At 43.7% G+C, this 57,671-nt stretch carries 56 protein-coding genes, 1 tRNA gene, 2 rRNA genes and 2 riboswitches (2 of these 61 running past the window's edge); of the genes, 41 read left to right on the top strand and 18 right to left on the bottom strand.

Annotated features, from left to right (window positions below):
* Window positions 1-307: the 5' portion of a transglycosylase domain-containing protein gene (locus tag bslm_RS15430; protein WP_082098082.1), read on the bottom strand. The gene continues 1,568 nt to the left of window position 1, outside the view; 307 of the gene's 1,875 nt are visible here — the first part of the coding sequence; the start codon lies at window positions 305-307; its stop codon lies off the left edge, out of view.
* Between the two features lie 92 nt (window positions 308-399).
* A complete protein-coding gene (locus bslm_RS15425) occupies window positions 400-1,608 on the bottom strand; it encodes a multidrug efflux MFS transporter (RefSeq protein ID WP_224913148.1) in 1,209 nt (402 codons plus the stop codon).
* Between bslm_RS15425 and bslm_RS21715 the strand changes: the two genes are divergently transcribed.
* Complete coding sequence (locus bslm_RS21715; RefSeq protein WP_003243502.1) at window positions 1,511-1,714, top strand: hypothetical protein; 204 nt, start codon at window positions 1,511-1,513, stop codon at window positions 1,712-1,714. The two genes, bslm_RS15425 and bslm_RS21715, sit on opposite strands and share 98 nt — an antisense overlap.
* Before the next feature lie 75 nt (window positions 1,715-1,789).
* Window positions 1,790-2,407 carry a 3'-5' exonuclease KapD gene (gene kapD / locus bslm_RS15415; protein WP_003228846.1) on the top strand — a complete coding sequence of 206 codons (618 nt, stop codon included), beginning with the start codon at window positions 1,790-1,792 and terminating at the stop codon, window positions 2,405-2,407.
* 26 nt (window positions 2,408-2,433) lie between these two features.
* Here the strand turns inward: kapD and kapB are convergent, their stop codons facing one another.
* From kapB to patB, 3 genes are all read right to left on the bottom strand, one after another.
* Window positions 2,434-2,820 (bottom strand): kinase-associated lipoprotein KapB, encoded by a 387-nt coding sequence (kapB, locus tag bslm_RS15410; RefSeq protein WP_046381295.1) that lies wholly within the window; start codon window positions 2,818-2,820, stop codon window positions 2,434-2,436.
* A gap of 45 nt (window positions 2,821-2,865) precedes the next feature.
* Entirely contained in the window at window positions 2,866-4,152 is a 1,287-nt protein-coding gene (kinB, locus tag bslm_RS15405; RefSeq protein ID WP_038429529.1) for a sporulation sensor histidine kinase KinB, read from the bottom strand.
* 125 nt (window positions 4,153-4,277) lie between these two features.
* On the bottom strand, window positions 4,278-5,441 hold the full coding sequence (gene patB / locus bslm_RS15400; protein WP_038429528.1) for a cystathionine beta-lyase PatB: 1,164 nt from the start codon (window positions 5,439-5,441) through the stop codon (window positions 4,278-4,280).
* An 86-nt stretch (window positions 5,442-5,527) separates the two neighbouring features.
* On the opposite strand from patB, the gene bslm_RS15395 reads away from it, so the two are divergent.
* Window positions 5,528-5,788 (top strand): YugE family protein, encoded by a 261-nt coding sequence (locus bslm_RS15395; protein ID WP_014480684.1) that lies wholly within the window; start codon window positions 5,528-5,530, stop codon window positions 5,786-5,788.
* 25 nt (window positions 5,789-5,813) lie between these two features.
* On the opposite strand, the gene bslm_RS15390 is transcribed toward bslm_RS15395, so the two are convergent.
* Window positions 5,814-6,635: an alpha/beta fold hydrolase gene (locus bslm_RS15390; protein ID WP_014480683.1), complete on the bottom strand. Its 822-nt coding sequence runs from the start codon at window positions 6,633-6,635 to the stop codon at window positions 5,814-5,816.
* A 147-nt stretch (window positions 6,636-6,782) separates the two neighbouring features.
* Here bslm_RS15390 and bslm_RS15385 point away from each other — a divergent pair, with 147 nt between their 5' ends.
* The 3 genes from bslm_RS15385 (at window position 6,783) to yugI (ending at window position 9,038) form a co-directional block, all read left to right on the top strand.
* Window positions 6,783-7,283 (top strand): Lrp/AsnC family transcriptional regulator, encoded by a 501-nt coding sequence (locus tag bslm_RS15385; protein ID WP_009968070.1) that lies wholly within the window; start codon window positions 6,783-6,785, stop codon window positions 7,281-7,283.
* Window positions 7,284-8,444 carry an aminotransferase gene (locus bslm_RS15380; RefSeq protein WP_003228862.1) on the top strand — a complete coding sequence of 387 codons (1,161 nt, stop codon included), beginning with the start codon at window positions 7,284-7,286 and terminating at the stop codon, window positions 8,442-8,444.
* Window positions 8,445-8,645: 201 nt separating this feature from the next.
* Entirely contained in the window at window positions 8,646-9,038 is a 393-nt protein-coding gene (gene yugI, locus bslm_RS15375; protein ID WP_003228864.1) for a S1 domain-containing post-transcriptional regulator GSP13, read from the top strand.
* A gap of 78 nt (window positions 9,039-9,116) precedes the next feature.
* Here the strand turns inward: yugI and bslm_RS15370 are convergent, their stop codons facing one another.
* Window positions 9,117-9,353, bottom strand: coding sequence for a DUF378 domain-containing protein (locus bslm_RS15370; protein WP_003220771.1), 237 nt, complete (start codon window positions 9,351-9,353; stop codon window positions 9,117-9,119).
* Window positions 9,354-9,578: 225 nt separating this feature from the next.
* Here bslm_RS15370 and bslm_RS15365 point away from each other — a divergent pair, with 225 nt between their 5' ends.
* The 5 genes from bslm_RS15365 (at window position 9,579) to bslm_RS15345 (ending at window position 14,374) form a co-directional block, all read left to right on the top strand.
* The gene (locus bslm_RS15365) at window positions 9,579-10,742 is read left to right on the top strand and encodes an iron-containing alcohol dehydrogenase (protein WP_003228869.1); all 1,164 of its coding nucleotides are present in this window, start codon (window positions 9,579-9,581) and stop codon (window positions 10,740-10,742) included.
* Between the two features lie 101 nt (window positions 10,743-10,843).
* Entirely contained in the window at window positions 10,844-12,016 is a 1,173-nt protein-coding gene (locus tag bslm_RS15360) for an iron-containing alcohol dehydrogenase (RefSeq protein WP_038429527.1), read from the top strand.
* A 111-nt stretch (window positions 12,017-12,127) separates the two neighbouring features.
* Window positions 12,128-13,480 carry a glucose-6-phosphate isomerase gene (locus bslm_RS15355; protein ID WP_003243401.1) on the top strand — a complete coding sequence of 451 codons (1,353 nt, stop codon included), beginning with the start codon at window positions 12,128-12,130 and terminating at the stop codon, window positions 13,478-13,480.
* Window positions 13,481-13,538: 58 nt separating this feature from the next.
* Complete coding sequence (locus bslm_RS15350; protein ID WP_015251349.1) at window positions 13,539-13,910, top strand: hypothetical protein; 372 nt, start codon at window positions 13,539-13,541, stop codon at window positions 13,908-13,910.
* Between the two features lie 59 nt (window positions 13,911-13,969).
* Window positions 13,970-14,374 carry a YugN-like family protein gene (locus bslm_RS15345; protein ID WP_003228878.1) on the top strand — a complete coding sequence of 135 codons (405 nt, stop codon included), beginning with the start codon at window positions 13,970-13,972 and terminating at the stop codon, window positions 14,372-14,374.
* Here bslm_RS15345 and kbfO read toward each other — a convergent pair.
* Together kbfO and mstX are read right to left on the bottom strand one after the other, a co-directional pair.
* A complete protein-coding gene (gene kbfO, locus bslm_RS15340) occupies window positions 14,371-15,357 on the bottom strand; it encodes a potassium channel protein KbfO (RefSeq protein ID WP_003228881.1) in 987 nt (328 codons plus the stop codon). The two genes, bslm_RS15345 and kbfO, sit on opposite strands and share 4 nt — an antisense overlap.
* A complete protein-coding gene (gene mstX, locus bslm_RS15335) occupies window positions 15,354-15,686 on the bottom strand; it encodes a biofilm formation protein MstX (protein WP_021480479.1) in 333 nt (110 codons plus the stop codon). Before mstX ends, kbfO begins: the two co-directional genes overlap by 4 nt.
* A 46-nt stretch (window positions 15,687-15,732) precedes the next feature.
* Here mstX and bslm_RS15330 point away from each other — a divergent pair, with 46 nt between their 5' ends.
* From bslm_RS15330 to bslm_RS15305, 7 genes are all read left to right on the top strand, one after another.
* Window positions 15,733-15,996: a YuzI family membrane protein gene (locus tag bslm_RS15330; RefSeq protein WP_015483620.1), complete on the top strand. Its 264-nt coding sequence runs from the start codon at window positions 15,733-15,735 to the stop codon at window positions 15,994-15,996.
* A 41-nt stretch (window positions 15,997-16,037) separates the two neighbouring features.
* Window positions 16,038-16,715 (top strand): zinc metallopeptidase, encoded by a 678-nt coding sequence (locus bslm_RS15325; RefSeq protein WP_003228889.1) that lies wholly within the window; start codon window positions 16,038-16,040, stop codon window positions 16,713-16,715.
* 43 nt (window positions 16,716-16,758) lie between these two features.
* Window positions 16,759-18,048 carry a hemolysin family protein gene (locus tag bslm_RS15320; RefSeq protein ID WP_014665156.1) on the top strand — a complete coding sequence of 430 codons (1,290 nt, stop codon included), beginning with the start codon at window positions 16,759-16,761 and terminating at the stop codon, window positions 18,046-18,048.
* Between the two features lie 126 nt (window positions 18,049-18,174).
* The gene (locus bslm_RS15315; RefSeq protein ID WP_017695506.1) at window positions 18,175-19,839 is read left to right on the top strand and encodes a glycoside hydrolase family 13 protein; all 1,665 of its coding nucleotides are present in this window, start codon (window positions 18,175-18,177) and stop codon (window positions 19,837-19,839) included.
* A gap of 25 nt (window positions 19,840-19,864) precedes the next feature.
* Entirely contained in the window at window positions 19,865-19,999 is a 135-nt protein-coding gene (locus bslm_RS21440; RefSeq protein WP_003243642.1) for a hypothetical protein, read from the top strand.
* Window positions 19,959-20,357, top strand: coding sequence for a secondary thiamine-phosphate synthase enzyme YjbQ (locus bslm_RS15310; RefSeq protein WP_032726779.1), 399 nt, complete (start codon window positions 19,959-19,961; stop codon window positions 20,355-20,357). Before bslm_RS21440 ends, bslm_RS15310 begins: the two co-directional genes overlap by 41 nt.
* A gap of 257 nt (window positions 20,358-20,614) precedes the next feature.
* Window positions 20,615-20,869, top strand: coding sequence for a hypothetical protein (locus bslm_RS15305; protein ID WP_003242211.1), 255 nt, complete (start codon window positions 20,615-20,617; stop codon window positions 20,867-20,869).
* 13 nt (window positions 20,870-20,882) lie between these two features.
* Here bslm_RS15305 and bslm_RS15300 read toward each other — a convergent pair whose 3' ends face one another.
* A complete protein-coding gene (locus bslm_RS15300; RefSeq protein ID WP_003228904.1) occupies window positions 20,883-21,620 on the bottom strand; it encodes a protein-glutamine gamma-glutamyltransferase in 738 nt (245 codons plus the stop codon).
* Between the two features lie 156 nt (window positions 21,621-21,776).
* On the opposite strand from bslm_RS15300, the gene mcpB reads away from it, so the two are divergent.
* From mcpB to rhaA, 9 genes are all read left to right on the top strand, one after another.
* The gene (gene mcpB, locus bslm_RS15295; RefSeq protein WP_015714604.1) at window positions 21,777-23,765 is read left to right on the top strand and encodes a methyl-accepting chemotaxis protein McpB; all 1,989 of its coding nucleotides are present in this window, start codon (window positions 21,777-21,779) and stop codon (window positions 23,763-23,765) included.
* Window positions 23,766-23,941: 176 nt separating this feature from the next.
* Window positions 23,942-25,930 (top strand): methyl-accepting chemotaxis protein TlpA, encoded by a 1,989-nt coding sequence (tlpA, locus tag bslm_RS15290; RefSeq protein ID WP_038429525.1) that lies wholly within the window; start codon window positions 23,942-23,944, stop codon window positions 25,928-25,930.
* Between the two features lie 122 nt (window positions 25,931-26,052).
* Entirely contained in the window at window positions 26,053-28,041 is a 1,989-nt protein-coding gene (mcpA, locus tag bslm_RS15285; protein WP_438800802.1) for a methyl-accepting chemotaxis protein, read from the top strand.
* A 113-nt stretch (window positions 28,042-28,154) separates the two neighbouring features.
* Complete coding sequence (tlpB, locus tag bslm_RS15280) at window positions 28,155-30,143, top strand: methyl-accepting chemotaxis protein (RefSeq protein WP_038429524.1); 1,989 nt, start codon at window positions 28,155-28,157, stop codon at window positions 30,141-30,143.
* Between the two features lie 135 nt (window positions 30,144-30,278).
* Window positions 30,279-32,348, top strand: coding sequence for a bifunctional rhamnulose-1-phosphate aldolase/short-chain dehydrogenase (locus tag bslm_RS15275; RefSeq protein WP_038429523.1), 2,070 nt, complete (start codon window positions 30,279-30,281; stop codon window positions 32,346-32,348).
* A 57-nt stretch (window positions 32,349-32,405) separates the two neighbouring features.
* Window positions 32,406-33,182 (top strand): rhamnose catabolism operon transcriptional regulator RhaR, encoded by a 777-nt coding sequence (rhaR, locus tag bslm_RS15270; protein ID WP_029318508.1) that lies wholly within the window; start codon window positions 32,406-32,408, stop codon window positions 33,180-33,182.
* Between the two features lie 4 nt (window positions 33,183-33,186).
* Window positions 33,187-34,644 carry a rhamnulokinase gene (gene rhaB / locus bslm_RS15265; protein ID WP_038429521.1) on the top strand — a complete coding sequence of 486 codons (1,458 nt, stop codon included), beginning with the start codon at window positions 33,187-33,189 and terminating at the stop codon, window positions 34,642-34,644.
* 17 nt (window positions 34,645-34,661) lie between these two features.
* The gene (gene rhaM, locus bslm_RS15260) at window positions 34,662-34,976 is read left to right on the top strand and encodes an L-rhamnose mutarotase (protein WP_003243762.1); all 315 of its coding nucleotides are present in this window, start codon (window positions 34,662-34,664) and stop codon (window positions 34,974-34,976) included.
* A 25-nt stretch (window positions 34,977-35,001) separates the two neighbouring features.
* On the top strand, window positions 35,002-36,276 hold the full coding sequence (gene rhaA / locus bslm_RS15255) for an L-rhamnose isomerase (RefSeq protein WP_038429520.1): 1,275 nt from the start codon (window positions 35,002-35,004) through the stop codon (window positions 36,274-36,276).
* A 40-nt stretch (window positions 36,277-36,316) separates the two neighbouring features.
* Here rhaA and iolU read toward each other — a convergent pair whose 3' ends face one another.
* Window positions 36,317-37,303: a scyllo-inositol 2-dehydrogenase gene (gene iolU, locus bslm_RS15250; protein ID WP_038429519.1), complete on the bottom strand. Its 987-nt coding sequence runs from the start codon at window positions 37,301-37,303 to the stop codon at window positions 36,317-36,319.
* Between the two features lie 181 nt (window positions 37,304-37,484).
* Between iolU and bslm_RS15245 the strand changes: the two genes are divergently transcribed.
* The 3 genes from bslm_RS15245 (at window position 37,485) to bslm_RS15235 (ending at window position 39,753) form a co-directional block, all read left to right on the top strand.
* Entirely contained in the window at window positions 37,485-38,651 is a 1,167-nt protein-coding gene (locus bslm_RS15245; protein ID WP_038429517.1) for an AI-2E family transporter, read from the top strand.
* A gap of 92 nt (window positions 38,652-38,743) precedes the next feature.
* Window positions 38,744-39,574, top strand: a complete 831-nt coding sequence (locus bslm_RS15240) for an undecaprenyl-diphosphate phosphatase (RefSeq protein ID WP_014477785.1) — start codon at window positions 38,744-38,746, stop codon at window positions 39,572-39,574.
* A gap of 106 nt (window positions 39,575-39,680) precedes the next feature.
* Window positions 39,681-39,753: transfer RNA gene (locus bslm_RS15235), tRNA-Ala, on the top strand.
* A gap of 106 nt (window positions 39,754-39,859) precedes the next feature.
* On the opposite strand, the gene cdoA is transcribed toward bslm_RS15235, so the two are convergent.
* The gene (cdoA, locus tag bslm_RS15230) at window positions 39,860-40,345 is read right to left on the bottom strand and encodes a cysteine dioxygenase (RefSeq protein WP_021480465.1); all 486 of its coding nucleotides are present in this window, start codon (window positions 40,343-40,345) and stop codon (window positions 39,860-39,862) included.
* A 501-nt stretch (window positions 40,346-40,846) separates the two neighbouring features.
* Here cdoA and bslm_RS15225 point away from each other — a divergent pair.
* The 3 genes from bslm_RS15225 to bslm_RS15215 all read left to right on the top strand — a co-directional run bounded on the left by bslm_RS15225 (window position 40,847) and on the right by bslm_RS15215 (window position 43,763).
* Window positions 40,847-42,382 (top strand): MFS transporter, encoded by a 1,536-nt coding sequence (locus bslm_RS15225; RefSeq protein ID WP_038429515.1) that lies wholly within the window; start codon window positions 40,847-40,849, stop codon window positions 42,380-42,382.
* 160 nt (window positions 42,383-42,542) lie between these two features.
* Complete coding sequence (lytG, locus tag bslm_RS15220; RefSeq protein ID WP_032726765.1) at window positions 42,543-43,391, top strand: exo-glucosaminidase LytG; 849 nt, start codon at window positions 42,543-42,545, stop codon at window positions 43,389-43,391.
* Between the two features lie 108 nt (window positions 43,392-43,499).
* Window positions 43,500-43,763, top strand: a complete 264-nt coding sequence (locus tag bslm_RS15215; RefSeq protein WP_003222348.1) for a YiaA/YiaB family inner membrane protein — start codon at window positions 43,500-43,502, stop codon at window positions 43,761-43,763.
* Between the two features lie 35 nt (window positions 43,764-43,798).
* Here the strand turns inward: bslm_RS15215 and ktrB are convergent, their stop codons facing one another.
* The 4 genes from ktrB to gbsR form a co-directional block, all read right to left on the bottom strand.
* Entirely contained in the window at window positions 43,799-45,136 is a 1,338-nt protein-coding gene (ktrB, locus tag bslm_RS15210; protein WP_038429514.1) for a Ktr system potassium transporter KtrB, read from the bottom strand.
* A gap of 6 nt (window positions 45,137-45,142) precedes the next feature.
* Complete coding sequence (gene ktrA, locus bslm_RS15205) at window positions 45,143-45,811, bottom strand: potassium uptake protein KtrA (protein ID WP_003228942.1); 669 nt, start codon at window positions 45,809-45,811, stop codon at window positions 45,143-45,145.
* 72 nt (window positions 45,812-45,883) lie between these two features.
* Window positions 45,884-46,032: riboswitch (cyclic di-AMP (ydaO/yuaA leader) on the bottom strand.
* Window positions 46,033-46,176: 144 nt separating this feature from the next.
* Entirely contained in the window at window positions 46,177-46,722 is a 546-nt protein-coding gene (bslA, locus tag bslm_RS15200; protein WP_003243556.1) for a biofilm surface layer hydrophobin BslA, read from the bottom strand.
* A 196-nt stretch (window positions 46,723-46,918) separates the two neighbouring features.
* On the bottom strand, window positions 46,919-47,461 hold the full coding sequence (gene gbsR / locus bslm_RS15195) for a transcriptional regulator GbsR (RefSeq protein ID WP_003244320.1): 543 nt from the start codon (window positions 47,459-47,461) through the stop codon (window positions 46,919-46,921).
* A gap of 198 nt (window positions 47,462-47,659) precedes the next feature.
* On the opposite strand from gbsR, the gene betB reads away from it, so the two are divergent.
* From betB to bslm_RS15180, 3 genes are all read left to right on the top strand, one after another.
* Window positions 47,660-49,132, top strand: coding sequence for a betaine-aldehyde dehydrogenase (betB, locus tag bslm_RS15190; RefSeq protein WP_003243430.1), 1,473 nt, complete (start codon window positions 47,660-47,662; stop codon window positions 49,130-49,132).
* 16 nt (window positions 49,133-49,148) lie between these two features.
* Window positions 49,149-50,357 (top strand): choline dehydrogenase, encoded by a 1,209-nt coding sequence (gbsB, locus tag bslm_RS15185; RefSeq protein WP_003243227.1) that lies wholly within the window; start codon window positions 49,149-49,151, stop codon window positions 50,355-50,357.
* 87 nt (window positions 50,358-50,444) lie between these two features.
* Window positions 50,445-51,023: an MOSC domain-containing protein gene (locus tag bslm_RS15180; protein WP_015251367.1), complete on the top strand. Its 579-nt coding sequence runs from the start codon at window positions 50,445-50,447 to the stop codon at window positions 51,021-51,023.
* 5 nt (window positions 51,024-51,028) lie between these two features.
* Here the strand turns inward: bslm_RS15180 and bslm_RS15175 are convergent, their stop codons facing one another.
* Window positions 51,029-51,517 carry a DinB family protein gene (locus tag bslm_RS15175; protein ID WP_003242867.1) on the bottom strand — a complete coding sequence of 163 codons (489 nt, stop codon included), beginning with the start codon at window positions 51,515-51,517 and terminating at the stop codon, window positions 51,029-51,031.
* A gap of 167 nt (window positions 51,518-51,684) precedes the next feature.
* On the opposite strand from bslm_RS15175, the gene bslm_RS15170 reads away from it, so the two are divergent.
* The 3 genes from bslm_RS15170 to bslm_RS15160 are packed head-to-tail and all read left to right on the top strand — an operon-like array spanning window position 51,685 to window position 54,298.
* Window positions 51,685-52,209, top strand: coding sequence for an NfeD family membrane protein (locus bslm_RS15170; protein WP_003243808.1), 525 nt, complete (start codon window positions 51,685-51,687; stop codon window positions 52,207-52,209).
* 20 nt (window positions 52,210-52,229) lie between these two features.
* Entirely contained in the window at window positions 52,230-53,759 is a 1,530-nt protein-coding gene (floT, locus tag bslm_RS15165) for a flotillin lipid rafts scaffold protein FloT (RefSeq protein ID WP_014477772.1), read from the top strand.
* Window positions 53,760-53,776: 17 nt separating this feature from the next.
* A complete protein-coding gene (locus bslm_RS15160) occupies window positions 53,777-54,298 on the top strand; it encodes a GNAT family N-acetyltransferase (RefSeq protein WP_029318517.1) in 522 nt (173 codons plus the stop codon).
* Window positions 54,299-54,339: 41 nt separating this feature from the next.
* Here bslm_RS15160 and thiT read toward each other — a convergent pair whose 3' ends face one another.
* Window positions 54,340-54,918: an energy-coupled thiamine transporter ThiT gene (gene thiT, locus bslm_RS15155; RefSeq protein WP_038429513.1), complete on the bottom strand. Its 579-nt coding sequence runs from the start codon at window positions 54,916-54,918 to the stop codon at window positions 54,340-54,342.
* 99 nt (window positions 54,919-55,017) lie between these two features.
* A riboswitch (TPP riboswitch) is annotated at window positions 55,018-55,119 on the bottom strand.
* Window positions 55,120-55,521: 402 nt separating this feature from the next.
* Here thiT and bslm_RS15150 point away from each other — a divergent pair.
* Both bslm_RS15150 and bslm_RS15145 read left to right on the top strand, forming a co-directional pair.
* Window positions 55,522-57,071 (top strand): 16S ribosomal RNA (locus bslm_RS15150).
* A gap of 170 nt (window positions 57,072-57,241) precedes the next feature.
* Window positions 57,242-57,671 (top strand): 23S ribosomal RNA (locus bslm_RS15145) (it continues 2,498 nt past the right edge of the window).
* The 16S and 23S rRNA genes sit together here, the layout of an rRNA operon.

Here is a 57,671-nt window from a genome sequence, read left to right as displayed (position 1 = left end):
GCTCGTAAAAATGGCGGTCCTCAGATGTTAAGAAAATCTGTTTGACTTCCTCGGGAATCTTGTTAAATGGAACGAGCACACGGTTTTCGTGGTCGCTGACGATTTCCGAGACAAGGGAGCCGTCCCTGTCATACATGTAGCTGTTCTGAACAAGGCTGATATCTTTCAGATTAATATTTTTATCAAGCACCTGATCCAGGGACTTCATTTGTTTTACTTCTTTTCCGGAAGCGATAACTGTAAATGCAAACAATGGGATTATGCAAAGGAGCAAAATCCATCCGATTATTTTTCGTAACATGGTCACTCTCTTTTCTCCTAAATTCTAGCCATATCGTACCATTCTTTTGAGATTACGAGAAGGTTAAATTTAGAAGATTCCTCAGTTTTTTCTCGGAATCAGCTTGCTTTGGCATAAGAATCTTTCCGAAGTTTCTGCATGATCCAAAGCATGCAGGCGCCGGCGAAAAAGAGAAACGCCGTGACGTAAAAGGTGGCCGAAATGGTAAAGTGGCTCGATATGATTCCGCCGAGCAGAGGCCCGAGCACGTTTCCTAAAAAGCGAAAGCTGACATTGTAGCCGAGAACTTCACCTTGAATGCTGCCGGGAGCCTGAACGCGGATCGCTGCCGTAATGCATGGCAGCAAACCGCCCATCGCCATTCCGAATAAAAATCTAAAAACAAGGAGCACGCTGAGTGAGGACGCGAGCGCCTGCGGAATAAAAAAGAAAGAGGCGGCGAGCAAAAGTCCGATTAAAATGCGGCGGTGGCCGTAGCGGTCGCCCAGATCACCCCATTTTCTAGCCAGCAGCAAACTTCCGAGCCCCGTTGCTGAAAATGCCATGCCGGAGAAAAAGGCAAGATTGACAGGTCCGTGCAGCTCATTTACATATAAAGCGAGCAGGGGCTGGATACTGAAATTGCCTGTTTGAATCAGCATGGTTAACAGCATCATGACCCACAGCGCCGGCTGGTGAAAAATATAGGAGAGCACTTCTTTTCTCGAGTAAGACGTACGTTTGGCTGTTTTCTCTGCAAGAGGCTTTTCTTTGACACCAAATAACACGAGAAGAACAGACGAGAAAATCACAAAGGATGTGATAAAAAAGGTATACGTAAAGCCGAAATGATCAGCAAGCATGCCTCCCAAAAGCGGGCCGAACAAGCTTCCGGACACTTGCCCCATTTGCAGCGTGCCAAGCGTTTTGCCGGCTGAGCTCTTCGGAGTCTGTGCCGAAATCATCGCAAGAGATGTCGGGATGAATCCGGTTACAAGACCCATTGCCATACGCAGAAAAAACAATTGGTACACCGATGTAACAAAGCCCATGAAGAAAATGCTAAGGGCAATGCCTGTTCCGGTTGCCATAAGGATTTTCTTATATCCGCGTTTGTCTCCGAACCGTCCCCAAAACGGGGATACCAAAAACGCCATGAGAAATGTAATGCCGAACACATAGCCGCTCCACCTTTGCACAAAGCCGTTTGAAAAAGAGCTGAGCGTCTCAATGTATAAGGAGAGAAAAGGAACGATCATCGTTGTGCTAGCGGAGACAAAAAAGTTCGCCAGCCACACAATGACAAAGTTTTTCTTACGGATAGAAATAACATCACCTTCTTATTATTTCGGGTTCCTTACTAATTATAAAGAAACGATTCACAATTTAAAAGAAACGAAGCGGCTGGGAAAATTCATTATTTTTAGAAAATGAAGAAATGTCGAGAAGGGGAATTGATATACTATAAAGATAGCATTTTCTGATCGGAGGAAAGGCAGGTGTAAAAAGGTGACGACAAACAGCTTACTCATTATTGATTTCGAATTTACAATGCCCGACGGAAAGTACAGTCCTCAAAACTTCTTCCCGGAAATCATTGAAGCCGGAATTGTAAAGTCGATTGATGATGAAGTGGTTGAGACGTTTTCTAGCTATGTTAGACCGAAAAAGTTCCCGAAGCTTACGAAACGCTGCAAATCATTTTTAAAAATAACCCAAAAACAGGTAGACGAAGGAATGAGATTCGAGGATTTCATCCGTAAACTAAACGAGCTGGATCCTGAGAAAAACAGCACAATAATTACGTGGGGAAACATGGATATGAAAGTGCTGAAGCAAAACTGTATGTTTAATCATATCCCTTTCCCGTTTAAGGGAGAAATGAGAGATTTATCGCTTGAATACAAAAACTTTTTTGGAGACCGGACATTGACGGGTTTATGGAAAGCTGCCGAAGAGTATGGAGATTCCGGAACCGGCACCCATCATAAAGCGCTTGATGATGCTCTTACAGCATATAAACTTTTTAAGCTTGTTGAGCAGGATAAGCAGTATCTCGAAAAGCCAAAACCGCCCACAATCGGCGAGAGAATCGATTTAACCGAACTGTTGAAGCGCGCGACGTAAAAAACCCAATCTTTTGTCAGACTGGGTTATGGCCGGTTAAAATATTCTTTTTCTAAAATGTCCAGATTATGAAGGGAGCGCTTTGCCCACTCCGAACCATCCTCATTCAATTTGGCTCTCAGCTGTGCTGTCGCCTCCCGCAGAGATTTTGTATAATCCGGCACTTCACCATCATAAGGCTTCACCATATGGTGGGGGATATTGGTCTGTTCACCATATGCAAGCGCTTTTCTCTCATGAAAAAATGGCACATCCGCCTGTTTTGGATGATGAAGGTCTCCCTGAGCGGGATGGGTAAGAACCGCTTTCACTTTCACTAAATAATGCTGCGGCCTGCAAGCCGTGATTTCTCCTATGTATACACCTGTTTTGTAAAATCCTTTAACGATAGAGCCTGTCTCAAACGTGCTCATCTGTCATCACCTCGCATTTATTCTATTAAAGTTCCAATCGATTTGCTAGTGAGGAAGATCAGCGGGAAGCTTAATGGTCACCGTAGTGCCTTTTTGGAAGCTGCTGTTAAATGAAATGGTCCCGTGATGATGTTCAATAATGGAAAAGGTTACGGTGAGGCCGAGTCCCGTTCCGTTCGTTTTTAAGGAATAATAAGGTTCGCCGAGTTTTTGCATTTGATGGTCTGTCATCCCGACCCCATTGTCTGTGATGTTGATCATGATCGTATGGCCGTTTCTTTTGGCTGATATGTGGATCATCCCCTTACCGTGAGGAACCGCTTCAATGCTGTTTTTCATCAGGTTGATGACAGCCTGCTTCAGCTTTGTTGCGTCTCCGTATATCAAAAGGTCCGGTTCTGTTTCAGCCTCGACGGTTACTGACTTGTAATTGGCGTACGACACCATAAGGGAGCTTGTCTCTTTGATAAGGGCAGATAGGTCAAAAACCTCTTTTTCGTATAATTGCTGTTTGGCCATATCGAGATAGTTTGTAATAATGCCTTGCGCCCGGTCAAGCTCTGACAGTACAAGCTTTTTGTAATCCACACTCGACTTGTTTTGTAAGGTTTCGTCATTAAAAAGCAACTGGACAAACCCGCGGACAACTGTCAGCGGATTCCTGACCTCATGAGCGACGCTCGCTGCCAGTTCACTCACAATCGTCATTTTTTCAGAATGGATAAGCTGTGAGCGCAGGGCGATATTTTCGGCGATGCTTTCGATAATATAGATGCTTAATAGAAGAACACTGGAGCGGAAAAGCCCTGAGACTGCCGCCTCGTAAACGAAAATTCCTGATTTTTGAAAATTTAAAATATTCAAGGCGGATAGAATCCAGCTTGAGGCGAAAAATAGGAAAATCTCCACGCAGCTGATCAATAAAGACAGCAGCAGTTTTTTCGCTTTGGACATGAATGGCCATTTTTTCTGAAATAAGATTGGGATAATGATAAGAAAAGGCAGCAAAGTGAAAACAAACATTGCGGAAGGTTCGTAAAAAAGCAGTTCAAAACATAGGACAGATGCAGCGACTGTAAGTCCGGAAGCGGTACTAATGTAAAATAAACAAATGATAACGGGAATCATCTGAAGGCCGTATTGTATGTAGTCCATTTCATGAATCGGGAAAATAATGCATAAAACGGAGGCGCCGCAGGCGAAGAGCGTGACCAAACCGCTGTTTATTTTTGGCACAAGAATCGCAGGTTTTCCAAGCCAAAACACTTGGTAAAGAAGAATAGGAAACAAAATAAAGCAGATGTGCAGAAGATAGTCTTTTAGAATTTCCATTCGTGTGAAATCCTTTCGTATAAAATATGAATCTATTATAACACTAAATATTAGAAGTAAAATATAAAATTCCTTTATTAAGAACGCCTTTACAAATGAAGACGTAAAGGCGTTTACAGCTATATTTACGATAATGCGGCTTTGATGCGGCGCAGGCCGTCCTGCAGGGTTGCAAGAGAGCATCCCGCGTTCAGGCGCATAAATCCTTCTCCGCCAGGCCCGTATTTCGTCCCGGGCTCTAAAATGACTTTTCCTTTTTTTAACATTCTTTGCTGAAGCTCTGCATCGGACAAGCCGTAAGCGCTGAAGTCGAGCCAAATCAAGTATGATGCATCCGGCTTCATCATTTTGACCTTTGGCAGCTCGGTGCTCAAAAAGGCTTCCGCTTCGTTCATGTTTTTCTCAATGTAAGTGATCAATTCATCAAGCCACGGTCCGCCTTTTGAATACGCGGCTTCGATTGCAGTGACGGCAAACGCGCTCAGTCCGCCTAAACCATTTCGCTGAAGGCTTGCGGAAAACTTGGCGCGCTTCAGGCGATCAGGAATAATGATCGCTGAAGCCTGCAATCCGGCGATATTAAATGTTTTGCTTGGAGCAGCACATGTCACAGAAATATCAGCGAAATCGACAGAGAGCGAAGCGAACGGCGTGTGTTTATGTCCGTACAGCATTAAATCGGAATGGATTTCATCCGATACAACTGTGACGCCATGCTCAAGGCACAATTCGCCTAGCTTCAGTAAATCTTCCCGGCTCCATGAACGCCCAGAAGGGTTATGAGGATTGCATAAAATAAACAATGTAACGCTTGGGTCACGAAGCTTCGTCTCCAAATCTTCAAAATCCATTGCATATGCGCCGTCTTTTTCTAGCAGCGGATTATGTAAAATGTGCCGGCCGTTTTTCTCCACCATATGGTAAAAAGGCGTATAAACTGGAGGCTGAACAACTACTTGATCGCCAGGCTCCGTAAAAGCTTGTACCGCCATGCTCAAAGCTGTTACAACGCCGGGGCTGAATGTGATGCTTTCCGGATTTACCTTCCAGCCGTGCCTGTTTTGCATCCATCCGCACACAGCATCCTTCGTTTTTTGATCTGGAGTTGTATAACCAAAAATACCGTGGTCAAGACGCTCTTTTAACGCTTCAGTTATCGCTTCCGGGGCGCGAAAATCCATATCCGCCACCCACATCGGGAGTGCGTCTGTCACGCCAAATAATTCGCCTGTTTTGTCCCATTTGACAGATTGGGTGCCAAGGCGTTCTTCTCGTTTATCAAAGTTCATTCTGTTACCCCCTCATGTATGTTTATTCTTCTAAGCTTCACTATGATAAGATAGAACTGCAAATTTTATTATAAGCGGTGATGAATATGGAAGAAAGTCAAGCGGTCAGGGAAATGATTAAGATCATTGCCAAATGGGACCCGTTTAAATATGGAGAAGAGTTTTACGAAACGGAGGCTGTTGATGTCGTGCAGGCAGTCTATGATGAAGACGATCCTGACGTGCTGGCGAAAAGCATTCAGCAAATATTTGAAACTTCTTTTGAACAAACGCTGCCGATCGACAGCTGCCGGGAAGTGGCTGGCCAGCTTTTATTCATTAAAAACAGCAGCTCCTGCACGCCTTAAAAAAACCGGTTCAGCACCGGTTTTTTTAATTGATAAAATCAGCAATGTGTTCAGAAACAAGTTCAGGCCGTTCTTCAGGCACCAGATGTCCGGTCTGGCCAAGTGAGTACAGCACGGAATTAGGCAAATCTGCGTGCAGCCGTTTACCGATCTCCATTGGGACAATTCGATCCTCCTCGCCCCAAATCAACAGAGCAGGTTTGTTCATTTTCTTCAATTGCTCGGGTTCTAAATCTCCTTCTCTGTGGCGGATAAACCTTGTCATGGCTTTGAAAATCTGCTCGTCCTGAAACGGTCTGCCATAGCCGTCAATCATCTCCTCATCAATCAGCGATTTGTCATGCACCACATTTAATAAATTTTTCATCACGCCTTCTTTCGAGAGCCAGCGTTTGATATAAAGATGAAAATACGGGATATGGGTCCCGAAAATGATCGTCGGGTGTGAACGTTTTAAATATCCCGAACTGCAAAGCAGCACAACCTTTGAAAAAAGCTCCGGTTTTTGGAGCGCAGCAGACAGCGATATCTGTCCGCCCATAGAATGCCCGACAAGCACAGCCTGCTTCACTTGCAAGTGCTCCAAAATCCCAATGACAAGCTTAGCAAGGTTTTGATAGGTATAGATAAACGTTCTTGATTTTTCAGATTGGCCGAAAGGAGGCAAATCAAGCGCGATGATGTCGTACTTGTCCCGAAGGAGAGGAATTACTTTTCTGAAGCTGAATGCAGATGATAAAAAACCGTGTACGCAGACCAGCGTTTGCCTGCCGGGATTTTGATAATGTTCGTAGTATACATTGACTCCATCGACCGTAAACCGCCTTATTGGTGAAACCGCCTCCATTCTGTGTCACTCCCTTTTTTTGATGGTTGTATTATGCCCTGAAATTGTAAATTCTAGCGGAAGTTTCTCCTCGTTTTTTCTTAGCATTCGTCAAAAAACGTGATATAATGTCATGAGATTTCTTGACATTGCAAAGGTGTGAATCAAATGAAATTGACAGAAAAAGAAACAGAAATATTAGAAATTTTAGACGAAAACAGCCGCGCCGATTTAGAAACAATCGCAAAGATGGCGGGCATCCCTGTAAATGAAGTAAAAACAATTATTGACAAACTGGAGAAAGAAAAGGTTATTATCGATTATTCCGCTATGATTGATTGGCGAAAAGTAGACGGACATGAGGGCGTTACGGCCATGATCGACGTCAAAGTAACGCCGAAGCGGGGCGTCGGTTTTGATGAAGTGGCGGAACGGATTTACCGATTCCAAGAGGTTGAATCAGTTTACCTGATGTCAGGCGTATACGATTTGTCTGTCGTGATTCGCGGCAATTCGATGTCTGACGTAGCGCGTTTTGTTTCGGATAAACTCTCAACGCTTGATTCAGTTGTATCTACGACAACCCATTTTATCCTGAAAAAATACAAGCATGACGGCAAAGTGTTTGAAACAGGAGACGACGACAAAAGAATCGTGGTGTCACCGTAAATGACTTCGTATTTATCAGACTATGTACAACAAATAAAACCATCCGGCATCCGCAAATTCTTTGATTTGGCGGCAACGATGGAAGGCGTCATTTCTTTAGGCGTCGGCGAGCCTGATTTTGTTACCGCGTGGAATGTCCGCGAAGCAAGCATTCTCTCTCTTGAACAAGGATATACGTCATACACGGCCAATGCGGGTTTATACTCATTGCGGGAGGAGATCAGCCGTTATTTGAGCAACAGGTTTGACCTTAGCTACTCGCCAGATAATGAGCTGATTGTGACAGTGGGTGCAAGTCAGGCTTTGGATATTGCGATCCGCGCCATTGTGAATCCAGGTGAGGAAGTTATCATTCCTGAGCCGTGTTTTGTGGCGTACGATGCGCTTGTTTCTTTGGCAGGCGGTATCCCGGTTCACGTTCATACAACGGCAGACAAAGGATTTAAAGCAACGGCTGCTGATTTTGAAGCGGCAGTCACTGAAAAAACAAAGGCTATTCTCATCTGCTCACCATCGAATCCGACAGGTTCGGTTTATTCGAAGGAAGAGCTGAATGAGATTGCTGAGTTTGCCAAAAAACATGATGTCATCGTCTTAGCCGACGAGATCTACGCGGAGCTGACATATGATGAGGAATTTACAAGTATAGCGGCATTACCGGGAATGAAGGAACGGACGGTAGTCATCTCAGGCTTTTCAAAAGCATTTGCAATGACGGGCTGGAGGCTCGGTTTTGCCGCGGCACCATCCTTGCTTCGGGATGCCATGCTTAAAATTCATCAGTATGCGATGATGTGCGCGCCCGCAATGGCGCAGTTTGCCGCCCTTGAAGGCCTGAAGAACGGCATGGAAGACGTAGAAAAAATGAAAAAAAGCTATCGAAGAAGACGGAATCTGTTTGTAGAATCGCTCAATGAAATCGGTCTCAGCTGTCATCATCCGGGCGGCGCTTTCTATGCTTTTCCATCAATTAAAAGCACGGGGATGAGTTCAGAACAGTTTGCCGAGGAGCTTCTGACGCAGGAAAAAGTGGCAGTTGTTCCTGGAAGTGTGTTTGGTCCGAGCGGTGAGGGATATATCCGTTGTTCATACGCAACCTCGATTGAACAGCTTCAAGAAGCGTTAGTCAGAATGAAACGCTTCCTGCACAAAACAACATAAAAAAAGATACGAACCTTTTGTTCGCATCCAATAAAAGGGGGGAATACTAGAAAGCCTTTGGTATTTTCAGTTTACCCCCTTTTTGCTGTGCATAAACCTGATTTTTTATAAAAAAGTTTTCTTTGCGGAAATAAGACATGTGTGATATAATTTTAAATTGCGTATAAACAGATATTTAATTTAACTTAGGAGTTGTTATGAATGGCAGCAAAATTTGAAGTGGGCAGTGTTTACACTGGTAAAGTTACAGGATTACAAGCGTATGGTGCGTTTGTTGCATTAGATGAAGAAACTCAAGGTTTAGTACACATTTCTGAAGTGACTCACGGTTTCGTAAAAGATATCAACGAGCACCTTTCAGTTGGCGACGAAGTACAAGTAAAAGTACTTGCTGTTGATGAAGAAAAAGGCAAAATCAGCCTTTCAATTCGTGCGACACAAGCTGCGCCTGAGAAAAAAGAAAGCAAACCAAGAAAACCTAAAGCTGCTCAAGTAAGCGAAGAAGCTTCTACACCACAAGGTTTCAACACATTAAAAGATAAGCTTGAAGAGTGGATCGAAATGTCCAACCGCAAAGACCTTATCAAAAAATAAGCATGAAAAAAAGCACCGGACAGGAATGTTCGGTGCTTTTGATTTCATGCAAAATCCTATTTCAGCGTGATTGATATCCTATCGCATTTCAGGATTTGCTGCTTCTTCACGTGATCTTTCCTCGTTTGGCTTAAATAGCAGACCGAGGTTGATTAAGCCGGCGATTCCGACAAGTCCGTAAATGATTCGGGAAAGAGCTGACCCTTGGCCGCCGAAGATAGCCGCTACTAAGTCAAATTGGAAAAATCCGATCAGTCCCCAGTTAATGGCGCCAATGATGGTTAATACAAGACAAATTCTTTGAATGGTACTCATGTTTTGCAACCTCCTCCATGAATTATTAAAACAGTTATAGATTGTGACATATTGGAGAATCTATACATGCATTCTCCATATGAGGCTGGCCTGCCCTCGCTTATATCAGCTTCTTTCCCAGCATCTTGCAAAATAAAACCATCTGGTATGCTGATCGGTGAGAGCTGATTGCTTTACATGTGGTGAGGACATTCTGCATAATAAAAAATCTAAGGAGGAGATGTCATGCAAAACTTTACATACTGGAATCCGACCAAATTAATTTTCGGGCGCGGCGAAGTGGAAAGACTTCCGGAGGAACTCAAACCTTACGGAAAAAACGTATTGCTTGTGTACGGAGGCGGCAGCATTAAACGCAGCGGCCTGTATGATCAAGTGATTGAACAGCTGAATAAAGCCGGAGCGACCGTGCATGAATTAGCAGGTGTGGAACCGAATCCTCGTGTGTCGACTGTTAATAAAGGTGTTGCCATCTGTAAAGAACAAAACATTGATTTCTTGCTGGCTGTCGGAGGCGGAAGCGTAATCGACTGTACAAAAGCGATTGCCGCAGGAGCAAAGTATGATGGTGATGCGTGGGATATCGTTACGAAAAAGCATCAGCCAAAAGATGCTTTGCCATTCGGAACGGTATTGACTCTCGCTGCGACTGGTTCAGAAATGAACTCAGGATCTGTTATTACAAACTGGGAAACAAAAGAAAAATACGGCTGGGGCAGCCCGCTCGTATTCCCTAAATTTTCGATTCTTGATCCGGTGAATACATTCACAGTACCTAAAAACCACACGATCTACGGGATGGTTGACATGATGAGCCACGTATTCGAACAATACTTCCATCATGTATCAAACACGCCGTATCAGGACCGCATGTGTGAATCACTTCTGCGTACAGTCATTGAAACAGCGCCTAAGCTGATCAATGATCTCGAAAATTACGAATTGCGTGAGACGATCCTGTACACAGGAACAATCGCATTAAACGGCATGCTTTCTATGGGGGCAAGAGGGGATTGGGCTACTCATAATATTGAACATGCAGTATCAGCCGTTTATGATATTCCGCATGCCGGCGGACTGGCGATTCTGTTCCCGAACTGGATGAGACACACATTGTCTGAAAACCCTGCCCGCATGAAACAGCTTGCAGTTCGCGTGTTTGATGTTGAAGAAGCAGGTAAAACGGATGAAGAAATTGCCCTTGAAGGTATCGATAAGCTGTCCGCATTCTGGACAAGCCTTGGCGCTCCGAACCGTCTTGCTGATTATGATATTAATGATGAGCAGCTTGACACAATTGCTGACAAGGCAATGGCTAACGGTACATTCGGCCAATTTAAATCACTCAACAAAGAAGATGTGCTGTCAATTTTGAAAGCATCTCTATAAAAAAGGGGAAATAGCCGTTTGGCTGCTTCCCTTTTTCTTTTTGTCAACTTATGTTACAATGGAAAATCTGTTTTTTACCAGCATCATTTGGAGGTTTTACTATGGAAAATTTCACTTATTATAATCCGACAAAGCTGATTTTTGGAAAAGGTCAGCTTGATCAATTAAGAAAAGAATTCAAACAATACGGCAAGAATGTACTGCTTGTTTACGGGGGCGGCAGCATTAAACGCAACGGCCTTTATGATCAAGTCACAGGCATTTTAAAAGAAGAGGGCGCTGTTGTTCATGAGCTGTCAGGTGTAGAGCCGAACCCGCGTCTTGCAACAGTGGAAAAAGGCATAGGGCTTTGCAGAGAGCATGACATTGATTTTCTGCTTGCTGTCGGCGGAGGCAGTGTGATTGACTGTACAAAGGCAATCGCAGCTGGCGTCAAATACGATGGCGACGCTTGGGATATTTTCAGCAAAAAAGTAACAGCGGAGGATGCGCTGCCGTTTGGCACTGTTTTAACGCTTGCTGCGACAGGCTCTGAAATGAACCCTGATTCCGTGATTACAAACTGGGAAACAAACGAGAAATTTGTATGGGGCAGCAATGTCACTCATCCGCGTTTCTCAATTTTAGACCCTGAAAATACGTTCACCGTTCCGGAAAATCAAACAGTATACGGCATGGTTGACATGATGAGCCACGTATTCGAACAATACTTCCACAATGTTGAAAACACGCCGCTTCAGGATAGAATGTGCTTTGCTGTTTTGCAGACGGTCATCGAAACAGCTCCTAAGCTTCTTGAAGATCTGGAAAACTACGAACTTCGTGAAACGATTTTGTATGCTGGTACTATTGCTTTAAACGGCACGCTCCAAATGGGATACTTCGGTGACTGGGCTTCTCATACAATGGAACACGCTGTTTCAGCTGTATATGATATTCCGCACGCGGGCGGTTTGGCAATACTGTTCCCAAACTGGATGAGATACACGCTTGATACAAATGTAGGCCGCTTCAAAAACCTCATGCTCAACATGTTTGACATTGATACTGAAGGCAAAACAGATAAAGAAATTGCGCTTGAAGGAATCGATAAACTGTCTGCGTTCTGGACAAGCCTCGGTGCGCCTTCTCGTCTTGCTGATTACAATATTGGAGAAGAAAAGCTTGAGCTGATTGCTGATATCGCAGCCAAGGAAATGGAACACGGCGGCTTCGGCAACTTCCAAAAATTGAACAAAGATGACGTGCTTGCCATCCTTCGCGCGTCTCTATAAACTCAAAGGGCGGAATCCAGTCATTCCGCCCTTTCTTCTTGACTTGATTTCACAGATAAGTTCATATAAAGTGAAAGATGAAAACATTATACCGTTATGGAGGGACAAGCAATGACGCATGTACGCTTTGACTACTCAAAAGCGTTGACTTTCTTCAACGAACATGAACTTACATATCTGCGGGACTTTGTAAAAACAGCACACCATAATATCCATGAAAAAACAGGCGCGGGCAGCGATTTTCTAGGCTGGGTGGACCTCCCTGAACATTATGATAAAGAAGAATTCGCGCGCATCAAAAAAAGTGCGGAAAAAATCAAATCTGACTCTGATGTCTTGCTTGTTGTCGGCATTGGCGGTTCTTATCTTGGAGCGCGGGCAGCGATTGAAGCGCTGAATCACGCGTTTTATAACACTTTGCCAAAAGCAAAACGCGGCAATCCGCAAGTCATTTTTATCGGGAACAACATCAGTTCATCTTATATGAGAGACGTCATGGATCTTCTTGAAGATGTTGACTTCTCTATTAATGTGATTTCTAAATCAGGTACGACAACTGAACCTGCAATCGCTTTCCGTATTTTCCGCAAGCTTCTTGAAGAGAAATACGGTAAAGAAGAAGCGAAAGCGCGGATTTATGCAACAACTGATAAAGAGCGCGGCGCATTAAAAACGCTTTCTAACGAAGAAGGCTTCGAATCATTTGTTATTCCTGACGATGTCGGCGGCCGTTATTCAGTTTTAACAGCTGTAGGTCTCTTGCCGATTGCTGTCAGCGGCGTCAACATTGATGACATGATGAAAGGCGCCCTGGATGCGAGCAAAGATTTTGCAACATCTGAACTGGAAGATAACCCAGCATACCAATATGCGGTTGTTCGCAATGTCCTTTATAATAAGGGCAAAACAATTGAAATGCTCATCAACTACGAACCGGCGCTTCAATACTTTGCGGAATGGTGGAAGCAGCTGTTCGGAGAAAGCGAAGGGAAAGATGAGAAGGGCATTTATCCTTCTTCAGCGAACTATTCAACAGACCTTCATTCTTTAGGCCAGTATGTACAAGAAGGCCGCAGAGATTTATTCGAAACGGTCCTGAACGTAGAGAAGCCTAAACATGAACTGACAATTGAGGAAGCGGATAACGATCTTGACGGCTTGAACTATTTAGCAGGTAAAACCGTTGATTTCGTTAATAAGAAAGCATTCCAAGGCACGATGCTTGCCCATACAGACGGAAATGTTCCGAACTTAATCGTTAACATTCCTGAGCTGAATGCATATACTTTTGGATATCTTGTATATTTCTTCGAAAAAGCCTGCGCGATGAGCGGTTACCTCCTTGGCGTCAATCCGTTTGACCAGCCTGGTGTAGAAGCGTATAAAGTCAATATGTTTGCGTTACTCGGCAAACCTGGCTTTGAAGAGAAAAAAGCAGAGCTTGAAAAACGTCTGGAAGATTAAAGTGAGAAAGCTGACTGGCATTTGCCGGTCGGCTTTTTATAAAATCAGAAAGGTGCTGATGTTCATGAAACAATTGGTTAAACATCTCATCATTGCCGGTTTTTCTGCAGCTATTTTAAGTTTCCTTATCTCCTTTGATGCCGTGTATACAGAGTTTTCTTCAAGCTTTGGCGGCACGCTTTCACATTTTTTCATCCACGCCTTTCTTCTCATTGGTTTGCCGCTTGCCCTTTTTACCGATGCGGTACATCGGATTTTGCATTTAAAACGAACCCATACTCTTTTCACTAAATTAGGACTCTATGCAACGGTTGTTTATGTGTCTTGGGATTCAGCTGTATGGCTTGCAGCGGCAATGGCTGTTTACTTCTTAATTGAATGCGCTTTCTTTTCTGTTGGCCGCGCGAAAGAAACAACGATTTCCATGTAGGCGCCTCTGAATGAAGTCTTGTTCGGCGGGACAGGATAAGTGAAAAAAGGGGCATTCTGATGATACCAATACCTTCCGCGATAGATGGGCAGTCTTTTCTGCTTCAAGAACTGGAACAAGTGATGAAGCCGCTCGGTTATGTGATAAACGGCGGCTGGGAATACGATCATGGCTACTTTGATTATAAAATTGATGATAGAGACGGCTATTTATTTTTAAGAATTCCCGTCAATGCGGTACAGGGCAGTCTCGATGAACGAGGGGCGGCCGTCCGGATCGGAACGCCATTCATGCTGAGACAGGTGTTTCAGGCGGATGTTGACGATCACGCCGAGGGAGGGCCTTTCCAATCACTGTTTAATCAATTTTCCGAACCGGAAAGGCGGGACGCGGAAATTGATCCGGCATTTTTGGATATCGGCGCCTCTCTCGTGAAAGAATTGGAGGATGTTTTGTTACACTAGATGGCAAGGAATTGATCTGTTTCGAGCACCTTGTATGTAAGAGGAGGGGAAAGCATCGGCCCCTCCTTTTTTTGTACGCCTATAATTGTTGTGTTGTGATCAAGGAAATAGAGAACACAGGTTTTGTAAGCCGCTCCCTTTAGTTCGTCAGGAACAGCAAGAAGCTCCACATGCTGATCAAGTGTCAGCTTGATTCCGTTCTGCTGTTTAGACGGCCGTAACTTGACTTGGTAATGCTGCAGCATCGCCCGGCTGATAAATTCTGAAGTTCCGATGATTTGGTTTGCGCCTGCCCGCTCCGCATTGGTGACAAAACGGTCAGTCAAAATCTCGACGATGCAGTAAGCAAGGGGATTAAGCCCTTTAACTGATAAAAGAGTAAGCACTGACAGCATATCAGCATCAGTTTCACTTTTATACTGATCGGCAGTAATCATCACTGATTCCGCTTCAGTAATATTGGCCCGTTTCAGTGTCCCATCATCGGCAGCGTGCCCGCGTATGAAATGAACGTTTTCAATAAGCGGGCCTTCTGTTAAGGATTCATCGATTAGTACGACTGTTTTGGAAGGGGCGGCAAGCTGAAGGTCCTTCAAAAGCCGGTTTGTTTTTTCATTCCACCCGATCAGAATGATGTGGTCCCGGCCTTTGTAAGCAACTTTTCCTTCGATGTAGCGATGCTGTCTGCTGAATGCGGCCGCTGATAACGTAGCGAAATATGCTGTGACAAAGCTTGCTCCGCTCAAAATCAGCAGTATTCCGGCTGCCTGTCCCAGCGGCGTGTGCGGCACATAGTCTCCATAACCGACTGTCGAAACTGTAACGACAGCCCACCAAATGCCTTCGAATACCGAAGTGAACTGCTTAGGCTCAAGTATATAAATGATTTGGCCGAACAAAAGAATCAGACATAAAATAATAACCCCGATTCGGATAAATAACGGCCACCTGAGCCATGAAATAAATATCCGATTTGATTTCATTCTTTTTCTCCTTCTTCAGATACTGAGATGGATAAAATCTGTTTAATAATTGTATTTAATTTCTCATTTAGCTTTTCCTGGCCGTACTTATCTCGGGCCTGCTTCATTAACTCGGCTGTATCATCATCAAGCTGAATAAGCGGTTCATCAATTTCCGATTCATTATACAGCTGGATAAACGCGTCCAGTCCTTCATTCATTCGGTCGATTGCTGTGCTCAGCTGTTCCTTTTCCTCACTCGTCACTTTCATAGCTTCCATCACACCCGTGCTTTTTTCTAACAGTATGTCCCACTTCCGGTGATGTTTTTCAAAAAATGTACAAAACATATAAAACCGGATTTCTCCATAAACTAAAACAAAAAGGATGAAAAAGATGACGATCTTTCAAAGAACGATCGTGGTTTTGATCGGTACGCAGCTGGCGGCATCCGCGGTGATTTTGTTTATTTTCGATTTGAATTCATATAATCACTTTTCCGGCAGCTTCTCCTGGCTTCATTTTCTGAAAGAACTGGCCGGCAGTTTTGCCTTTTATTTGTTTTCAGCAGGCCTGTTCTTTTTGCTGATTGGATTGTGTGCTCCAAGCCGGAAGAAAAAGCGCATTTCTGTACACGGGAAAGAAAACTCATTAAAATAATCGTAATAGAGAAATGATCATGGAAAAAGGATGATGGAAAAATGCTGTTTATATTTTTAACAATAGCCGCATTGGGATTGTCGTTTTGGGCACAATTTAAAGTAAAGAGCAACTTTGAAAAATATTCAAAAGTGGAAGCCTCAAGCGGACGTACAGGGGCAGAAACGGCAAGACGGATTTTAGATATAAACGGTCTTTACGACGTGCCGGTCGAACCGGTAAGAGGCACTTTAACAGACCATTACGACCCGACAAGACGGGTGGTGCGTTTATCTGAGCCGGTCTATTACGGCCGCTCAATTTCCGCCATATCCGTAGCTTCCCATGAAGTCGGACATGCCTTGCAGCATCAGGAGTCATATGGTGCGCTTGTGCTGAGACATAAAATCTTCCCAGTCGTGAATTTTGCATCCGGTGTAGCTCCTTTGCTTTTCTTAGGAGGCATGCTTCTCGGCAGCCTGAATTTGATCGGGCTTGGCATCATACTGTTTTCAGCGGCTGTCTTTTTCCAGCTGATTACATTGCCTGTCGAATTCAATGCAAGTTCACGTGCGAAGCAGATTATTGTGTCAGAAGGATTCATCCGAAACAATGAAGAAAATGGGGTAAATAAAGTGCTGAGTGCTGCTGCCTTAACGTATGTGGCCGCCGCCCTGGTTTCCCTGTTTGAACTACTTCGTTTTGTGATGATTTTCTTAAACGGTCGTGATGAGAATTAACGTTAAGGAGGTGGCCCCTTACCATTTATGGTAAGGGCTTTTTTTGCTTATTTTACAATTGATCGCCATTTTTGTTTTGATTGGCATTACGGCTGTTTTCGTTGCAGCGGAATTTGCGATCGTCAAAATCAGAGGTTCAAAAATCAATCAGCTCATCGAAAGCGGTGACAGCCGAGCACTAGCCGCACATAAAATCATCTCCAATCTTGACGAGTATTTATCAGCCTGCCAGCTCGGGATTACGATTACAGCCCTCGGCCTTGGATGGCTTGGTGAACCTACATTTGAACGTTTTCTTCATCCCTTATTTACAATGACAGGCATGCCGGAACCATTTAACCACATTGTCACATTTGTAGTTGCATTTATCATCGTCACTTTTTTGCATGTGGTGATGGGGGAGCTTGCCCCAAAAACGGTTTCTATTCAAAAAGCTGAAGCTGTAAGCTTATGGATTGCAAAGCCGCTGATCTGGTTTTATAAAATCACGTACCCGTTTATTAAAGCATTAAACGGCTCTGCAAGCTTTCTTGTGAAATTGTTTGGCTTTCATTCAGTAAAGGAGCATGAGGTTGTCATCAGCGAAGAGGAACTAAGGCTGATCCTTTCTGAAAGCTATGAAAAGGGAGAAATCAATCAGTCTGAATTCCGCTATGTAAATAAGATTTTTGAATTTGACAACCGGGTAGCGAGAGAGATTATGATTCCGCGGACAGAAATTGCGGTTATCTCTCTGGAGCAGTCGCTTGAAGAGGCAATTCATCACATCATTAATGAACGGTATACACGCTACCCTGTCATCAAAGATGACAAGGATCATATTTTAGGGATCATCAACAGCAAAGATATGTTTAAAGCTTATTTTCTCGGCCAGCCGATAAAGCTGGAGCAAATCATGAGGCCCGTTATCAGGGTCATTGAAAGTATTCCTGTTCAACAGCTTTTAATCCGCATGCAGAAGGAGCGGATTCACATGGCGATTCTCGTAGATGAATACGGGGGAACGGCAGGGCTTGTCACTGTAGAGGATATTATAGAGGAAATCGTCGGGGAAATCCGCGATGAGTATGATCAGGATGAAACACCGCACATCCTGAAAAAGGGCGAGCACCATTATGTGATGGATGGAAAAGCGCTAATAGACGAAGTGAATGACCTTCTCGACATTGCGATTGAAAATGAAGAAATTGATACGATTGCAGGCTGGCTTCTAACGCAAAAAATGGAGCTGAAAGCAGGAGATGTGATACACGCGGAGGGCTGTGAATTTAAAATCCTCGACGCCGAAGATCATCACATCCGTTTTGTAGAAATTAAAAAAACTGATTTTTAATAAAAAACAGCCGGGGAACGAACGGCTGTTTTTTGTGTCATCAAGTCATTTCTTAAAAAGCAATGCTGTGAAGCCTTTTTTCTACATAGGATATATAAGACCGGTACACTGGGAAGGAGAGGCTGTATGAAAAAGGCTTGGTGGAAGGAAGCCGTTGTTTACCAAATTTACCCCCGCAGTTTTAAAGATTCAAATGGCGACGGAATTGGGGATATTCAAGGAATCAGATCCAAGCTTTCTTACATAAAAGAGCTGGGCGCTGACGTCATATGGATTTGCCCGCTGTATGACTCACCGAATGCTGATAATGGCTATGATATCCGGGATTATCAAAACATATTAAGCGAGTTTGGCACCATGGAAGATTTTGATGAACTGCTTGGTGACATTCATGATCTGGGGATGAAGCTGATTATGGATCTCGTTGTGAACCACACAAGCGACGAACATCCATGGTTCATAGAATCCCGTTCATCCATACACTCGGAAAAGCGCGACTGGTATATTTGGAAAGACGGCAAAAACGGAAAAGCGCCCAACAATTGGGAAAGCATTTTCGGCGGGCCGGCTTGGGAGTATGATCAAAAGACAAGCCAGTATTATCTGCACCTTTTTGATAAAAAACAGCCTGATTTGAATTGGGAAAATGAACAGGTGAGGAATGCCGTTTATGACATGATCAATTGGTGGCTTGATAAAGGAATTGACGGATTTCGGGTGGATGCCATTACGCATATTAAGAAAAAAGAAGGGCTTCCCGACATGCCGAATCCAAAGGGATTGGACTATGTCCCTTCCTTTCCTTATCATATGAATGCTGACGGCATTATGGATTTGTTAACAGAGCTGAAGGAAAACACATTTTCCCGCTATCCGATTATGACAGTTGGTGAAGCAAACGGCGTCGCTGCAAAAGAAGCAGCTGATTGGGCTGGAGAAAAAAACGGCATATTCAGCATGATTTTTCAATTTGAGCATCTCGGCCTGTGGGATGTAGAGATCAATGAAAGTATTGATATCGTTGCATTTAAACGAATTTTAACTGACTGGCAGGACAGTCTGGAAGGGATCGGCTGGAATGCTTTGTTTATGGAGAATCACGACCAGCCCCGTTCAGTTTCTGTGTGGGGAGACGACGGAGTGTACCTGAAAGAAAGTGCAAAAGCGCTTTCCGCTGTTTATTTTCTCATGAAAGGCACACCGTTTATTTATCAGGGACAGGAACTCGGGATGACGAACGTGGCTTTTCCCTCTATTGAGGACTATGATGATGTCGCAATGAAACGCCTGTATGAAACAAAAACAGCGAAAGGCACATCACACGAGGATGTGATGAAGATTGTCTGGAAAAAGGGAAGAGACAATTCAAGAACGCCGATGCAATGGAATGCAGGTCCATACGCCGGATTTTCTGAGGCCAAACCGTGGATCGGAATCAATGAGAATTACAAATGGCTGAATGCCGAGGCGCAAAAAAACGATAAAACATCCGTTTACCATTTTTACAAAAGCTTGATCAAGCTGCGCCAAACATATGATGTTTTTATTAACGGGACATACGAGCTCATTTTACCGGAAGATCAGCAAATCTTTGCATATCTTCGGAAAAACGAGAGCCATACTGCACTGATTGCGGCCAATCTGACAGGAACACCGGCGTTGTTCAGGCACTCTGGATTGCCATTGTCATCAGATGCACTCGTCTTGTCAAATATTGAAACAGAGCCGCACAAGCATATGACATCAGTACTCTTAAAGCCGTATGAAGCAAGAATATATCTATGGTGCTAAACTCCAGCCTTAGACTGGAGTTTTTTTGTTTTATCGGGTTTATGAGAGCGGTTTAACAGGAAAAAAAAGAACACAGAACGAATTAAGCGATGAGAGCGGACAAACGAAAGGAGAAACAAATGCTGAAAACACTGCAAATCAAAACAACCAAACGAGATGAAATGATTGATATCACCCGGGAGGTGGAAGCGTTTCTTCAAGAAACAGGTATAACGAGCGGCGCAGCGCTGATTTACTGTCCGCATACGACTGCGGGCATTACAATTAATGAAAATGCCGATCCGGACGTCAAAAAAGATATGCTCAGAAGGTTTGATGAGGTATATCCGTGGGAACATGAGCTGGACCGCCATATGGAGGGCAATACAGCTGCACACATGAAGTCGAGTACGGTCGGAGCTTCACAGCATGTCATTGTGGAAAACGGCCGGCTCATTCTTGGAACGTGGCAGGGCATTTATTTCTGCGAATTTGACGGCCCTCGCACCCGGACATGCTATATCAAAATAATGGGATAATAGGCTGTTTTTTATGACAAAAGCATGATCGCTGAACAAGCGCCGATAGCCGGAGGGCCTGTCACACCCGACCACGCTGCGGCTTTATCGAATGAAGGCGCGCTTGGCATTCGTCCATATGCGAAATAAAAAGCGCGGGAAAGAGACACGCGCCTCACCCTTTGTTTTCAGGAAAGCCTGCATGAGGGATAGTCAATCAATGGATGTAAACGTACCGAGCTTTGCCGAACGTAACTTGATAAACTGAGGTGACAGATATGAACATTCTTCAATATTCTTATAAAAAAAGAGGGAAAATTGAGTTTGTATTTGAAGGCTGGCCTCACTCAAAAGTTACAATGGCTCCTATCAAAGGCTACTATTTTGTCCGCTTTATCAAATGGAGCAGCCTGGATCCAATCGTGACAAGAAACGACCTTGAAAAAATGGAGTGGGCTGCGAACCAATATTTCGGCACAGCCCCCTTCTATCGAAAACGAAAGGCATTTGAAACCCCATCGTCCCGAAAATAGGCGATGGGGCTTTTTAGCGGACGATGCGGAAAAGAGACGGAACATCCAGTCTGGTCGCCTGAGACAGAAGGTAGGCTGACTGTAAGGCTCCTTTTTTCCTAAAAGAATTCAGCTTATCAATAATTTGCTTTCCGTTTAAGATTCCAAGACCATGGGCAAAATATTTATCTTCCCCCAGTAAAATCACATTTTCGCCTCTCCATTGCGCCTTTTGCGGATCAAATTCAGGATTCTTAAAATACAAACAATCTCCAAGGAAAAAGTGGTGTCCTGTTTCCGTATATATCGGCAATTTCTCATAATGCCAGTCATATAAAATAATTCTGTCAAAGCTGGCATTGAATTTATCTTCACCGATTGTATCGATTAAGGCCAAGTAATAAATGATAACGATTGCGGTTGCGCATTCAAACGCATAAAACGGGCCGTTCTCTGCAATGTCCCGAATCGCTTTTGAAGGCGGCATTCTGTATTTCAGCTCCAAGGCGCCCTCCGGTGAAACTCTCCAATACGTTGTATTCCCGTATGTTTTTAAAAAAGTGGCAAACTTCGCCCCGCTTTTGTGCAGCGTCTTTGCCGCTGCTACAATATTCATCCGCAGTTTAAGCTCAAACATCAGTTCAGCAATTGAATGATAATCAAACTGAACAGGCGTCTCAATCATCTCTTTTAACAGCGGGTTCAGATTTTGATCAATCTGCCAATTTTCAATATCCTGGGGACGGAGCAATTGTCCTGATACAATAATCATGTTTAGCCCCCCTTGTTTTTTATAAGATATGCAAAGAGCTTGGGCAATGAAAGTTAAAAAGACAGAAGACAGCCAAAAAGAACTTCTTCCATTTTTATTTTAAAACTTTTTTAAGCAGCCGATATATACTGTATCAAACCTGAAGGAGCAAGTGACATGAAGACTTTTATCAATTGGTTGAAGAAACCGTCTATTTCAAAGAAATTAATCGTCTCATTTATTGCGATTCTCATTATCCCTATTCTTATATTAGAATTTAGCTCTTACCGAAGCGCCAGCGGAAAGTTGGATCAGGAAATTATGGGAAATGCGAAAAACAGTGTCGATACATTTAATACAACTGTTACAAATGATCTGGGAGAAAAAGCGAAAGCAGTCACCTTTTTCAGTGAATCTCTTAAAAGATCCGCATTCAAAGGGAAATCGAATCAAGAAGAGATCAAAGCTAAATTTTCACAATATGTATCTATTAATCAAGGAGTAGCCAGAATTTATGGGGGCGCAGATAACGGCACTTATGTACAAGCGCCAAAAGAAAAATTGCCGGAAGGATACGACCCGAGACAACGGCCTTGGTACCAGGATGCGATGAAGGCCGGCGGTGAAATTGTCGTGACAGATCCTTACGTGGCTGCGAGTGACGGAAGCATGGTCATTACCATTGCACAGGAGCTGAAGGACGGATCTGGCGTTGTCGCCATGGATATTACCATTGATAAATTGTTAGAACAAATGAAACAAATCAAGGTCGGAAAAGAAGGTTATGCTTTCATTGCAACAAAAAACAAAACCTATGTCGCCCACAAGAACCATAAGGCTGGAGAAAAGCTTTCAGGCGACTGGGTAGCCAAAATGTATGCGAATGACAGCGGTGAACTCCAGTATACTCTTAATAACGAAGATAAAAAGATGACCTATACTACAAACGAACTGACTGGTTGGAAAATAGCCGGCACAATGTATATGGATGAAATTAAGGATGCCTCAAAGTCTGTGCTGACAACAGGAATGATTGTGCTGATTGCTTCCATTGTGGCAGGCGGAATTTTAATTCTGTTTATCGTTCGTTCGATTACAAAACCGTTAAAACGTCTTGTTCAATCATCGAAAACGATCAGCAGGGGGGATCTGACCGAAACGATCGAAATCCATTCAAAGGATGAGCTTGGAGAGCTTGGGGAAAGCTTCAATGAAATGGGACAATCTCTCCGCTCTCTGATCAGCGCTATTCAGGACTCGGTGAACAATGTGGCCGCATCTTCCGAACAGCTTACCGCATCTGCCGGGCAGACGAGTAAAGCCACCGAGCATATTACGATGGCGATTGAGCAGTTCTCAAACGGAAACGAGGAGCAAAGCGAAAAGGTTGAATCCAGCTCTCATCAGCTGAACTTAATGAATGAAGGACTCCAGCAAGTCTCACAAACATCGTCAGATATTACAAAGGCATCTATCCAATCAACGGAAATCGCCGGAACGGGTGAGAAGTTTGTGCAGCAGACAGTCGGACAAATGAACTCGATTAATCAATCTGTTCAGCAGGCTGAAGCTGTTGTCAAAGGCTTAGAAGGAAAATCAAAAGACATCACAAGCATTTTGAGAGTCATCAACGGAATCGCTGACCAAACAAATCTGCTTGCACTAAATGCAGCCATTGAAGCGGCGCGTGCTGGAGAATCAGGACGCGGCTTCTCTGTCGTAGCGGAGGAAGTGCGCAAGCTGGCTGTCCAATCAGCCGATTCAGCAAAAGAAATCGAAAAGCTGATCCAAGAAATCGTCGCAGAAATCGAAACCTCTCTTCACATGTTTAAAGAGGTCAATCAGGAAGTACAGTCCGGACTTGTTGTCACAGACAATACAAAAGAAAGCTTCCAGAGCATTTTCAGCATGACAAACGAAATCGCGGGCAAGCTGCAGACGATGAATTCCACCGTCGAGCAGCTGTCAGACCGTTCACAGCATGTTTCAGCAGCAGTCAGTGGCATTGCAGACGTGTCGAAAGAAAGCTCGGCAAGCATCCAGGACATTGCCGCATCAGCTGAAGAACAGCTTGCTTCCATGGAAGAAATCAGTTCCTCAGCGACGACTCTTGCGCAGATGGCAGAAGAGCTTCGCGATCTGACGAAACAATTTAAAATCGAGTAAAAATCGAAAAACAGCGCTATCAAAGCGCTGTTTTTTTATATGGTAAACAATAATAAAGTCCTAGTTTAACAGGTGAATTTAGAACTATTTTTCATTTTTTCCTCCATTTTCAATGTAATTTAAAGGAAGATCTGCCGATATAATTTGTAAATTATTGAAAGAAGGTTCAAAAGGAAATGAAAAAAACACTCACCACTATTCGCAGATCATCAATTGCAAGGAGACTTATTATTTCTTTCCTGCTGATCTTAATTGTTCCGATAACCGCCCTTTCGGTTAGCGCTTATCAATCAGCAGTTGCCTCACTTGATGTACAGATGACGCAAAGCGCAAAGGAAAATGTTCAGATATTAGATCACATCATCGATGATAAAATCAGCACGACTGAAAAAAGCCTCGCGTATTTCAGCGATTGGGCTACAGAAGAAAAGTTTCAGGATAAAAAGAAATCAGAGCTGAAACAGGAGTTTAAACAATTTATCCAAATGAATGATAATGTCGCTGCGGTATTTTCAAGCGGCAAAGACGGGGACTTCACACGTTATCCGTACGCTGACATGCCAAGCGACTTTAATGCTTTGGAACGAGATTGGTACAAAGAAGCAATGGCCAATAAAGGCAAAACAATTGTCACTGAGCCTTATGAATCGATTTCATCAGGAAAAATGGTCGTCACCATCGCCCGTCAAACGGTGGATGGGTCAGGCGTTGTCGCCATTGATATGAAAATTGATGACTTAGTCACTACCGCGAAAGGAATCAATATCGGAAAAGAAGGCTATGCTTTTATTTTGAGCCAAAACAAGAAAGTCATCGCCTACTCCGGAGAAAAAGCGGGAACAGAGCTAAAAGGGGACTGGGTTGATAAGCTCTACAAGGATAAAAGCGGGGACTTTGAATATACGTACAAAGGCAAAAAGAAAAAAATGGCATTTGCAACAAGCGAAACAACAGGCTGGAAAATCAGCGGCACGATGTATGCAAACGAGATTCACGATGCTGCAAGCAGGGTTCTGATCATGGCTTCAATCGTTCTGGCGATTGCCATCGCAGCTGGAATGACGGCGATTTATTTTGTGATTCGATCCATCACAAAGCCATTGAGACGCATTGTCGCATCCGCTGAAAAAATTAGTGAAGGCGATCTAACCGAAACGATTGAAATCAATTCAAAAGATGAACTCGGCGTTCTGAGCGAGAGCTTCAATCATATGGCACACTCGCTTCGCTCGCTCATTCACGGGATCAAAGACTCAGTAGAGCACGTTGCCTCATCGTCTGAAGAGCTGACTGCATCGGCAGACCAGACAAGCAGAGCCACTGAGCACATTACGATGGCTATCGAGCAATTTTCAAACGGCAGCGAAAGCCAAAGCGAGAAAATAGAAACGACAACCGAACAAATTAATGAAATGAATGACGGATTGGCAGAGCTGGCGCGGGCAGCAGCAGTGATTACAGAAACATCCGCAGATTCAACAGAAGTGTCAAGTAAAGGGGAGACACTCGTCCAGAAAACAGCCGGCCAAATGAACACAATTGACCATTCCGTAAAAGCAGCGGAACAAGTGGTGAAAGGGCTGGAGATCAAATCAAAGGATATCACAAATATTTTGCGTGTCATCAACGGTATTGCGGATCAAACCAATCTTTTGGCTTTAAATGCCGCCATTGAAGCGGCCAGAGCGGGTGAATACGGACGGGGCTTCTCAGTCGTCGCTGAGGAAGTGAGAAAGCTCGCGGTACAGTCGGCTGACTCGGCAAAAGAAATTGAATCGCTGATCAGAGAAATAGTAAAAGAAATTCACACATCACTGAACGTGCTTCAGTCCGTAAACAAAGAAGTTGAAACAGGGCTTGTCATGACGGATGAAACTAAACAGAGCTTCAAACATATATCGCAAATGACCAATCAAATTGCTTCCGAGCTGCAAAACATGAATGCGACGGTTGAGGAGCTGTCAGCGGGAGCTCAAGAAATTTCCGCAGCTTCAAATGATATCACAGCCATTTCTAAGGAAAGCTCGGATGGCATCCAAGATATCGCTGCTTCAGCTGAGGAACAGCTGGCATCCATGGAGGAGATTAGTTCATCTGCACTGACGCTTGAAAGAATGTCTGAAGAACTCCGTGATCTGACAAAACAATTTAAAGTAGATAAATAATAGGTCTAAAATACTATTTATTTATGGGAAATTAGTTACTTTTGTTAAATTTCTTCTTTTTTGCTGTATATATTTACCCATTTCCAGCCGATATGAAGGGTAGCATAAAAAAGGAGAAATGAATGATGAAAAAAATACTCCAACTCATAAAACAAAGATCAATTACACGGAAGCTTCTCGTTTCCTTTCTGTCGATCCTCATCATACCGGTTGTTATATTGGCGATCTTTGCGTATCAATCGGCTAGTAGCTCACTCGACAGACAGATGATGGGGAGCGCATTGGAAAATGTACAGCAATTAAACGAAATCATTAACACCAGCATCGGCGAAAAAGAAAACAGTGCTGATTATTTCAGCGAATGGCTGACAAAAGAGAAATACAATGCAAAAAGCAATGCAAGCATTGCAGAGAAATTCTCACAATATATCAGCCTTAACAAGGATGTAGAATCCATTTATACAAGCGACACAAAAGGACACTTTACCCGCTATCCGGATCTTCCGATGCCAAGCGGCTATAATCCGGTTGAACGCGACTGGTACAAAAAAGCGGTTGCAAATAAAGGAAAAGTCGTTGTGACAGATCCTTATAAAACTGCTTCTACAAATACGATGGTTGTGACAATCGCCCAGCAGACAAAAGATGGTTCAGGCGTTATCGCAATCAACATGACGATTGAAAATCTGTTGAAAACAACCAAAAAAGTCAACATCGGCACACAAGGCTACGCATTTATCATGACGAAGGACAAAAAAGTTGTCGCTCATCCTAATGAAAAATCAGGAACTGAATTAAAAGGCGACTGGCTCGATAAGATGCTGAACGCTGATAAAGGCGATTTTCAATACACCATGGACGGCGATAAGAAAAAAATGGCCTTTGACACAAACAAGTTGACGGGATGGAAGATCGGCGGCACCATGTATTTGGATGAAATCCATGAGGCAGCCCAGCCTGTCCTTCACCTTGCTTTAATTGTCTTGGCCGCAGCTATTATCATAGGGATTATCGTCATGACTTTGATCATTCGGTCGATTACAACACCGCTGAAACAGCTTGTCGGTTCCTCTAAGCGGATCAGCGAGGGAGATTTGACGGAAACCATTGATATCCGTTCAAAAGATGAATTGGGCGAGCTCGGCAAAAGCTTTAACAATATGGCGTCGTCACTTCGTTCTCTCATACACGCCATCCAGGATTCGGTAGATAATGTTGCCGCTTCCTCTGAGGAGCTCACTGCATCAGCTGCGCAAACGAGCAAGGCAACAGAGCACATTACATTGGCGATTGAACAATTTTCTAACGGCAATGAAAAACAAAACGAAAACATTGAAACGGCAGCAGAGCACATTTATCAAATGAATGACGGGTTGACGAATATGGCTCAAGCTTCTGAAGTGATCACTGATTCATCTGTTCAATCGACAGAAATTGCAAGTGAAGGCGGCAAGCTTGTTCATCAAACCGTCGGCCAAATGAATGTCATTGACAAGTCCGTTAAAGAAGCGGAGCAAGTCGTACGCGGATTGGAAACGAAATCGAAAGATATTACAAACATTTTGCGTGTGATCAACGGCATCGCAGACCAGACGAACCTGCTTGCCTTAAACGCAGCAATTGAAGCAGCGCGCGCAGGCGAGTACGGCCGCGGCTTCTCCGTTGTAGCGGAAGAAGTAAGAAAACTGGCAGTACAGTCAGCAGATTCAGCAAAAGAGATTGAAGGATTAATCATCGAAATTGTGAAGGAAATCAATACATCACTCGGCATGTTCCAATCTGTCAATCAAGAGGTGCAGACAGGACTTGACATCACAGATAAAACAGAAATGAGCTTCAAACGCATTTCTGAAATGACGAACCAAATCGCCGGCGAACTGCAAAATATGAGTGCGACGGTTCAGCAGCTTTCTGCCAGCTCCGAAGAAGTTTCGGGAGCGTCTGAGCACATTGCATCGATTTCAAAAGAAAGCTCAGCGCATATACAAGATATCGCGGCGTCAGCCGAAGAGCAGCTTGCTTCCATGGAAGAAATCAGCTCGTCTGCAGAGACCCTTTCGTCTATGGCGGAAGAGCTTCGCGATATGACCAAACGATTCAAAATCGAATAATAAGCCTTAACACCCAAGCTTGTTACGCTTGGGTGTTTTTTTTAGTTTTTTTATTAAACCTTTTATCCTAGTTTGACGATATTAGATTTATCTTAAAGGAGGAGTCAACAAGAATGGGAAAATTCATACATTGGATCAAACAGCCATCGATCAGCAAACCGCTAATCGCTGCGTTTCTGGCAGTGCTTATTTTGCCGGTTGGGGTTTTAGCATATTTCAGTTATCAATCAGCTTGGAACGCGTTAGACAGAGAGCTCATAAGCAGTGCAAAGGGAAATGTTGAAGAACTAAACAGTACGCTGCAAAATAAATTAGAAGATAAAGTGAAAGCAATAGATTATTATAGTGAGACAGTCGATAAAGACATATTGCTAGGCAAAAACAAAACATTACTGAAAGAGAAATTTAAGCAGTACACGACACTTAACGACGATGTAGGCGCAATCTATGCTGCTTCAGAAGATAAGAAGCTTTATAAATATCCGGATAGCGGTGTTCCGAAAGGTTTCGATCCGACAGGACGTGACTGGTACAAACAGGCGGTTGCGGAAAAAGGACAAGCTGTTTTCTCAGAACCGTATACTGATGAAGCGACAGGAGATATCGTTGTCACAATTTCAAAACAATTAAAAGACGGTTCAGGGGTTATAGCGCTTGATTTAAACCTGGATGAAGTGCTTACTGCATCACAAAGAATCAAAATCGGTAAAGAAGGCTTTGCATTTATTACGACAGGCAACAAAAAATATATCGCCCATCCGACCATTAAGCCGGGGACAACTGGATCCGGCGATTGGACAAACCAAGTATATTCCAAAAAAGAAGGCTCATTTGAATATACATTCGAAGGCAAAGAAAAGAAAATGGCCTTTACGACAAATAAACTGACTGGCTGGAAAATCGCAGGCACATATTTTGTCAGTGAATTGCAAGATGCTTCAAGTCCGGTGCTGAACACTGCGGTTATCATTCTATGCGTGTCAATTGTAATCGGCGGCATACTCATACTCTATATTATCCGTGCCATCACCAAGCCGTTAAGAAAACTTGTCTCAACGTCTGCAAAAATCAGCAGCGGAGATCTCACAGAAGTCATTGACATTCACTCGAAAAACGAGTTTGGCCAGCTTGGTGAAAGCTTTAATGAAATGTCTGCATCATTGCGTTCTGTAATCGGCGTTATTCAAACGTCTGTAGAAAACGTTGCTTCATCTTCTGAGGAGCTGACGGCAAGCGCAGCCCAAACGAGCAAGGCAACTGAACATATTACACTTGCCATCGAACAGTTCTCAGATGGCAACGAGGCACAAAGCGAGAAACTGGAAACAAGCTCAAATCATCTTTCTCAAATGAACGAGGGGATTTCAAAAGTGGCTCAGGCCTCTTCAACCATTACGAAATCATCAATTCAGTCCTCTGAGGCAGCGGGCAGCGGAGAAAAGCTGGTGGAGCATACAGTCGGCCAGATGAAAACAATTGACCAATCCGTTCAAAAAGCGGAAGCGGTTGTGAAGGGCCTTGAAACAAAATCGCAAGATATCACAAGCATCTTGAATGTGATTAATGGCATTGCTGATCAAACCAACCTGCTTGCATTAAATGCTGCGATTGAGGCGGCAAGAGCGGGAGAATACGGAAGAGGTTTCTCAGTAGTTGCGGAAGAGGTTAGAAAACTTGCTGTACAATCAGCAGACTCCGCCAAGGAAATTGAAGGATTAATTCAAGAGATTGTCAGGGAAATCAGCACCTCACTTTCAATGTTCCAATCCGTGAATCATGAAGTGAAAGAAGGCTTGCAGATTACGGATCAAACAGCGGAAAGCTTTAAACAAATCTATGAGATGACAACCCAAATTTCCGGCGAATTGCAAAACTTGAACGCGACGGTTGAACAACTGTCAGCCGGATCACAGGAAGTGTCAAGTGCTGTTGAAGATATTTCTGCAGTGGCGAAAGAAAGCTCAGCAGGCATTCAGGATATCGCAGCTTCGGCGGAAGAACAGCTTGCGTCCATGGAAGAAATCAGCTCTTCAGCGGAAACGTTGGCAAACATGGCGGAAGAACTTCAGGACATTACGAAGAAATTTAAAATTGAATCTTAATAAAAAAAGAAAGCGGCATATCTGCTGCTTTCTTTTTTGTTAAAAGCAAAAATAAACAAAAACAATTCAAAAACAAACAGAAATCATATATAATGAAAACGGATACAAATAAAAGGGGATGGAGGAATATCAAATATGGCGAAACATATATGGGATTCAGAGCGAGCTGCACGGCTGCCTAAAGGTGTAGAGGAATTGGTGTACAGGTCCAATCTGATCGGGTCAGACCGCACTGTCTGCAACTGGGGTGGGGGGAATACATCTATGAAAACAACGGAAAAGGATTTTAGAGGCCGTGAAATAGAAGTCATGTGGGTAAAAGGAAGCGGTTCGGATTTGGCAACAATGAAAGCGCATAACTTTACCGGTTTGAAATTAGATGATATCCGCCCGCTGATTAAAAGGGACCAAATGCCCGATGAAGAAATGGTAGACTACCTGTCTCATTGTATGATAGACAGCAAACATCCCCGCCCTTCAATTGAAACGCTATTACACGCTTTTCTGCCATACAAACATGTTGACCATACCCATCCAGATGCGATTATCAGCATATGCTGTGCAGATAATGGAAAACAAATCGCTGAAGACATTTACGGAAATCGGTTTGTATGGGTGCCATACGTCCGCCCTGGATTTACTTTGTCTAAAATGATCTCTGAAGGCGTAGCAAACAATCCCCACGCCGAGCTTGTATTAATGGAGAAACACGGCTTAGTCACTTGGGGAGAGACGTCTGAAACATGTTATCAAAAAACGATATCCATCATTCAAGAAGCCGAGCAGTATGTTAACGATCGTATCAATCAGCATGAGGTATTCGGAGGCAAAAGGTATCAGCCGCTGCCGGAGGATAAAAGAAAACAAATCTTGGCAGGCATCATGCCTGTGATCAGAGGAGCAGTAAGTGAAGAAAAGAAAATGATCCTTTCCTATGATGATCATGACGATGTCTTGGAATTTGTAAACAGTGTCCAAGCGTCAGCACTTTCGCAAATCGGTGCGGCATGCCCGGATCACCTTGTTCACACAAAACGGGTTTCGCTGTACATTGATTGGAATCCGGAAACTCAAGATGTGCACAAGCTTGCAGATCTGATCAAGTCAGGAGTCGAGACCTTTACATCAGAGTATCAGGCTTACTTTACACGCAATCAGCAGGATGGCGATCAAATCTTTGAATCCGTCCCGCGGGTGATATTAATTCCTGGAATCGGAATGGTGAATACAGGAAAAAGTTATGCCATGTCTAAAGTAAGCGGGGCTTTATATCGGAGGGCCATCGCCGTGATGAAAGGAGCAACCGCTCTGGGGCAATTTGTTTCTTTACATGAAAATGAATCCTACCATGTCGAATATTGGCCGCTCGAACTATATAAACTCACGCTGGCCCCGCCGGAAGCAGAATTTTCCCGAAAAGTAGCGTTGATAACTGGAGGAGCCGGCGGAATCGGCAGTGCAGCATGCCGCCGATTTGCAGCTGAGGGAGGGCACGTGATCGTAGCTGATCTGAATATAGAAGGCGCACAGAAAATTGCCGGGGAAATAAACGATGCATACGGAAAAGAGCGGGCAATGGCTGTCAAAATGGATGTGACAAAGGAGGAAGACGTACAGTCAGCTTTTGAACAAGCGGCGCTTGCTTACGGCGGGATTGATATCGTCGTCAATAATGCCGGGCTGGCCACATCAAGCCCATTTGACGAAACAAGTCTAAAAGAATGGAATCTTAATATGAATGTTTTAGGAACAGGCTATTTCCTTGTAGCCCGTGAAGCGTTTAAACAGATGAAACATCAAAATAGAGGCGGAAGCATGGTATTTGTCGGATCGAAAAATTCGGTTTATGCGGGAAAAAACGCCTCTGCCTACAGCTCTGTTAAGGCGCTTGAAACCCATTTAGCAAGATGCATCGCAGCAGAAGGCGGAGAATTCGGCATTAGGGTCAACTCCGTTTTGCCTGATGCAGTTCTTCAAGGATCGGCAATCTGGGGTTCAAGCTGGCGGGAGGAACGAGCCGCGGCGTACGGGGTTGAACCGGATCAGCTGGAGGAACATTACCGGAAACGGACAGCATTGCTCGTCAATATTTACCCGGAGGATATTGCCGAAGCCATTGCATTCTTCGCTTCTTCTAAAGCCGAAAAAACAACGGGCTGCATGATCACGGTAGACGGCGGCGTCCCTGCTGCTTTTACGCGTTAGAAATATGCTATGATAAAAAATATAAGACGGACTACGATATGAGGAAGGGCGTTACCGATGCTAGTAGCAGAACGGCAGCAAAAAATAGTGGAAATAGTAAATAAGCGTTCAAGCATCCGCGTTTCCGAATTAAGTGACATATTTTCAGTCACAGAGGAAACCATTCGGCGTGATCTTGAAAAGCTTGAAAAAGAACATAAACTGAGCCGGAGCCACGGAGGAGCGGTCAGTATTCAGCAGAAGGAATCAGAAATTCATTTTTCTGAACGGGAAATCACGAATGTCATCGAAAAAAAAGCCATCGCTCACGAAGCGGCCAAATATGTAAAAAGCGGAGACCGAATCATTCTCGATGCAAGCACAACCGCTTGGTACATGGCAAAAATACTCCCTGACATTGAGCTCACCGTGATTACAAACTCAATGAAAGCAGCTATTGAACTCAGCAATAAAGAAAACATATCAGTCATTTCAACAGGCGGCATTTTGCTGGAAAAATCATTATCGTTTGCCGGTCCGTTAGCAGAGCGTTCACTTGAGACCTATCATGTCAATAAAACCTTTCTGTCATGTAAGGGATTTGACGTACACAACGGGATGAGTGATTCAAATGAGTGGCAGGCGCTGCTCAAAAAACGGATGATTGAAAGATCGGACCAGACCATTTTGATGGCCGATTCAAGCAAATGGGGGAACCGCGAGTTTTCACATATCGCCTCGCTGCAAGATGTCAGCCGCCTAATTACGGATTCTGGACTTGATCCGGCATCGGTAAAAGCTCTTGAGGACAAAAAGGTGAAGGTGACAGCTGTTCCTCTTTCGAAGAGAGGGTGAAAGAATGATTTATACTGCCATTGATATAGGCGCATCAAGCGGGAGAATCATGGTAGGTGAACTGGATGAAGGGAAGCTTGACATACAAGAGATTCACAGGTTCGCTAACGGTTTCAGTCAAAGAGACGGGCATTGCTTTTGGGATATTGATCATTTGCTAAAACAAATCCTGCAAGGACTGCAAAAAGTAAAGACGCTTGGGTATGAACACTGCACCGTAGGCATTGATACATGGGCAGTTGATTATGTCTTACTGGACGAAAAAGGCGATCGGTTGCGGGAAGCAATATCCTACCGTGATAGAAGAACAGATCACACAATAGACAAACTGGAACATACCCTCTCAAAAGCCGCAATTTATCAAAAAACAGGCATACAATTTCAGCCTTTCAACACGATCTATCAATTGTATGAAGAAGATCGTGAGCTGCTGAAAAAGACAGACAAAATTATGATGGTTCCTGATTATTTAGGCTATTGTTTAACCGGAAAAGCAGTAACGGAAATCACAAACGCGTCCACAACACAGCTTTTAAACGCCTCAACGGGAAATCTTGATCCTGAATTGCTTGAAGCCGTGTCCGTTCAGGAACAGCAATTTGCCCCGCTGACTGAACCGGGGTGTGAACTCGGGAAGCTAAGAAATGAGTGGTTCCCGGATTATGATCTCCCGGCGTGCAAGGTGATGACAGTCGCAACACATGATACGGCCTCGGCCGTCATTGCAGCGCCAGGAGTAAATGATGGCTGGGCGTATATCAGCAGCGGAACATGGTCGTTAATCGGGATTGAAAACAAAACACCGATAATAACTGATCTTGCTTTAGAAAACAACTATACAAATGAACGCGGCGCAAACAACACCATTCGCTTTCTCAAAAACATTATCGGCATGTGGGTGATACAAGAAGTCAGACAGCAGTTACAAGCAGATTACTCTTTCCAGCAGCTTGCAGAAGAAGCCGAAAAAACAGAACCATTCCAGCAATTTATAAACTTAAATGATAAACGATTCCTGAATCCAGAAAACATGATAAAGGAAATACAACATTATTGCAGACAAACCCGCCAAAAGATTCCCCGTACTGCAGGCGAACTTGCCTGCTGCATCTACAGCAATTTAGCCATCATCTATGCGATAGCCATCAAAGAGCTCGAAACAATCACAGAAAAACCGATCGAGCAATTTCATATCATCGGCGGCGGAGCCCGGAATGATTTCTTAAATCAATTAACGGCAGACATGAGTGGAAAAGCGGTATATGCAGGGCCGATAGAGGCAACTGCCACCGGAAATCTTTTGATGCAAATGATTGCTGCCAAAGAAGTCAAAGACATAAAAGAAGCCCGGCAAGTCGTCAGAAATTCCTTTTCGATCAAAGTGTTTACACCTAAAGACATTGACAGAAGCACGATCATTCAGTCATTTCAGCAAACTGTTTTGAAAGCGCTATCTAAATGATGAAGAGGTGAAAAAGTTTGAAAAGAAAAGCCAGTATCATGTTTGTCCATCAAGACAAGTACGAAGAATACAAACAGCGGCATGATGACATTTGGCCTGAGATGGCAGAAGCACTCAAAGCTCATGGAGCACACCATTATTCCATTTTTCTAGACGAGGAAACAGGCAGGCTTTTTGCATATTTAGAAATAGAGGATGAAGAGAAATGGAGAAAGATGGCGGACACGGAAGTTTGCCAAAGATGGTGGAAATCGATGGCGCCATTAATGAAAACAAATTCGGATTTCAGTCCTGTTGCGATAGATCTAAAGGAAGTTTTTTATTTGGATTAAAAAACTGATAAAGGGAGAGAGCCGTATGACCATAAAAGCCAATTATGACAGTGCAAAACAGGCATATGAAAAATGGGGAATTGATGTTGAAGAGGCGCTTCGGCAATTAGAGCAAGTGCCCATTTCGATCCATTGCTGGCAGGGTGACGACATTGAAGGCTTTGAAGTAAATAAGGGCGAGCTTTCAGGCGGAATTGACGTGACTGGCAATTATCCCGGAAAAGCGCAAACTCCTGAAGAATTAAGAAGAGATTTGGAGAAGGCTCTTTCTCTCATTCCTGGAAAGCACCGCGTAAACCTGCATGCGATATACGCAGAAACAAACAGGGAAGCGGTAGAACGTGACGAATTGAAGCCGCAGCATTTTGAAAACTGGGTGAAATGGGCAAAAAACCTTGGTCTCGGTTTAGATTTTAATCCAACCTTGTTTTCGCATGAGAAAGCGGCTGACGGACTCACCCTTTCACACCCTGATCCGGATATCAGAGAATTTTGGATCAGGCATTGCATCGCTTGCCGCCGTATCGGGGAATACTTCGGGAAAGAATTAGGAACACCTTGCTTGACGAATATTTGGATTCCCGACGGCTATAAGGATATCCCGAGTGATAGGCTGACACCGCGTAAAAGACTAAAAGAATCACTGGATCGGATCTTCGCAGAGGAGATCAGTGAACAACATAATCTTGATTCAATCGAGAGCAAGCTGTTCGGGCTTGGCTCCGAATCATATGTTGTCGGATCTCATGAATTTTATTTAGCTTATGCTTTGACGAACCATAAGCTTTGTTTACTTGATACAGGCCATTTCCATCCGACTGAGACGGTATCGAACAAAATCTCGTCCATGCTGCTTTACACAGACAAGCTTGCCTTGCACGTATCGCGGCCTGTTCGTTGGGATAGCGACCATGTAGTGGTTTTGGATGATGAATTGAGAGAAATCTCTCTTGAAATTGTACGAAATCAGGCTCTTGAGAAGGTCGCCATCGGTCTGGATTTTTTCGATGCCAGCATTAACCGTGTAGCCGCTTGGACTATCGGAACGAGAAATATGATCAAAGCTTTATTGTATGCCCTGCTTCTCCCGAACGGATATTTAAAACAATTGCAGGAAGAGGGCCGCTATACAGAAAGGCTGGCCCTGATGGAGGAATTCAAAACATATCCTTTCGGAGCCATCTGGGATTCCTACTGTGAGCAAATGGGCGTTCCGGTAAAAGAAGCATGGCTTCATGACATCAAAGAATATGAACAACAGGTGCTTTTAAAAAGGAAGGCATCTTCTCCGATTGTCTAATAAAAAATCCGCCGCGGCATTTGCGCGCGTGCGGATTTTTTTAAGCTTGATCAGCAGGGTATACAATCCCCATTTGCTTTCTTGCTTCTTCCATAATTTTTGCGGTGGTCAAAGACCGTTCAAATGTATTTTCTTCAGATGCCAGCTTATTCTCTTTTATGAGCGTGACAAATTCTTCTGCTTCATAGAACATCGCTGGTTTAGGATCAGGGATCGCGATGTTTTCAAGGCGGCCGTCCCGGTAGCGGATTTCAACACGTTCAGGCCGGTGAATCGTATCGATTACAATCGTCCCGTCTTCACCCTGGATTTCAGCCGGGGCATAGGAAGTAGAGATTTTGGAATGCATCAGAACAGCTTCGAACCCGTCGTAAGACAGAATGACAGTTCCTTCTCCGTCCACTCCGGAGGATAAAGCATATCCGTTTGCTTTTACATCCTTCGGCGCGCCAAACAACACAACAGCCGGATAAATACAATAGACGCCAATATCCATTAATGACCCATTGGAAAGCTCAGGCTGAAACGCATTCAAAACAGTTCCGCTTCTGAACGCGTCATACCGTGAGGAATACTGGCAGTAGCTTGCGGTAAATCTGCGGACAGTGCCGATTTTATGCAGGTGTTTTTTCAGCTCTTTGAAATTCGGCAGGAAAGTGGTCTTCATTGCTTCCATGAGAACAACGCCGTTTGCCTTAGCCGCTGAGATCATCTCTTCTGTTTCTTTTGTATTCGAAGCAAATGGCTTCTCACAAAGCACATGCTTGCCATGGTTCATAAAGAGAACGGCTTGTTCCTTGTGAAGAGCGTTCGGGCTCGCTATGTATACGGCATCAAAGCAATCGCTCGCCGCCATTTCCTGAAGGTCTGAGAAGGCATGCGCAGCGTTGTGTTTAGCAGCAAACTCGCCAGCGCGTTCAGCCGATCTTGAATAAACAGCAGTCAGCTGAAAATCTTCGATATCCGCTGCTGACTCAAGAAAGCGGTCTGTAATCCAGTTGGTTCCTATTATTGCAAAACGTATCACTCGTATCGCTCCTTTTGTATGATATAGCTAAATTATAGCTTAAAAAGAACAAAATCACATGATAGATATAAATAGAATGTTAAAACCGTGAAAGCTTTTCCAGCAATTAACGGTTTTTATTTTTCATTATAGGGACGATAGTGTACAATTTAATTAAACTATGTATGACGGAGGAACGATAGTGGAGACGTTGCAAACATGGAGCGGCAGATTCAAGCGATTCTTCTTGGATAATAAGTTTGTTTTATTTTTGCTTGTGCTGCTGCTGATTGGTTTAAATATTCTAGTATTTACAAAAACATCATTTATTTTCACCCCGATTATTGTTCTGCTCAAAACGATATCACTTCCGATTATTTTGACAGGCATTGTTTTTTATCTGTTAAACCCAGTCGTCGATTTTCTGGAGAGAAGAAGAATAAGAAGAATCTATTCTATATTGCTGCTATATCTATTGGTTATCGGGCTGATCACGATCACGATCGTGTCCATCATTCCCTTCTTAAAAGAACAAATTATGAGTTTGATTGACAATATCCCGAGATATGTGGACGTCGTTGAAAATCAGACGAAACAGCTGATTGGCAGCAACTTCGTCAATCAAGCCCAGCAAACGATGAACATTAATATATCTGATCTTGCTACAAAGGTTTCGGATCAGGCAGCGACGATCGTGAACAGCACCTTTACCGGTGTTGGGAATTTTATCGGCGCCCTGACTGAGATTATCATTTCGATCGTCACGGTTCCGTTTATTCTATTTTATTTGCTAAAAGACGGAAGAAAATTACCAGTCTACATACTGAAGTTTGTGCCGACTCGATTGAAAGAACAGACATATACAGTCTTAAGCGAAATGAATCATCGGTTAAGCTCTTATATCAGAGGCCAGATCATTGTCAGCTTCTGTATCGGGTTTTTGCTGTTTATCGGTTATTTGATTATCGGGCTGGATTATGCTTCATTGCTTGCAGTCATTGCGGCTTGCACAAGCATCGTTCCATATTTAGGGCCAACGATTGCCATTACGCCTGCGATTATCATTGCCATAGTGACATCGCCGCTCATGCTGCTTAAGCTGGTGATCGTTTGGACCATTGTTCAGCTGATTGAAGGGAAGCTGATCTCTCCGCAAATTATGGGAAAAAACCTTCACATCCATCCGATTACGATTATTTTTCTGCTGTTAACAGCCGGCAAGCTGTTTGGCGTTGTTGGAATCATTCTTGCGATTCCCGGCTATGCGGTTGCCAAAGTCATTACGACACATTTATTTGACTGGTTTAAAATGCGGTCACATTTATACGATGAAGAAAAAAATGAAAATACGCCGGGGCATAAAGTGTGATTTTCGTTTATAGTTATATAAGACGGGCTTTCCATTTATGGGAAGCTCCCGTTATGTAAAAAAATAAATGTCTAATGGGGAGAATCAAAATCATGACTCTATGGGAATTGTTTGTAGCCGCCATTTTAGGAATCGTAGAAGGATTAACAGAGTACGCGCCGGTTTCTTCGACAGGACATATGATTATAGTAGACGACATCTGGCTTAAATCAAGTAATCTGATGTCAGAAGAAGCTGCTAACTCATTCAAGGTGGTTATTCAGCTAGGCTCCATTTTAGCAGTAGCTATCGTGTTTAAAGACCGAATTTTAAACTTACTCGGCTTGAAAAAAAATATCACAAGCGACCAGGAGCAGGGACATAAATTAAGCATTGCCCAAATTGCCGTCGGACTCGTGCCTGCAGCTGTTCTCGGCTTTTTGTTTGAAGATTACATTGATGAATATTTATTTTCCGTTAAAACTGTGGCCATCGGTTTAATTGCCGGGGCAATCCTCATGCTTTTTGCTGACTGGGTCAATAAGCGGAAAACAGCGACAGACACACTTGACCGCATTTCCTATAAACAGGCGATAGCCGTCGGCTTATTCCAATGTCTTGCCCTTTGGCCGGGTTTCTCGCGTTCGGGTTCAACCATTTCCGGCGGTGTTATTCTCGGATTAAACCACCGAGCTGCAGCCGACTTTACGTTTATTATGGCGATGCCGATCATGATGGGAGCCAGCTTTCTAAGCCTCGTGAAGCATTGGGACAGCTTAAGCTCGGATCTGATGCCATTTTTCATCGTCGGCTTTATCTGTGCCTTTGTTGTCGCACTGTTTGTCGTCCGTTTCTTCTTAAGGCTGATTAACAAAATCAAACTTGTCCCATTTGCAATCTATCGAATTATTCTCGGTGTGATTTTACTTTTGATCATGATGTAAGTCGAAAATAAGGCTCTTTTACGAGCCTTATTTTTTCTGTCAATTCAAGAGGAAACAGCTTGTTTTTCAAAATAAAATCATCTATAATAAACATGACATTACATACGGGGCCATAGCTCAGCTGGGAGAGCGCTACGCTGGCAGCGTAGAGGTCAGGGGTTCGAGCCCCCTTGGCTCCATACCTTTAAACCCTTATTCTATAAGGGTTTTTTTGTTTTGAGGAAAAGGTTTCACTCTCTGAATCCTCCAGTTGAGCGAAGTCAAAGTGAGCAGTTTATCTGTCAATCATGAATTTTCCAATACCTCCTTTTGTTCCTCAAAGACTGTCATGTCTTCCAAAGGAGGGGAGTAGACATGAAGAGATACCATTCGTTCGGATGTGGGATTAGACATTTTGTGAATTAAACCTTTGGTTGAAATAAGGCATTCTCCTTCGTGGACAAAGTATGAATTGGAGAGTTCTGCGTGTTCGCCGGCTGAGCGATAAATAGAATTAAGAAGCTTTCCTTCTAACACCATTGCACAACCAATGGATTGACCATGATCATGTACAGTTGTCTCCTTGTTTGGCGGAATGTTAATCACGATAATTTCCAATTCATTATTTCGATAGATGGCATTTCGGCCGTAAGCGTACTGGTCTGGTTCCTTAATATACGGTTGACTTAATTTTGCTGCGTTTGGAATTTGTTTTAAAGACGTTGCTAAATCTTTAACCGATGGATTTTTCAAGCCGCTAAAAATGTCTTGGATACACTCATACAGTTCCATTCGTTTTTGCCTCCCGGAATATTTAGAATTTCCTTACATTGGTATTTCATAGGTTAATTCATGGTATTTACCCATATACAATTTAGAGGCGGCAAACGCCCAGTGAACAAAAAAAATGTGGGGGCAAAATGTTGTCTTATCACCAACTTATTCGAGTTTATTAGTTGGAATAGTGGATTGAAAGGATTAAAACGGCCTGCTTTAATTCGCTTGAGGGAACGAGCAGGGATTCATAAGTGCAGTTCTAGACACAATATCGGGGAAAAGCTTTCAAGCTTTCTATGTTGTGCTTGAAATTTACTCCATTGACAAAACACAATCGATTTGAAATAATATTTGATTATATGCTCATTCATTCACATAATTATAATAAAATAATATCATTTCCCCTGAAAGGGAGAATATTAGAATGAAAGCTAATGGTATGCAAAATCTATTAGCTTCTTTTGTTTTCAAAAAATGATGTGTTTCACATGTATTCATATAGGAAGGGATGACAACATGAAGACAAAACACTATTGGGTGATTTCTTTGCTCGCCGTCTTAGCGGTCGGGCCGGGATTGATGTCTAACACGGCATTGTCATCAGTTCAAGGCCTTGTTCAGAAAGCGGTTGGAACAAGTGTCTTCACATCAGTAAATCCGATATTGATCGGCAATATGGCCTTTGCCTTGTTAGTTCCGGCAGGACCGTTGCTGAGGAAAAAATTCGGTGCTCGTCCCGTCTATCTGGCTTCATTACCTGTTTTTATACTAGGTTCACTGCTCATCGCATGTTCAAGCGATGTTGCATGGATGGCGGCAGGGCGCTTTTTACAGGGGGAGGCAACAGGCGTCATGCTGATGATTATGATTCCAATGCTTGTACTGTCATTCCCGATTGAACGCAGGAACTATGCACTGCTTGTGCTGATCGGGGGATTCTATGGTTCTGTTATCATCGGCACAATCCTTGGAACCATTGCAACAAGCTGGGGGCATTGGAGATGGCTGTTTTTCATCTTTGGCACCTTGTCCCTGATCGGTGTCGCGGTGAGCTATTTCTTTCTTCATGACGAGCATCACGGGGCGTCGGATCAAGAACAGCCGCTTGATCATGCGGGAATTCTTTTATCTGTTTTCCTTGCCGCAGCCTCAGCGGTTTCATTCATTTTTCTGCAAAAATGGGGGCTGTTATCGGGTTATGTATGGATTGGTTTCGGGGTGACGTTATGTTTGCTCATTGGTCTATTGATTGTGGAATATAAAGTGAAAAACCCATTCATATCTATTAAACTGATGCTGCTGCCAAAACCGGTGCTTGGCTTATTGATCATAGCTGCAGGGACGATAACGGTAGCTGTCAGCCTGTCTGCTTTTCAAGGCTTGCTCCGTCAAATGTATGATATTTCTCAGGAGCATCTCATTTTTTTAAACTTGACTCTTTTAATTGGAGTGGCGATCGCGGCCATTTTAAGCGCTCTGTTATACGATAAAGTCGGACCAGGGATGCTCGGTATTATCGGCGGACTCATTCTCGTCTTTGTGAATTTTCAATGGCTGCATATGCAGGATCGATCATCTCTTTATATGTTCGCGGCACTGTTTATCATGCTTGCAGCGGGAACAGGCCTGACAGTCGCCGCAGGGCTGATGGGAGCTGCCATGGGAGGCCCGCTGCCTGATTTGGTCAAGAGAATGACAGCTGTTCAGTTTTTAAGATTGTTTGTCTATATGGGAGTTCCTATTCTCATCGGCTTTTTCACGAAAAAAGATGCTGCCAGACAAAGCGGTTCGGTACAGGATTCTATGATGACTGCTTATCATGATCTCTTCTTCATTTCTTTTATCCTTAGCGTGCTGCTCGTCTGCCTGTCATTTTGTATGAATGCCACTGGAATGGGGCACAAGCTGGCACATAAACCACATGATAAAGCGAAAACAGCTCCGGAAAAACCGGCCGTTTCAGCAGAAGGTTTGTCGAAGGCAACTGTCAAATCATATAAAGTAATAAATGATACGGAATATCGGAATGCACTCAGAAATTTACAAAAATAGAAACATGGTAAAAACCTTTTCATTGAGCGAAAAGGTTTTTGTTTTGCAATCTTTTCCCAACTTTATCCCTAAAGAATTGAAAAATATTAGAAGTGCAAGTAAAATTCTAAAAGGTAGATTCTTTTACATTCGTAATCTTTTAATTCGAAGGAAGGTTTTCATGGCCCGTAAAAAACTTAAAAAACGTAAACTCTTGATTTCACTATTTTTCATTGTATCGATTCCGCTAGCTCTGTTTGTTTTAGCGACAACTTTATCAAAACCGATTGAAACATCCAAAGAAACTGAAGAAATCGATGAACAGCAAGTATTTATAGACAGTCTGTCCGGACATGCCCAAATTTTGTATGAAAAATACCATGTTCTCCCCAGCATTACAATTGCTCAGGCCATTCTCGAATCGGACTGGGGGAACAGTGAACTGGCTGCTAAGGCCAACAACCTTTTTGGCGTAAAAGGGAATTATAAAGGCCATCATGTCACGATGGAAACGGACGAAGTTGAAAAAGGGAAAAGAAAAACCATTCGCGCGAAGTTTCGAAAATACAGCACGTTTTTTGAATCTATGGATGATCACGCCCAATTGTTCGTCCGTGGCACATCGTGGAATAAAAAGAAGTATAAACCGGTGCTTGAGGCAGGGAATTATAAGGAAGCGGCAACCGCCCTGCAAACATCAGGATATGCTACAGACCCTGACTACGCTGACAAAATCAGTGCTATTGTGGAAAAATACGATTTAGATGAGTACGATGAGGTAAATCCATCCCTCAAATCTGTGGATTTAAACGCCTCTATTAAAGACAGTGCCGTTCAAGACGTATGGTCCAAGCCTTCTACTGATGATCGGTCCATAAGGCTTACCTCTGCCCAATCTTACGTCGGCAAAGACATAAAGGTTGTGTCTAAAAAACAGAAAGGCCAGTCTGTATGGTACCAATTCCAAATCAATGATAAACTTATTGGCTGGATTGATGATTCAGCTGTTGAAATAAAGGAGGCAACCTAAGCCCTTTTTACTGGTATTTTTAATTCTTTGTTCCAATCCGGGGAATTTGAGGTATAATATTCCACGGAAGTTATCACTTTTTAACTATGCTTTCGGGAGGGAACAAAGGTGCAGAAATATAGACGCAGAAACACGGTTGCCTTTACAGTATTAGCTTATTTTACTTTTTTTGCGGGAGTATTTTTGTTTAGTATCGGACTCTATAATGCTGATAATCTGGAACTCAATGAAAAAGGTTATTACATCGCTGTTATGATACTTGTAGCAGTTGGTGCGATTCTTACACAAAAAGTGACCCGTGATAATGCGGAGGATAACGAAATCATCGCGGAACAGGAAAAAAGACAAAATCAATCTCATATCGAATCATAAAAAAATCCGGCGACTGCACGCCGGATTTTTTGATATCACCCTGTAAACACTTCGCCATCAGGGTAACGGATATTTGATTGCTCTGTTTTTGCGAATGAAAACACGAACGTTAAAGGACCAATTCTTCCGATAAACATGATGACAATAATGATACACTTGCCAGCTGTTGTCAGTTCAGGAGTAAGCCCCATCGTAAGGCCGACAGTTCCGAATGCGGAAAAGGTTTCAAACACAATTTGAAGAAATGGCGCTTTTTCTGTGATCGTCAGGGCGAAAATCCCTAAAAACACGATGAACAAACTGGTGACGCTCACAGCTAAAGCTTTAATGATAATCGGATATTTGATGGAACGGCGGAAAATAACCGTTTCTTTTTTACCTCTCAAGTAAGCAATAACAGATGTTAAAATCACGATGAACGTAGTCAGCTTAATGCCGCTCGCCGTTGATGCGCTTCCTGCTCCGATAAACATCAATAATAAAGTAAATACAATTGTTCCTTCTCTCATGCTTCCAAAATCTAGAGAATTGAAGCCTGCGGTTCTCGGCGTCACTGCCTGAAAATAGGACGCCCACAGTTTATCCACTATATGCAGGTGGCCGAGCGTGCCGGGGTTGCTGTATTCTAAAATAAAGACCGTAAGCATAGCAATCGCATTCAACATCAGCGTTCCTGTAAGCATGAGCTTTGTATGTAAAGAAAAAGCTTTAAAACGCCGATTTTTCATCACATCAAACAGAACCGTAAATCCGATCCCTCCTGTAATAAATAAGAAAGTAATCACGAGGTTTACTGTAGGATCGCCAACGTAGCTCATCAAATTATCAGGCCACAGCGAAAACCCGGCATTGTTAAAAGCAGAAATTGCGTGAAACAAACTTGCAAACAAGCCGGATGACCAGCCGTACTGAGGTACAAGCCGGATGGATAAAATGAGTGCTGCTATCAATTCAATACTGATCGAAAACAGAAACAGGACTTTGACAAGGCCAATGACACCGCCGATTGTCGGCTGGTTTAAGGCTTCCTGGACGAGCATTCGTTCTTTTAAGCCGATTTTTTTTCCTAATATCATGACGATCAAGACCGCAAATGTCATAAATCCAAGCCCGCCAATCTGAATCAGCCCCATAATAACTGTTTGCCCGAATACCGTAAATTGAGTACCGGTATCGACAACAGCAAGCCCTGTAACAGTTGTAGCGGAAGCCGCAGTAAAAAGGGCATCTATCCATGACAATGGCTTCGTAGTGGAAATCGGAAGCATTAATAGGACAGCCCCGATGATAATGGTAAGGAAAAAACCAATGGCAAGCACTTGAGGCGGTGTAAACCGAACCCATTTGATCACTTTATCCCTTTGAAGTGTCACCTTTGTCTACATCCCTTCGTTTTCAAAACGTTTAATATCCTTTTTGTGGCCCATGATCACCAGGCAATCTTGCTCGTGAATGATGTCTTCAGGCGCGGGGGAAAGACAGATATCTCCATGATGTTTAATGGCCAGGATCGTGCAGCCGTACTTTGCTCTTACATTCAGGTCAATAATCGATTTTGAATCAAGCTTGCGCGTAGCCAGCAGCTCGACAATACTGTATTCATCAGATAGATCAATGTAATTCAAAACATTTTCGTCTGAAAGGCTTTGTGCGATTTTAACCCCCATATCTTTTTCAGGATGAATAATGCGGTCAGCGCCGATTTTTTCAAGCACCTTGTGATGATAATAGTTTTGAGCCTTTACCCAAATATTTGGAATATCAAGCTCCTTTAATAATAGGGTGGTCAGCGTACTCGCTTGAATATTTGCTCCGATGGCAACAATCACATATTCAAAATTGCGTATTCCTAATGAAAGCAATTCGTTTTCTTCGGTGGCGTTGGCAATTACCGCATGAGTGGCGTAAGAAGCATATGCATTGACCTTTTCTTCGTTGATATCAACCGCAAGGACCTCATGCCCCATTCTATGAAGTTCTTTACAAATGCTGCCGCCAAACCGGCCCAGCCCGATCACGGCAAATTGCTTATTTTTAATTCTTCCCAATGTTCATATCTCCCTTAGTGAATTAACGTTTTTGAAGCAAAAAAGACCATTGCAAAGAATGGTCGATAATAGACCTCCTCTCTGTATACGCCTACGAGGTTAGCTGTCGGATTAGGGATTCAGAGTACCCCCTCTTACTTAGTAAGATTCACCCCAAGGCTGTTAAAAAAACAGCCAATCGTTGGTTCCCCCGTTCGTGTTTGATTAAGCGGTAAAAGAGACTGTATGAAATTGAACACTCAAGAATTTACTCCTGTTTCTAGTGTTTGTCAATTTAAATTTTAAACCAGAAAAAAGATAACGGGAATTAGAGAAAAAGGGGAGGGTAAAACGCAAAAAAGACCGGCGTTAACCGGTCTTTTACATTAGTTGCAACCGCAAGGCTGAGTCGGAGGAGTGCTGCGCTTAGCCACGTCAATGCTGGCTTCTGCGTAAAATTTATTTCCAATGCTTAATGATTTATTCTCTGCACGGAAAGTATATGTACCTGCGGCAGGAAGTGTTTTGTTATTCAGTTTTAATTTAAATTCGCCAGCTCCTAACAAATCAAGTGCCAAAGGAACTCTTACTGTTTTCCCGTTATTGAGGATCTGTGTTGTACGCAAGGCATTTCCGTTCAATGTATCTTTCGTGTTTGCAGTAAATCCGCTTGGCAATGTAAACTCCATAACGCCAAGGCTGAGAAGCGTGTTTGGACGGTAAGTCAATTCGATATCTGAGAAAGACCATTCCGTTTTGCTGGCGCCAGTGATTGTTGCGAACAATGAAGCTGTAGACTGTGTTCTCATAGTAGATTCAGTATGAGCTTTAGTTGATGTAGATTCAGCCGCGAAAGAAGCTGTAGGTGCAGAAACGAGTAATCCGAGACTTAATGCACTAATTGCCAAAGAAGATAATAATTTGCGTTTCATAACAAAATTCCCCCTAAAAAATGATAAATTAAACAGGCCTGCCCGCTTTTCACCTCCTCTGAAGGCCAAATACAAATTTTACCTACATAAAATTACCATCAAATATTTTGGAAGTAAATGGGGTGTTTTTCCCGTATTTTTCAAATTTGTAGTAGTTACATCAAAAAAACGCCTGGTTTCCCAGGCGTTTTCTGCTTTACTTTGTTTCGACCGGTATAAATTTAAAAATTTCTCCGGTCTGCACCGATTCAGCAAGCCGTTTCAGCCAGTCATAGTAAGCTTTAGAGCTTTCCAGCTGATCATATAACTGCAGTGCTTCATTTTTGATATCCTCATCGAGATCTTCCTTGCATAAAACCTTTTGTAAATCAGCTTGAGCTTCCTCGATCGCTGTTACATTCACTTGAACCTCCCGCTCCCATTTAGGTGGAAAGAAATTTGTGAAAAATTTAAAGAAATCCTTCTCAGCCACAAATGTATGCTTGCGGATGCCCCGGTGAAATGTTTTTTTCACTACATTTAAGTCTTGAAGCTTTTTGACGCCAGTGCTCATGCTTGGTTTGCTCATTTGCAACTCCTCACGCATTTCGTCAAGCGTCATCTCATCCCTCATATACATCGTCCCATATAAAATCCCGACACTGCGGGTAATTCCGTAAAGATCCATCGTTTCAGCAATGGAGTCAATAACAAGATCCCGAGCCTGTTCTATAGCTGCAAATTCTGGATTTTCATCCATACTGACCCTCTTTTCCTTTAGAAAATTAAATTCGTTAAGTTATTTCTTTATGTTCTTTATCTTAACGAAACATGAGGAAAAGTCAAAAAGAAAAATCAAAATGGGACTTTGACAGTTTAAAAACCATATGTTAGATTAAGGTTGTTAAAAACATTAAATTTTTATTTAACAAACTTTATTTACGTCAAGGAGGCTTATATGAGTCAAACATTATTCATTGACGGAGAATGGATCAGTGCCGAAAAAGAACAGATCCGCAGTATTATCAACCCATTTAATCAAGAAGAAATTGCAACTGTAAGCGAGGGAGGGCGAGAGGACGCCATCAAAGCAATCGCAGCCGCACGCAGAGCATTTGACAAAGGAGAATGGTCATCGCTATCCGGGCTTGAACGCGGAAAAATTGTTCTGAAAATTGCGGAATTAATCAGACGCGATCTTGAGGAGCTGGCTGAGCTTGAATCTCTTGATACAGGAAAAACACTCGAAGAAAGCAAGGCCGATATGGACGATATCGCCAATGTTTTTCAATATTACGCCGGCTTGGCAGACAAAGATGGCGGAGAGATCATTTCATCTCCGATTCCTGATTCAGAAAGCAAAATTATTAGGGAGCCAATCGGGGTTTGCGGCCAGATCACTCCATGGAATTATCCGCTCCTTCAAGCGAGCTGGAAAATCGCCCCTGCACTGGCCGCAGGAAACACAATCGTCATGAAGCCGAGTGAGATTACGCCGCTGACGACAATCAAAGTCTTTAAGCTGATGGAAGAAGCCGGTGTTCCAAAAGGTGTCGCAAATCTTGTTCTTGGACCGGGAGCCACAGTGGGCGACGAGCTTGCCGTAAACAAAGACGTCGATTTGATTTCATTTACGGGCGGAATTGAAACAGGCAAAAAAATCATGCGGGCGGCAAGCGGAAACGTCAAAAAAATCGCCCTTGAACTTGGCGGGAAAAACCCAAATATTGTTTTCAAGGACGCGGATTTAGAAGTTGCGGTTGATCAGGCCTTAAACGCTGTATTTTTCCACGCCGGCCAAGTATGCTCTGCAGGTTCCCGCTTGCTTGTTGAGGATGCCATTCATGATCAATTTTTGGCGGAGCTGGTCAAACGGGCAAAACGCATAAAACTCGGAAACGGTTTTCATGCTGAGACAGAAAGCGGTCCGCTTATTTCGGCGGAGCACAGGGCAAAGGTAGAAAAATATGTAGAGATCGGAATAGAGGAAGGCGCGAAGCTGGAGACAGGAGGCAAACGCCCGGAAGATCCTGAGCTTCAAAACGGCTTTTTCTATGAACCTACTATTTTCTCAAACTGTAATTCTGACATGAGAATCGTTCAGGAAGAGGTTTTCGGTCCTGTATTGACAGTCGAAACCTTCAGCTCTGAAGAAGAGGTAATCGAGCTTGCGAATGATACCATCTATGGCTTGGCTGGAGCGGTATGGTCAAAAGACATTGAAAAGTGCGAACGGGTAGCAGCCCGCTTGAGAATGGGAACCGTTTGGATCAACGATTTTCATCCGTACTTTGCACAAGCGCCATGGGGCGGATATAAGCAATCCGGGTTCGGACGCGAGCTTGGAAAAATAGGCCTTGAAGAATACACAGAAGTCAAACATGTATACCGCAATACAAAACCGGCAGCGGTTAACTGGTTTAATTCATAAGAGGGGGAGATTGATGATGACATTAAATATGAAGGTAGAAAGCATGCAGAAATTCCACACATTTGAAATTCCGACTGTGATTAAGCATGGAATCGGAGCCATCAAGCATACGGGTGAGGAAGTAGCTGCACTGGGCGTTTCAAAAGCGCTCCTTGTCACAGACCCAGGGATTTATAAAGCCGGTGTTGCTGATCCTGTAATCGAATCACTTAAAGAAGCAGGCATTGAAGTGGTGCTCTTTAATAAAGTTGAGCCAAACCCGCCTGTCCGTCTGGTGAATGAAGGATCTGAGCTTTACAAAAAAGAGAACTGTAATGGTTTGGTGGCAGTCGGAGGCGGAAGCTCCATGGATACAGCAAAAGCAATCGGAGTAGAAGCGACTCACGAAGGAAGCGTGCTTGATTATGAAGCGGCAGATGGGAAAAAACCGCTGGAAAACCGCATTCCTCCGCTGACGACAATTCCCACTACAGCTGGAACAGGATCAGAAGTAACCCAATGGGCGGTTATCACAGATGAAGAAAGAGAATTCAAATTCAACACGGGCGGTCCGCTGATTGCAGCGCACTTGACCATCATTGATCCTGAGCTTCATGTTTCAATGCCTCCGCATGTAACAGCTATGACGGGAATTGATGCGCTCGCCCATGCCATTGAGTGCTATACAATGAAATTTGCACAGCCAATCACGGATGCGGTTGCCCTAATGGCGATTGAGTATGCCGCTCATTACATTAAGAGGGCATTTGCTGACGGAGAGGATCTGGAAGCAAGGTACGGAATGGCGCAGGCAGCGATGCTTGCCGGTCTTTCTTACGGAAGTGAATCAGCGGGCGCGGCTCATGCGATGAGCCAAACGCTTGGCGGTATTATCCCAGTCGCTCACGGACAATGTGTAGCGGCGATGATGGGCCCTGTCATGGAATACAACTGGAAGGGCTATCCTGAGAAGTTTGCGCGTATTGCGAAAGCGTTCGGTATTGATACAAGCAAGATGACAACAGAAGAAGCTGCGAAAGCATCTGTCAATTGGATGTATGATCTGGTCGAAGATTTAGAAGTGCCGACTTTAGAAGAGCAGGGAGTATCACCTGATATGATCGAACGCTTGTCTAAAGAAGCAATGAAAGATCCGCAAACCTTCGGAAACCCTAGAGATTTAAATGAAAAAGCATACAACTGGATCTACAAGCGCTGCTTTAACCTTACGCCTAAAACGGTATAATCAAAATCCCGCTCCTTTACAGAGCGGGATTTTTTGGGATAATGAAGCATAGGTGGAAATTTTAGATAAGAAAGAAGGTGCCAGCTGATGTGGAAGCGGATGACTGCAAAAGCGGAAGGCTTATATATCGCAGATACAGAAAGCTTCGTAACAAAGCAAATGGACAAGCTTGATTTTGATTATGGCGGCATCCCCGGCGACTTGCATTTTGGCCTGACCAAAAAAGCGGGAGCCAGAGAACCAATGTTTTCAAGAGGGACTGAAATTTTCAACCGCAGACAAATTTCAATTGTTTCAATAGAGGAATGCAACGAAATCGCTTTAAAAATGGGAGTGCCGAGAATTTTGCCGGAATGGCTCGGGGCGAATGTGGCAGTCAGCGGTATGCCAGATCTTACTTCATTAAAAGAAGGAAGCCGGATTATTTTTCCGAGCGGAGCGGCTCTGCTGTGTGAGGGCGAAAATGATCCTTGTATCCAGCCGGGAGAAGTCATTCAGTCTTATTATCCGGACCAACCGAAGCTGGCGTCGGCTTTCGTCCGCCACGCACTGGGCATTAGAGGGATTGTCTGTATTGTGGAAAGACCTGGTGCTGTTTACACAGGTGATGAAATAGAAGTTCATTCCTATCAGCGAAAAGTCAAACGAAAAGCAGAAAGGGTCTGATTAAATCAGGCCCTTTCTATCTTTTCTTTAATTTCTTTCATTTGGCTGAGGTGCCGTTTTTCATGATGGCCGATAAAATCGATCCACTGTCTGACAGTCAGCTCTTGAAACACAGGATGCGGAAGCACTCTTTCAAAATCTTCTTCTTTCAGAGAGGCAATCGCAGCAGTCAGCTGCTCTCTTACCACATCAAGCTCACGTTTCATTTGGCTGCCTGAAATAAAATCATGCGCAGGCTCAAGATGACTCGGGGCTTTCCGTTTATTATTTCTGTCCTGTGCTACCTCAAGCGGTTTTTCTTCAATTTCTTTAATCGGAGCGTCCTTTACACGTTCCTTCAACATTTTTTGTGCGGTCATATCGATTTTTTTCAAATGGTCAAGAACTTCCCGTATGCTCCATTCTTCAGCAGAAGGCTTTTGATTCAGCTTTTCGTCAGAAAGTCCTTTCAATTCGTTCCACGTTTCTAATCTGGCTTCATTAAAGATACTCATCATATCTCCTCCTAAAATGACATTACCATATATATAAGCAATTATCATTTATAAAGCACTTCAAATGGGTTATTTGTCTTAAAATTTTGAAACTTTTCCCGAGGTGTCTCGTATAAATGGTAACGGCAGCCGTTCATCAATGCATTGATGAAGAAAGGATGAGGAAATTGGAGTTATTTGGAGTACCTATACAAACAATGTATCTTTATACGCTTATTATTGCGGGCAGCCTTACGCTGTTATTCCTGTTTTTCGGAGATGTATTTTCAGGGCTGTCAGAAGGCATTCCGTTTCTTAATCCGACATTAGTGCTCTCATTTTTTACATGTTTTTCAGCGGGCGGATATATAGGTGAACTTGTATTGCCTCTGTCAAGCTTGCTGATTGCGCTTTTATCTTGCATCCTTTCGATCATGCTGGTGGTATTGCTTCACATCTTTGTACTGGTGCCATTATCATCTGCAGAAGAATCATTGGCATATAGAGAAGATGATCTCAGAGGAAGACTCGGTAAAGTGATTACAGCTGTGCCGGTTGACGGGTTTGGTGAAGTGGTCATAGAAGGGATAGGCGGGACCATTTCAAAGTCAGCGGTCAGTTTTGATAATCAGCAGATCAGTTACGGGACAACGGTGTTAGTCGTAGATATTAACAACGGAGTTCTTTCGGTTACTCCGCATGAACCCATTTAACATAAAAGGAGGAATTTGATATGACAATGCCGATTATAATGATCATCGGAGTTGTATTCTTTTTATTAATTGCACTAATAGCTGTGTTTATTACGAAGTATCGTACAGCAGGGCCTGATGAAGCGTTAATTGTAACAGGGAGCTATCTGGGCAATAAAAATGTTCATGTCGATGAAGGCGGCAACCGTATTAAAATCGTCCGCGGCGGAGGAACCTTTGTCCTTCCCGTCTTCCAGCAGGCAGAGCCGCTAAGCTTATTATCAAGCAAACTCGATGTTTCGACACCTGAAGTCTATACAGAACAAGGAGTGCCAGTAATGGCCGATGGAACTGCGATTATTAAAATCGGCGGTTCTATAGGAGAAATCGCTACAGCGGCCGAACAATTTTTAGGGAAATCAAAAGACGACCGTGAGCAGGAAGCGCGGGAGGTTTTAGAAGGCCACCTTCGTTCCATTCTCGGCTCAATGACAGTTGAAGAAATCTATAAAAACAGGGAGAAATTTTCTCAAGAGGTGCAGCGTGTCGCTTCACAGGACCTCGCGAAAATGGGGCTTGTGATTGTTTCCTTTACCATTAAAGATGTGCGTGATAAAAACGGTTATCTTGAATCATTAGGGAAACCGAGAATTGCCCAAGTAAAACGCGATGCTGATATCGCGACAGCAGAGGCTGATAAAGAAACCCGAATTAAGCGGGCAGAAGCCGATAAAGACGCAAAAAAATCAGAACTTGAACGGGCGACGGAAATCGCTGAAGCTGAAAAAATCAATCAGCTCAAAATGGCTGAATTCCGCAGAGAACAAGATACGGCAAAAGCGAATGCCGACCAGGCATATGATTTAGAGACTGCCAGAGCGCGCCAGCAAGTCACAGAGCAGGAAATGCAGGTTAAAATTATCGAACGCCAAAAACAAATAGAACTAGAAGAAAAAGAAATTCTTCGCCGTGAACGTCAATACGACTCAGAGGTAAAGAAAAAAGCCGATGCAGACCGTTATTCTGTTGAGCAGTCCGCAGCAGCTGAGAAAGCCAAACAGCTCGCGGAAGCCGATGCCAAGAAGTACAGTATTGAAGCAATGGCAAAGGCTGAGGCGGAAAAAGTAAGAATTGACGGGCTAGCAAAAGCAGAAGCGGAAAAAGCGAAAGGAGAGACAGAAGCAGAGGTTATCCGCCTGAAAGGTCTTGCAGAAGCGGAAGCAAAAGAGAAAATTGCGGCCGCCTTTGAACAGTACGGGCAGGCGGCGATTTTCGATATGATTGTCAAAATGCTTCCGGAATACGCGAAACAAGCAGCGGCACCTCTTTCAAATATTGATAAAATCACCGTTGTCGATACAGGAGGAAGCGGTGAATCAAGCGGAGCAAACAAAGTAACCAGCTATGCGACGAACTTAATGTCAAGTCTGCAAGAAAGTTTAAAAGCATCCTCGGGAATCGATGTAAAAGAAATGCTTGAGAACTTTTCAGGAAAAGGAAACGTAAAACAAAGCATCAATGAATTAACAAATGAAATCAAAGAAGCCAAAACGGTCCAAAAATCAGAGTAAGGAAAGGACAGAACCGTATGGTAACTGTACGTGAAGCGAAGTTAGAGGATATAAAGGGTATTGCAAAAGTGCATGTAGACAGCTGGAGGACAACATACCACGAAATTATCCCGATTGATTATTTAAACAGCCTGAACTATAAGGAATTTGAAGACAAATGGAAAAGTCGCTCGTTAAAAGGAGTATTTGTTGCTCAGGACGAAATGGATTCAGTATTCGGCTTTGCTTCATTTGGACCTATTCGCTCTGAACAAGAAGGCTATGACGGCGAGTTATACGCTATTTATCTTCTGGAAGAGCGCCAGCGGCAAGGTGCAGGCAGGGCGCTCTTAGCAAAAGGAGCGGAGTTTTTGCTTCAACATGGTTTTTCAAGTATGTTTGTTTGGGTTATTGAGCAGAATCCCTCGATTATATTTTATCAGGCCTATTCACCTGAAAGAGTAGCGGAGGACAACTTTGAAATTGCCGGAGTAAGGCTGAAAGAAGTAGGTCTTGGCTGGCCGGATCTTTCAGCTTTAAAAACGCTTCTTAACAGATAACGAAAAATCCCCCAGCGGAATTCGCTGGGGGATTTTTACTTTTACGCTTTGTCACTTTTAAGCAAACGGGGTGCTGTCATAAATAATAAACATAGGACAATTGCACAAATAATGAATGAAGGTACCATGTAAGTCGCATTATAAGTTAAAGAATAAATCCATACCGGTGTTCCTTTTGGAGCAAAGCTGCCGAAAAACACAGCTCCTGAAATGACATGCGCGGCATAGCGCAGCAAACTGCCGATAAAAACTGCGCTTACCACTGAAACAATCAATTTCCCTTTTGTTTTTGATACAGCGGCTTTACGGACTGAAGAAGCGAAACAGCCGCTTATGCCGATTGCTGCGAAAGCGACAATGTAATCTAACAATAGCTGTACAGGATGTTGAGCAAACAAGTTTCCGATTGCTATTTGTACTAGACCTGTCAACAAACCTGTAGTAAGACCTGCTTTGACACCCCAGCGAAACGAAATTAAAAAGATCGGAATCATCATGATGGAGACCGAGCCTCCTTGAGGCATGCTAAGAAACATTCCTGAGACAATGTCTAAAATAACGGCTGCCGCTGTCATAATGGCAATTTCAACAAGGCGAACCAGTTGCTTAGATTGATTCATATCTATCTCCTTCCATTGACAGACAACCAAAAGGACAACAAAAAAGCAGCACGCGGAAGGATGAGAAAAGTTCCACGCACTGCTTTACGATCTGCAATTCATTTGACTTTGCCACATCCCTACGCCAGCGTTAACTAACAGGTTCAAAGGGTCAGAACGAAACCGCTCACTCTCAGCTTTAATGCTCCCCTTGTGGTCATCAGTATTTAGTTCGTTTCTACTATACAAGAAAACGAAAAAAACAACAAGATCACATGACTGATGTATATGTTCTTTTAAGAAACTTATATGATACACACGCTTTAGAAATCATGGCGAGGATTATAGTTTATTTGTTTTATAGATTTTTTTAAAAAAACTATTGCAATAAATAAATACAGGTGTTATATTATTAAACGTCGCTGATGCACAGCGGACACAAACTAGATGCTTCAAAACAACTTGGAAAAAGTTGTTGACAAAAAAGAAGCTGAATGTTATATTAGTAAAGCTGCTTCATTGAGAAGTAACGAAATGATCTTTGAAAACTAAACAAGACAAAACGTACCTGTTAATTCAGTTTTTAAAAATCGCACAGCGATGTGCGTAGTCAGTCAAACTACTTTATCGGAGAGTTTGATCCTGGCTCAGGACGAACGCTGGCGGCGTGCCTAATACATGCAAGTCGAGCGGACAGATGGGAGCTTGCTCCCTGATGTTAGCGGCGGACGGGTGAGTAACACGTGGGTAACCTGCCTGTAAGACTGGGATAACTCCGGGAAACCGGGGCTAATACCGGATGGTTGTTTGAACCGCATGGTTCAAACATAAAAGGTGGCTTCGGCTACCACTTACAGATGGACCCGCGGCGCATTAGCTAGTTGGTGAGGTAACGGCTCACCAAGGCAACGATGCGTAGCCGACCTGAGAGGGTGATCGGCCACACTGGGACTGAGACACGGCCCAGACTCCTACGGGAGGCAGCAGTAGGGAATCTTCCGCAATGGACGAAAGTCTGACGGAGCAACGCCGCGTGAGTGATGAAGGTTTTCGGATCGTAAAGCTCTGTTGTTAGGGAAGAACAAGTACCGTTCGAATAGGGCGGTACCTTGACGGTACCTAACCAGAAAGCCACGGCTAACTACGTGCCAGCAGCCGCGGTAATACGTAGGTGGCAAGCGTTGTCCGGAATTATTGGGCGTAAAGGGCTCGCAGGCGGTTTCTTAAGTCTGATGTGAAAGCCCCCGGCTCAACCGGGGAGGGTCATTGGAAACTGGGGAACTTGAGTGCAGAAGAGGAGAGTGGAATTCCACGTGTAGCGGTGAAATGCGTAGAGATGTGGAGGAACACCAGTGGCGAAGGCGACTCTCTGGTCTGTAACTGACGCTGAGGAGCGAAAGCGTGGGGAGCGAACAGGATTAGATACCCTGGTAGTCCACGCCGTAAACGATGAGTGCTAAGTGTTAGGGGGTTTCCGCCCCTTAGTGCTGCAGCTAACGCATTAAGCACTCCGCCTGGGGAGTACGGTCGCAAGACTGAAACTCAAAGGAATTGACGGGGGCCCGCACAAGCGGTGGAGCATGTGGTTTAATTCGAAGCAACGCGAAGAACCTTACCAGGTCTTGACATCCTCTGACAATCCTAGAGATAGGACGTCCCCTTCGGGGGCAGAGTGACAGGTGGTGCATGGTTGTCGTCAGCTCGTGTCGTGAGATGTTGGGTTAAGTCCCGCAACGAGCGCAACCCTTGATCTTAGTTGCCAGCATTCAGTTGGGCACTCTAAGGTGACTGCCGGTGACAAACCGGAGGAAGGTGGGGATGACGTCAAATCATCATGCCCCTTATGACCTGGGCTACACACGTGCTACAATGGACAGAACAAAGGGCAGCGAAACCGCGAGGTTAAGCCAATCCCACAAATCTGTTCTCAGTTCGGATCGCAGTCTGCAACTCGACTGCGTGAAGCTGGAATCGCTAGTAATCGCGGATCAGCATGCCGCGGTGAATACGTTCCCGGGCCTTGTACACACCGCCCGTCACACCACGAGAGTTTGTAACACCCGAAGTCGGTGAGGTAACCTTTTAGGAGCCAGCCGCCGAAGGTGGGACAGATGATTGGGGTGAAGTCGTAACAAGGTAGCCGTATCGGAAGGTGCGGCTGGATCACCTCCTTTCTAAGGATATTATACGGAATATAAGACCTTGGGTCTTATAAACAGAACGTTCCCTGTCTTGTTTAGTTTTGAAGGATCATTCCTTCGAAACGTGTTCTTTGAAAACTAGATAACAGTAGACATCACATTCAATTAGTAATACAAGATATCACATAGTGATTCTTTTTAACGGTTAAGTTAGAAAGGGCGCACGGTGGATGCCTTGGCACTAGGAGCCGATGAAGGACGGGACGAACACCGATATGCTTCGGGGAGCTGTAAGCAAGCTTTGATCCGGAGATTTCCGAATGGGGAAACCCACCACTCGTAATGGAGTGGTATCCATATCTGAATTCATAGGATATGAGAAGGCAGACCCGGGGAACTGAAACATCTAAGTACCCGGAGGAAGAGAAAGCAAATGCGATTCCCTGAGTAGCGGCGAGCGAAACGGGATTAGCCCAAACCAAGAGGCTTGCCTCTTGGGGTTGTAGGACACTCTGTACGGAGTTACAAAGGAACGAGGTAGATGAAGAGGTCTGGAAAGGCCCGCCATAGGAGGTAACAGCCCTGTAGTCAAAACTTCGTTCTCTCCTGAGTGGATCCTGAGTACGGCGGAAC

Origin of the sequence: Bacillus sp. LM 4-2, from assembly GCF_000978495.1 — a bacterium.
GTDB lineage: Bacteria > Bacillota > Bacilli > Bacillales > Bacillaceae > Bacillus > Bacillus subtilis.
Note: the sequence above shows the minus strand (reverse complement) of the source record. Positions and strands in the feature narration are given on the sequence as shown.

Excerpts from the sequence above, each read along its gene's own strand:
- bslm_RS21715 (WP_003243502.1), top strand. The coding sequence starts at position 1,511 with ATGTATAAGGAGAGAAAAGGAACGATCATCGTTGTGCTAGCGGAGACA.
- kapB (WP_046381295.1), bottom strand. The coding sequence starts at position 2,820 with ATGAGCACGTTTGAGACAGGCTCTATCGTTAAAGGATTTTACAAAACA.
- kinB (WP_038429529.1), bottom strand. The coding sequence starts at position 4,152 with ATGGAAATTCTAAAAGACTATCTTCTGCACATCTGCTTTATTTTGTTT.
- patB (WP_038429528.1), bottom strand. The coding sequence starts at position 5,441 with ATGAACTTTGATAAACGAGAAGAACGCCTTGGCACCCAATCTGTCAAA.
- bslm_RS15395 (WP_014480684.1), top strand. The coding sequence starts at position 5,528 with ATGGAAGAAAGTCAAGCGGTCAGGGAAATGATTAAGATCATTGCCAAA.
- bslm_RS15390 (WP_014480683.1), bottom strand. The coding sequence starts at position 6,635 with ATGGAGGCGGTTTCACCAATAAGGCGGTTTACGGTCGATGGAGTCAAT.
- bslm_RS15385 (WP_009968070.1), top strand. The coding sequence starts at position 6,783 with ATGAAATTGACAGAAAAAGAAACAGAAATATTAGAAATTTTAGACGAA.
- bslm_RS15380 (WP_003228862.1), top strand. The coding sequence starts at position 7,284 with ATGACTTCGTATTTATCAGACTATGTACAACAAATAAAACCATCCGGC.
- yugI (WP_003228864.1), top strand. The coding sequence starts at position 8,646 with ATGGCAGCAAAATTTGAAGTGGGCAGTGTTTACACTGGTAAAGTTACA.
- bslm_RS15370 (WP_003220771.1), bottom strand. The coding sequence starts at position 9,353 with ATGAGTACCATTCAAAGAATTTGTCTTGTATTAACCATCATTGGCGCC.
- bslm_RS15365 (WP_003228869.1), top strand. The coding sequence starts at position 9,579 with ATGCAAAACTTTACATACTGGAATCCGACCAAATTAATTTTCGGGCGC.
- bslm_RS15360 (WP_038429527.1), top strand. The coding sequence starts at position 10,844 with ATGGAAAATTTCACTTATTATAATCCGACAAAGCTGATTTTTGGAAAA.
- bslm_RS15355 (WP_003243401.1), top strand. The coding sequence starts at position 12,128 with ATGACGCATGTACGCTTTGACTACTCAAAAGCGTTGACTTTCTTCAAC.
- bslm_RS15350 (WP_015251349.1), top strand. The coding sequence starts at position 13,539 with ATGTTCATGAAACAATTGGTTAAACATCTCATCATTGCCGGTTTTTCT.
- bslm_RS15345 (WP_003228878.1), top strand. The coding sequence starts at position 13,970 with ATGATACCAATACCTTCCGCGATAGATGGGCAGTCTTTTCTGCTTCAA.
- kbfO (WP_003228881.1), bottom strand. The coding sequence starts at position 15,357 with ATGAAATCAAATCGGATATTTATTTCATGGCTCAGGTGGCCGTTATTT.
- mstX (WP_021480479.1), bottom strand. The coding sequence starts at position 15,686 with ATGTTTTGTACATTTTTTGAAAAACATCACCGGAAGTGGGACATACTG.
- bslm_RS15330 (WP_015483620.1), top strand. The coding sequence starts at position 15,733 with ATGACGATCTTTCAAAGAACGATCGTGGTTTTGATCGGTACGCAGCTG.
- bslm_RS15325 (WP_003228889.1), top strand. The coding sequence starts at position 16,038 with ATGCTGTTTATATTTTTAACAATAGCCGCATTGGGATTGTCGTTTTGG.
- bslm_RS15315 (WP_017695506.1), top strand. The coding sequence starts at position 18,175 with ATGAAAAAGGCTTGGTGGAAGGAAGCCGTTGTTTACCAAATTTACCCC.
- bslm_RS15310 (WP_032726779.1), top strand. The coding sequence starts at position 19,959 with ATGCTGAAAACACTGCAAATCAAAACAACCAAACGAGATGAAATGATT.
- bslm_RS15305 (WP_003242211.1), top strand. The coding sequence starts at position 20,615 with ATGAACATTCTTCAATATTCTTATAAAAAAAGAGGGAAAATTGAGTTT.
- bslm_RS15300 (WP_003228904.1), bottom strand. The coding sequence starts at position 21,620 with ATGATTATTGTATCAGGACAATTGCTCCGTCCCCAGGATATTGAAAAT.
- mcpB (WP_015714604.1), top strand. The coding sequence starts at position 21,777 with ATGAAGACTTTTATCAATTGGTTGAAGAAACCGTCTATTTCAAAGAAA.
- tlpA (WP_038429525.1), top strand. The coding sequence starts at position 23,942 with ATGAAAAAAACACTCACCACTATTCGCAGATCATCAATTGCAAGGAGA.
- mcpA (WP_438800802.1), top strand. The coding sequence starts at position 26,053 with ATGATGAAAAAAATACTCCAACTCATAAAACAAAGATCAATTACACGG.
- tlpB (WP_038429524.1), top strand. The coding sequence starts at position 28,155 with ATGGGAAAATTCATACATTGGATCAAACAGCCATCGATCAGCAAACCG.
- bslm_RS15275 (WP_038429523.1), top strand. The coding sequence starts at position 30,279 with ATGGCGAAACATATATGGGATTCAGAGCGAGCTGCACGGCTGCCTAAA.
- rhaR (WP_029318508.1), top strand. The coding sequence starts at position 32,406 with ATGCTAGTAGCAGAACGGCAGCAAAAAATAGTGGAAATAGTAAATAAG.
- rhaB (WP_038429521.1), top strand. The coding sequence starts at position 33,187 with ATGATTTATACTGCCATTGATATAGGCGCATCAAGCGGGAGAATCATG.
- rhaA (WP_038429520.1), top strand. The coding sequence starts at position 35,002 with ATGACCATAAAAGCCAATTATGACAGTGCAAAACAGGCATATGAAAAA.
- bslm_RS15240 (WP_014477785.1), top strand. The coding sequence starts at position 38,744 with ATGACTCTATGGGAATTGTTTGTAGCCGCCATTTTAGGAATCGTAGAA.
- cdoA (WP_021480465.1), bottom strand. The coding sequence starts at position 40,345 with ATGGAACTGTATGAGTGTATCCAAGACATTTTTAGCGGCTTGAAAAAT.
- bslm_RS15225 (WP_038429515.1), top strand. The coding sequence starts at position 40,847 with ATGAAGACAAAACACTATTGGGTGATTTCTTTGCTCGCCGTCTTAGCG.
- lytG (WP_032726765.1), top strand. The coding sequence starts at position 42,543 with ATGGCCCGTAAAAAACTTAAAAAACGTAAACTCTTGATTTCACTATTT.
- bslA (WP_003243556.1), bottom strand. The coding sequence starts at position 46,722 with ATGAAACGCAAATTATTATCTTCTTTGGCAATTAGTGCATTAAGTCTC.
- gbsR (WP_003244320.1), bottom strand. The coding sequence starts at position 47,461 with ATGGATGAAAATCCAGAATTTGCAGCTATAGAACAGGCTCGGGATCTT.
- betB (WP_003243430.1), top strand. The coding sequence starts at position 47,660 with ATGAGTCAAACATTATTCATTGACGGAGAATGGATCAGTGCCGAAAAA.
- gbsB (WP_003243227.1), top strand. The coding sequence starts at position 49,149 with ATGACATTAAATATGAAGGTAGAAAGCATGCAGAAATTCCACACATTT.
- bslm_RS15180 (WP_015251367.1), top strand. The coding sequence starts at position 50,445 with ATGTGGAAGCGGATGACTGCAAAAGCGGAAGGCTTATATATCGCAGAT.
- bslm_RS15175 (WP_003242867.1), bottom strand. The coding sequence starts at position 51,517 with ATGAGTATCTTTAATGAAGCCAGATTAGAAACGTGGAACGAATTGAAA.
- floT (WP_014477772.1), top strand. The coding sequence starts at position 52,230 with ATGACAATGCCGATTATAATGATCATCGGAGTTGTATTCTTTTTATTA.
- bslm_RS15160 (WP_029318517.1), top strand. The coding sequence starts at position 53,777 with ATGGTAACTGTACGTGAAGCGAAGTTAGAGGATATAAAGGGTATTGCA.
- thiT (WP_038429513.1), bottom strand. The coding sequence starts at position 54,918 with ATGAATCAATCTAAGCAACTGGTTCGCCTTGTTGAAATTGCCATTATG.